Origin of the sequence: Nonomuraea guangzhouensis (assembly GCF_019396345.1) — a bacterium.
Classification (GTDB): domain Bacteria; phylum Actinomycetota; class Actinomycetes; order Streptosporangiales; family Streptosporangiaceae; genus Nonomuraea; species Nonomuraea guangzhouensis.
Genome location: NZ_JAHKRM010000008.1, coordinates 338,393 through 395,690 on the forward strand (window position 1 = coordinate 338,393; position 57,298 = coordinate 395,690).

The following is a 57,298-nucleotide window of genomic DNA, read 5'->3' on the forward strand; positions in this document are numbered from 1 at the left end:
ATCTTTTGCGGCGGTGTCTTCGGTGTCCTCCGGTGCCTTCGGCGGCGAGCCGATGTGGAGGGTGGCAGGCAGGCGTATCGCGGGCAGGGTGCCCGGCTCCTCCTCCTCCTCGTCACCGTCGGTGACCTCGGCGGAAGAGCCGTCCAGGCGCGGCAGGCGCGGGATGACGCCCGTGGCATCCGGATCGAAGGCCACGCCCGTTTCCTCCTCCGCGCCGTCTGTGGAGTCACCCATGGGCTCGGATGTGCCCGTGATCCCCGTTGTCATGCCATCGCCGTCACGTTGCCTCACGTTGACCATCATGCGGCCCCGGACGACCCCTGAGTGACGCTCGCCGGTCGCATATCGCCAACAATGAGTATTTTGCGTAGAGATTTGAAGATCAAAAGTGCCATCAGGGTCTCACTGAGCAGCACGCCGTACCCCACCGCGTTGACTCCGGCGAACGGGAACAGCCCCAGGATCGAGACCACCACGAGCACCGCGAGCCCGATCTGCACGCCGGCCAGTCTGCGCGCGTCACTCTGCGCCCGCAGCACGCTCAGATAGACCTCGATCAGCACCCGCGGCAGCACGGCCAGCGCCATGAGCCGCAGCAGCGTCGTGCCCACCGCCGCGAAGCCGTCCCCGAAGACGCTCAGGATGAGCGGCGCGCCCGCGAGCACCACCACGATGATCGGTACGATGATCATAAAGGCCCGCTGCAGCGCCCGGCGGCAGTTCTCGGCCAGTTGTGATCGGTCGAAGGAGCCCTCGACGGTCAGTGACACGGCCATGTTCATGGCCAGTAGTTCGATCATGCTGGCCAGCGTGTGGGCCATGGAGAAGCGGCCGAACGTGGCCTCGTCCACCCGGGTCGCGACGACCGTGGGCACGAGGTAGACGATCGCCAGGATCGACAGCGTGCCGGGGAAGTCGCCGGCCAGGAACCGGCCGATCTCGCGCAGGCGCGGCGGCTCCTGGACGGTCTCGGTCCGCTTCATGTGCCGGGGGACGATGACGCCGAAGATCAGCCAGTTGACCGGGATCAGCGCGAGCGCCGTCGGCACCATCCAAGAGGTGAAGATGCCGCCGTCGGGCAGCGCGCCGGCCATCGCGACCAGCAACCCCATCTTCGCCAGGCCGAAGACCAGGTTGTTGAGCGGCACCCAGGTGGCCTCCCGCAGCCCGGTCAGCACCACGTCCTGCAACGTGAACACCGACCAGACCAGCACCGAGGCCAGGAAGAACAGCCCCGGCCCGAACCCGCCGAGCACCGAGTAGGTCTGCCCCCACAGCGGCAGGGTCAGCAGGAAGCCGAGTGCCGCCACGCCGCCGGTCGCCGCCGCCAGGCCGTACCCCCGCAGAATGAGCTCGGGGATGCGGCGGCCCGCCAGCGGCAGGAAGCGCGAGAGCGCGCCCACCAGGCCCAGCGCGGTCAGTGACGCGAACAGCCGCATCGCGGTGATCATCGCCTGGCCGCGGCCGAACTCCTCGGGCGTGTAGAAGTGGGCGGCCAGCAGCCAGTAGCCCATGCCGAGCGTCGCGGTGATCGCCGTGTTGGCCATCAGCGCGTAACCGTTACGGAACAGCGGGCTACGCAGGTCGCGCAGCACTCTCCCCCAGAGGTTAGACATGGCCACGCACCCGCTGCAGGCCGTACCTCGTGCGCCTGACGATCGCGTAGCCCTTGGTGAGGACCCGCTCCTTCAGGTAGATGAGGGGGACGGCGCTGCCCTCGACGGCGCGCTTGAACATGCTGATGGACGTGTGCCGGGCCACGGTCAGCCGGGGGATGGCCAGCATGTCGTGGCGGTCGGCGGCGATGGTGTTGTTCACGGCGCAGGCGGCGAAGTAGCCGGCCTTGCGCACCTCCCGGCGCACGCGGGCGCTGGAGTAGCCGTAGGGATAGGCCATGGTGGCGACGGGCGTGCCGATCATGTCCTCCAGAAGACCCTTGTTCCGGCGGAGTTCCTGGCGTAGTTCGTCGGTGCGGAGCTGGTCGAGCTGCGGGTGGCTGTGGCTGTGGCCGCCGATCTCGATGCCGGTCTGGGCGGCCTCGCGAGCCTGGCCCCAGGTGAGCATGTCGTCCAGCGGCCGGCCCGCGGCGTCGTCCCCGGCGTCCGACACCCAGCCACTGGTCAGGAAGACCGTGGCCGGGAACTTGTAGCGGTCCAGCATCGGCAGCGCGTGGCTGTGGAAGTCGGCGTAGCCGTCGTCGAACGTCAGCACGATCGGCTTGGCCGGCATGCTCCTGCCGTTGTTGTTGTTCAGCGAGGCCACCAGATCGCCCAGCGTGAGCGGGGTGAACCCGCTCTCCGACAGGTAGGCGAGCTGCTCGTCCAGATCCGACGGGCGTACCGAGTGGGGGCGCGTCTCGTCGTTCGGGTTGTCGGCGACGGAGTGGTACATCAGGATCGGTACGCGGATCATGCGCGCACCGCCTTCAACCGTGCCGAACCGACCACGTACCCCCAGGTGGTCCAGGCCAGGCCGACCACGATCGCGGCGGCCCGGCCGAGCCCGCCGACGTCGCCGCGGAAGGCCTCGCCGACGCCCCGCAGCGCGCCGAGCGGCAGCGTCTTCAGCGCGTGCGCCCGCTCGCTGGCCAGCCCGTCCTGGGTGCCTACCTCCTTGGTGACCAGGGCCTTGGAGAGTCCCTCCGCGTAGCACCTGGACCTGAAGTAGGCGAAGCCCTCGCGCTGGCGCGACACCTTGTGCCCGATCAGCGCGCGCGGCTCGAACAGCATGACCGAGCCGGGCTTGCGCTGGCTCAGCCTGATGCAGAACTCGGTCTCCTCGCAGCCCAGCGGCCGGCTCTTGCGGCCCTGCACGCTGCGCCCGATGCCGCTGTGGAAGCCACCCACCTCGGAGACGACCTCACGCAGAAAGGCGGCGTTGCCCCCCATCACGTTGCGGATCGGCGCCTTGACCGCGGGCATGCCGCGGTAGGAGCAGCCGACCGTCCAGTCGAACTCGTACGGGAACCAGCGCGGCCTGCGCTGGGACGCCCACAGCGGATCGGTACGACCACCGACGCCGACGACGCCCGGATCCTGGAAGCCCTCCTCCAAAGCCTCCAGCCATCCGGGATCGGCGACCGCGTCGTCGTCGAGGAACGCGACGATGTCACCGGTGGCCGTGGCCACGCCGGTGTTCTTGCCGCCGGACAGCCCCTGCTCGTGCGTGTTCTCCACCACAATGGCCTGTGGGTAGGCACGCTTGAGTCTCAGGTGCAGGTCCGGGTTGTAGTCGACGACCAGGATCAGCTCGTGTGGCCGGCATCGCTGCTGCTCGACCGACTCGACGGCTTGCCTGATGTCCTCCCACCGCTCGTCGGTGTATACGCAGATGACAACAGACGTCTTCACAACGGACCTTCTTACGCGACACCCCGGTCCGCGGCCGGAGCAGTGGCGGGCTTGGGCTGCGGTGGGGCGGGCTGGCGGCGCCACTCTCGCAGGATGGTCGTCAGCACACGCATGCCGTCACGCACGACGCGCAGGTTGCTCTCGCCGTGGATCCGGTTGCGCTCGTGGCTCGGCACCTCGTGCACCTTCAATCCGGCCTTGGCGGCGCGGACGTTCAGCAGGGTCTCCACCTCGAAGCCGTCGCAGTCGAGGTCGAGCGCCTCCAGGTGGCGGGCCCAGAAGGCGTTGTAGCCATAGCACAAGTCGGTGTACTGGGTGCCGTACATCACGTTGACTATGCCGGTGAGGACTCGGTTGCCCAACCGGCGGCCGAACGTCAGGTCGTCGCTGCCGCCACCGGCGGCGTAGCGCGAGCCCTTGACGAAGTCGGCGCCGGTCACCAGCGCGCCGACGAACGTGATGATCTCGTGGCCGTCGGTGGAGCCGTCGGCGTCGATCATCACGATGATGTCGCCGCTGGCCGCCGCGAAGCCGGCCGCCAAGGCGTCGCCCTTGCCCTTGCCGGTCTGGGCGATCACCTTCACGTTGGGTCGCAGGCGTCTGGCCACCGCCACCGTGTCGTCAACGGAGTTGCCGTCGACGAGGATGATCTCGTCGATCCACTGCGGCAGCGTGGCGAAGACATGCGGCAGGTTGTCCGCCTCGTTCATGGCCGGGACGACCACGCTCACCGTCGGAGAGATGGCCAGGTGCGGGGTGACAGGTGTGAAACGCTCAATCGGCGGCATCGATCGCAGGGGCGCGACCTGCACTTTGCCGTTGTGCTTGATGTCGGGACTCATGGTGAGGGAGTTTCCTTCCGAGACCCCACCATGCGGGCCGGGCGCAGCCACTCCCGGGTGCCGGGAGGAATGGCGGTGCTGCGAACGGTGCATGAAGGGTCCTCTGAGAGCGAGGGTTGCGCGGGGCTTGCTGTGCTGTGGGGGTGGGAGCGCTCAGCGCGCTCCCGTTGGTTCTTTGACGACTGCGTTCGATGACTCCTGGTGCAAAGAGCTGCGCACCCGACCGAAGCCCTTCAGGACGCGATCGGCTGCCCTATAAAGAGACGGCCGGTCCATGACAATTGTTCGGGCTTTGTTGAAAGGAGTTCTGCCCATCCAGTGCACCGCCGCCGAAGCGGAGGGTCGGGAGACGCGGCCCTCGGCGACGTACAGCACCCCGCTCTTGAGCCAGTCCTTGTATTCCTTGCCGCCCTTGCCCATGTCCACCATGTGCAGACCGGCCGCCGCGGCAGCCTCAGCCATCTGCAGATGGTGCACGATGCCCGGTGAATACCGGGCGAACTCGGTGTCGTAGGCGGGGAACCACCCGACGAGCGTGGTGGCCGTGCGCAGTCCGAAATGGCCGGCGACTGGCACGTCTCCCGCGTACAGCATGGTAAGGACACCCGAGAAGTCGGCTGAATTCTCGGCGAACATCAGATCGATCAGCTCGACGATCCAGGGCTGGGCGAACCGGTCGACCCGGCCCGTCCGCCTGTACTGGTCGGACTTCCACGCGAGCAGGGTGCGCAGCACCTCCGGATCGGCCGAAGCCCATTCGAAGCGCAGCCCACCTTGCTCCCTGCCGAACTTGCGCTCCTTGTAGCGCACGGTCTTCAGGTTCTTGGGGGAATTGGTCTTCACCTGCTGGAGCCACGCGTCGAAGCCCTGGGTGAAGTCCATGACCGGCGCCGGGCGCACGTCGCTCTCGTAAGGCGCGAACGTCGGCTGCCCCGCGACCAGGTGGTCGAAATCGAAGACACTCAGCTTGCAGGCCCTCAGCAGGGCTTTGGCCTCTAACCGCAGGTCGGGGACGGAGATCAGGCCGTGGCAGGTGGTGAGGAAGCCGCCGAGCGGCTTGCCGATGCCGAAGCTGTGCCGTTCGTAGGGAAAGAAGCCGGCGATGCCGGTCTCGTCCTGGATGACCGCGACCCGCACCCGATCCCGCAGGCGATCCATCGCCAAGGCGAACTCGACGGACAGGAAGGGATTGTCCAGGCTCGAGTCTGCCTTCTGGAGCGCGCGCCAACGGGCCCGCTCGGACTCGCCGAGGTCTCCGGGGCGGACTACTGTGATCTTCACCTTGCCCTGGCCCCCTGTTCGGTCTGCATGTTCTTCCCCCGGTACAACACGCGAAGCACGTACATGAAGCCTCCGAGCACGGCGACCGTCGCCACCCCCGCCCGGGGCGACCATGCGTTGAACTGCAGCATGGCTTGAGCAAGTAGCACGTTAAGCACGAGACTTGCCGCAGCGCCTACTGATAGTGCGGCAAGTGGGTCACGATCACGCAACAGTCCTACGACTGCCGCTCCTGGCACCACCAGAAGGAAAAGAGAGATGAGGAACGGGCGCAGCGGTGTTTGGATGTCGAACAGCGCGATCACCGCTCCCGCGATGCAGGCGAGCGCGAGGAGCCACGTCAACGCTCTGCGGTGCTTGAGCATCTACCGTCTCTCTCCTGGATCTAGCTGGGTAAAGGCGCGATTGATCGCATTTCATGGGACCAATCCGCCCGTGGACACGTCAATGCCGACGCTTGGCGACGCGCTCTGGTTTACCGGCAGACAAATATTCCGCATGTGGTGTTCAACACATGCCCAGCTGAATCCGGCCTCCGTCGCGGTCCCCAAACCCCAAGGATGCCCTATATGCCGCAAGATCTTCGAGCTAAGGTCCGGTTTCTCCCCATTTGTAACGTAAGTGTACTCGTGGCCCACCGGTCGCGCTGATCCAGGGGAGGCGATTCGACGGCCGGCAGTCAGGATTTCTGCGCCCTATCAGGCGGAATGTCACGCCGTATGGCTGCATCGGCCGGATACCGGTGGCCTGTCACGCGTGGGGGGAATGGCCGTCAGGAGTCGTGGGCCGGGTCCACCTGGACATTGTCCACGGACGCGCTCTGCGTCGGGCCGCTGGGCGTCTCGGTCGGGTCGGGGCCGGCCGTCGGCTGGTCGGTTGGCGGTTCCGGCGTCTGCTCCGGACCGCCCTCCCACGACAGCGAGCACTTCGCACTGCCGCCGTTGGAGCTGAACGAGACCGAGCCGCTGCCACTGGTGGCCGGGTCGTTGACCATGACCCAGATCGCCACCGAGCCGCCCGCCTTGATCGACCCGCTCACGGGCAGCACCTCCAGCCCCGCCGACGCGGTCGCGCTCCACCTGACGGTGGCGTTGCGCGCGGTCAGCCCGATCTTCGCGGCCTCGTCGACGCTCCCCGGGCAGGAGGCGGCGAACCGGGCACCGCGCGCGGTCCGCCGGTGGGTGGCCGTCGGAGCGGCCGCCGGCCTGGTGGTCGCGGAGGTGGCGGGGGGCCTCGTGCTCGGCACGCCGGTGGGGGAGGACGTGGGCGACGGATCGGGGGCGGGCGTGGTGTCGTCCTCCAGCGCGGGCTCGGGCGTGCTGCCGGTCAGCTCATCAGGGGAGGTGGAGGGCGAGACCGAGGGGGTGGGGGTCACGCGCAGCGCGGTCTTGGCGGGGTCTCCGGTGTTCATCACGACCATCGCCCCGGTCGCCGCGAGCACCGCCGCGCCGGCCAGCAACACCGGCGCGAGGCTGCGCGGCCTGCGGCGCCGCGACCGCCGCTCGGCCGCCACCGGGAACCCCGTGCGGTCGAAGCTGTCGCCCCGGTCGGTGATCAGTGTCCGGGTCTGGTCCCGCTCCGGGTTCACGCAGGTGTCGACCACCCGCCGGCGCAGCGAAATGGGGGGAAAGGCCACCGGCACCAGGTCGAGCAGCCGCGCGGCCGCCACCTGCCGATGCCGTCCCTCGGTACACACCTCGCACCCGGAGATGTGCCCCGACAACCGCCGCCGCAGCAGCGGGGTGAGCGGCCCTTCCCAGGAGTCCAGCATCGCCGACAGGTCCGGACAGTGCGCCCGTCCGGTCCTGGCCAGGATGACGGCGGCGGCGGCGTTCTCCAGATGATCACGAGCCCGGCCGAGCCGGGTGACGGCCTGGCGGGAGGTCAGACCGAGCACCGCCCCCACCTCGGCCGGAGCGAGCCCGTGCCGCAGCGACAGCTCCAGAACCTCGCGCTCGTTCCGCTTCAGTTCGCTGAGCGCCTCGTGCACGAGTTCGGCGAGCTCGGGGTCGTCCGGCTCGTCGAAAACCGGTAACGGCACGCTGCCGGACCTCGCCGAGCCGCTCCTGTGGGCCAGCCGGGCGGCGGCCTGGAACCTGGTCAACGCATACAGCCAGGCTCTGAGCCGGCCGGGCTCCTTCAACCGGAATACGCATCCGTGCGCGGTGACCAGCGCGTCATGCACGGAATCGGCCGCGGCGTCGCGCTCTCCGGTAAGAGAGCACGCGTAATCGTGCAATCGCTCCGCATAAGCGTCATAGAGCTTGGCAGCGCCTTCGACAGCACCCAACCGAAGCGCGTCAACCACCTGTTGATCGTCACCGCGGTCAACAGCCGGCCATCCAGACACGTTTCCTCCCCGCAGATCGAAGGCGAAAGCCTCCACGGCGGGTTGGACGCCTCCCCGGTCAAGGGGGGTTACCACCGTGTGCGGGTCCATGCCTAACAGGCATGAGCTGGGGAAACAGGGTCAGATGTGACTCGGGGTGAGAAAAGAGAGGCAAGGGTCAAGGGGGCGCACGTCACGGCGCCCAGCTACGTGAACCTCAGGAGCGTGTCCCTGGACAGGGGCCAGCCCCGGTCGGTGGGTGGGGCTGGCCCATGCTGGCCGTAACAGAAAAGGGGAATTAGCCGTCGCAGCGCGGGGCGCAGAGGCGGCGCTGCATGCCCTGGAGGAAGAAGTCGCGCACCTGCAGCACGTTCTTGGCGATATACGCCTCGCCGCCGGTCGCCTGCGCGACGGCGTCCATTTGCTGCTTGCCCTTCGGCGCGTCAGGGCCGAAAGCAATGAGCAGGATGCTGACCGGGCGCTTGGGGTTATACGTCTTCTTGAGATAATTCAGGATTTGCTTATTCGAAAGCCCGCCGTCCGGATCGTCGTTGCCGGCGCCGTCGGTGAGGACCACGATCGTGTTGATCTTGTCTTCCTGGTACGACTTCGTCATGTCCGCGTAAGCGGCCTTGAGCGTGTCGTTCAACCCCGTGTCGCCCGTGGGCTTGGCCTGGACCGTCGCGAACTGCTTGGCCATGGCCTCCTTGCGCAGCACGCCGTTGACGGTCTCGCTGAGCGGTCCGACCGAGACCAGCTCGCGCCAGTCCTTCCCCTGCCCGTCGAGGTGGGTGGAGAACGTCCACACCCCGATCTCCGCGTCAGCGGGGAACAGCCCGAGCCCCTCGACGGCGATCTTGCCGATCGCCTGCATGCGGGTCAGTTTCGTGCCGGGGACCGGCAGCGCCATCGTGCCCGAGACGTCGACCAGGGTGAGCAGGCGGGTGCCGAGGTTCAGCCGGGACCAGGTCTGCGCCATGCTCACCACCGTCTTGTCGTCGGGGGCGGGCAGCGCCTCGGGCTTGGCCGGATTGAAGCCCTTGTCCTTGGACAGGGCGTCGCCTGCCTTGCCGTCAGGCGTGCGGAAGCCCTGGTCGCGCAGCGTCCGGTGGGCCGACTCGGTGCCGAGCTCCTGCTGGAACGCCGTGGCGGCCTTCTGTATCGCCGGGTCCTTGGTGACGATCACGATCGGGTAGTCGAGGCTGAGCGTGCCTTCGGCCGGGTAGAGCGGCACCACCTGGCTGTCCGGCTTTTTCGTGTTATGGAGGTAGATGGTCTGTTCGGACGTGACGCCGATCGGGACCTTGCTCCCGGACTTCACGGTCAGGCTCGCCAGCAGCGCGGTCGGGTCGGCGACGAGCTGGCCCGACAGCTCCTTGAGCGCGCCCACCAGCGCCTTGCCCTGACCGGCCTGCTGGGCCTGGCCCGCGGCGGCCAGCAGCGCGGCCATCCCGGCCGAGTTCTTCTGCGGGTCGAGGGCCAGCACGCGGATCTTCTTGCCGGGTCCGTCCGGGTTGGCGACGTTCGCCGCCGCGATGACGCCCGCCCAGCTCGGCTGGAGGCTGCTGGCCAGCTTGGCCGCCGAGGCCTTGGCGGCCACCAGCACGACCGGCGAGGTGGCGACCGAGCCGGTGGCCTCCGGCACCGTGGCGCCCGCGGCCTGGCCGCGGAGCCTGGACACGACCAGGCTGGAGTCGGCCACCCACAGATCGGCGTTGACCTTGCCGGCGGCCAGTGAGTTCGCGGTCCGTGCCGCGGCCTCCTTGGCCACCGTCACCTCGACGCAGCGGCTGTCGATCGAATGCATGGCCTTGTTGTAGTTGCCGGCGATCTTGTTGATCGCGGGCTGGATGTCCGGGGTCGCGACGACGCGCAGCGCCAGCTTGCCGTTCGAACAGTCATGGTCGCGGTTGAAGATCACGAATGCCGCGACGCCCAGAAGCACAGCGAGTGCGACCGCTCCGGCGAGCGGGACGAACACCTTGCCGCGGCCACCACCGTTCCCACGCTTTCGGGGAGTCGGTTCCTGGGCTTGGTAGCCGCCATCGAGCTCGTCTGTGCGGTGTCGCCCCACGATGTCCTCTTCGGTGTGTCGGGACCTTCCGGAGACCCTAGCGGGAGATGCTCCGCAATACTTCCGGAACGATACTCGGTGCGCTTACTGTGGCAAAACAGCCCGTTTGGTGCGCCGATTACCCGGTGTGACGGTCAGTGGCAGCATGAGTGACCGTGCCAGGCCCGAGTCCCCTCCCTCGCGGCGACTCCCGCCAATGCCACCGCCACCACCGGATCGACCCACCACCAGCCGAGCGTGTTCAGCCACAGTCCGGTCAGAACGCCCGCCGCCATCGCGGCGCAGATGAGGTTCTGGGTGCCCTCCCCGGAGGTCGCGGGGGACCCGAGCCGCCGGCCGAGCCGCCGCTTGGCCAGCCCCAGTATGGGCATGCTGACCAGGCTGACCGCCGTCACCACGATGCCCAGCAGGGTCGGCACGGCCCGGTGACCGACATCGAGATCGTGGGCGACATGGATCACCAGGTAGGGCGCCAGCAGCCAGAAACTCACCGCCACCGCCCGTCCCGCCCTGAGCTCCGCGCTCGGCGACAGCGTGCGCGAGCCGGTGAAGCGCCAGACGACGATCAGGCTCGCCGCCGCCTCCACGAGAGCCGACAGCCCCCAGCCGATCAGCGCCACCGAATGCGCCGACAGCCCCGCGGCCAGGCCGAGCGAGCTCTCCACCGCCAGCCAGACGAGGGTCCCCACCGAGAGCGAGCGAGCCACGCGCGCAGCGCGCAGCCAGTCGGCTGACGAGGCCGGATGAGCGTGAACGCGCTGTTCAGGCACCTCGAACCCCCGAATCCCGACTCCCGGCCGTCGACAGCGATACGTAAGCTACCCATTACTAATCGTGACTTTAGGGGTTACGGGCAAAGCTTGTTCAAGGTTCGCGAGGTAATCTACGAAGATCAGCCACGGGGGAGGGGTTGGAGCCGGTGCCGTTCACGCCCAGTCACATGGCAGCGGTGCTCCCGCTGATGTCGTCGCCGCTGCTCCGCCGCCTGGCGAACCCGTGGGCGCTGGCGATCGGGGCGATGGTCCCCGACCTCCCGATCTTCCTGCCGTTCCTGCCCGACTACAGCGACTGGCACTCCTACTACGGCGTCGTCACCATCGACCTGGCCGCCGTCGTCATCCTGCTGGGCCTGTTCCACCTGCTCTTCCGCGAACCGCTGATCTCCCTGCTGCCGCCCGCCCTGGCGGGCCGGGCCGCGACCCTGAGCCCGCCGCGCCTTCGTGACCTGCCGTCCGTCGTGTCCGGCGCCGTGATCGGCGCCGCCTCCCACGTCCTGTGGGACTCCTTCACCCACTCCACCGGTCCCGAGGAGTGGGGTTCCTGGCTCTCGGTGTCGGTGTTCGGGGTGGTGCGGCTGTTCCGCCTGCTCCAGTACACCTCTTCGGTGATCGGCCTGGCCGTCGTCGTGTGGTGGGCCTGGCGCGGCCTCACCCGGATGTCCGCCGCGACCGTCCCCGCCCGGCTGCGGATCCACTCGGCGCTACGGCGGGTGGTCCTCGTGCTGTGTACGGTCGGCACCGTCGCGGGCGCCTTCCTCTGGCCCCTGGTCGACGAGCCCAACCCCCGTCTCGGCCTGGCGAGCGTCGTCACCAAGGTGGGCGCGGGCACCTTGGTGGGCCTCTGCCTGGTGCTCACCTGCTACGCGGTGGTCTGGCAGGTCATGCGCGTCGTGGCAGTATCTGAAGGTGCCTGACTACGTAACCGACGCCGCCGACCCACGCCTCACCGACTACACCCGGCTCAGGGACGTGGACCTGCGCAAGAGCCTGGAGGCGGAGCGCGGCCTGTTCGTGGCCGAGGGCGAGAAGGTGATCAGACGCGCGATCGCCGCCGGCTACCCGATCAGATCGGTCCTGACGACTCCCCGCTGGCTGGAGCCGCTGGCGGACGTACTCGGGGACGCGACGGTGTACGTGGTGAGCGACGAGACCATGCTGGGCGTCGCCGGGTTCCAGGTGCATCGGGGGGCACTGGCGTCGATGGAACGCCTGCCACTGCCGCCGGTGGAGGAGGTGCTGGCGGGCACGTCACGCGTGGTGGTCCTGGAGGACCTCGTGGACCACTCGAACGTGGGCGCGATCTTCAGGTGCGCGGCCGCCCTGGGGGTGGAGGGGATCGTGTTGTCGCCTCGGTGCGCCGATCCGCTGTACCGGCGGTCGGTGAAGGTGTCGATGGGGGCGGTCTTCTCCATCCCGTACGGGCGGATGGACGACTGGTACGGCGGCCTGGAGCGGATCCGTACGGCGGGTTACACCCTGCTGGCACTGACGCCCGATCAGCGGGTGACACCCATAGACAAGGTGAAGATGGGGGAGCGGGCGGCATTGCTCCTCGGCTCCGAGGGGGACGGTCTGTCGTCCCGCTGGATGCGCGAGGCGGACGAGTCGGTGTGCATCCCGATGAGCCCGGCGGCCATGGCCGCCGGAGTGGACTCCCTCAACGTGGTGGCCGCCGCCGCGATCGCCTGCCACAGTCTGACGCGCGTCGACGGAGCCTGACGGCCGTCCGGTGGTCCGTGGCCAGCGCGTTCCGAAAACATCGGTATGCCTACTGATGCACATACGGATTTGCAGGCCCGAGCGCAGCGCCTAGCGTCTGGCGGCAGCAAGGTGAAACGGCATGCTCGCCCACCCCCCTTTTCCCGGTCGGCTCCGTGGCCCAGGCGATCCCTGCGGCGCGGTGGTCGGCGTGCGCGCACGTCGTGGCGCCCGGGAAATGCCGAAAGGAGCACGACGCGTGAAACGCACCGCCTTAGCCGCCGCGGCCGTGGGACTCGCCACGGCCGCTTCGATGTCTGTCTTCGTTCCTTCCGCGCACGCCGCCCCACCCGGAGCCATCAAGGACTCCTCCAGCGCGCAGGCACGAGCGGCGGCCGACCCGGCCTCGCTCGCGGCGGCGGTCGCCGACAAGGCCGTCTCCAGCGGGCTCGACAAACTGGCCAAGGGACCTGACGAGGCGTACAGCCGCGTGTCGGTCACCCGCGGCACCAGCGACATGTTCTTCGTCGGTTACGAGCGCTCCTACAAGGGCCTGCCGGTGATCGGCGGGGACGCGGTCGTCGTCACCGACTCGGCGGGCCACGTCCGCGACACCGTCGCGGCGGCCGGACCGAGCAGCCCGGACGTGCAGACCCAGGCCAGGATCAGCGCGGAGAAGGCCACTGAGGTGGCGAAGACCCGGCTCTCGCGCGTCGACGACTCCGCCGCCCCGCGCCTGGTGGTGCTCGCTTGGGGCGACAAGCCCGCGCTGACCTGGGAGGCCGTCGTCAGCGGCCTGGTCAAGGGCCGGCCGAGCATCCAGCACGTGTTCGTGGACGCCCGTACCGGCAAGATCGCCGACTCCTACGACCAGGTACGCGAGGGCACTGGCAACGGCTACTACTACGGGCAGGTCACCATCAACACGAGCGGCTCCGGCAGCTCGTACTCGATGACCGACACGACCAGGCCCGGCATCCAGTGCGGCGGGCAGGGCGGTACCGCCTACACCGGCACCGACGACGCGTGGGGCAACGCCTCGGGCACCAACCTGGAGACGGCCTGCGTCGACGCGCTCTACTCCGTCCAGCGCGAGTGGGACATGCTGGGTGCCTGGCTCGGCCGCAACGGCATCAACGGCAGCGGCCGGGGCTTCCCCGCGCGCGTCGGCCTGGCCGACGTCAACGCCTACTGGAACGGCAGCTACACCAACTTCGGCCACAGCCAGGACAACGCCCGGCAGGCCAGCAACATCGACGTGGTGTCGCACGAGTTCGGGCACGCCATCTTCCAGACCACGCCCGGTGGCGCCGGTTCCGGTAACGAGAACGGCGGCATCAACGAGGGCACCGGTGACATCTTCGGCGCTCTGACCGAGGCCTACGCCAACAACCCCAACGACCCGCCGGACTACCTGGTCGGCGAAGAGGTGGACCTCGTCGGCGACGGGCCGATCCGCAACATGTACAACCCGAGCGCGCTCGGCGACCCGAACTGCTACTCCTCCTCGATCCCCAGCACCGAGGTGCACGCGGCGGCCGGTCCGCTGAACCACTGGTTCTACCTGCTGGCCGAGGGCAACAACCCCGGCGGCGGCAAGCCCTCCAGCCCGATCTGCTCCGGCGGCCCGTCCTCGGTGACCGGCGTCGGCGTGCAGAAGGCCGGCCAGATCTACATGGGCGCCCTGAACCGCAAGACCTCGGCCTGGCGTTACACCAACGTCCGCGCGGCCTCGGTCGCGGCCGCGATCGAGCTGTTCGGCGCCAACAGCGCCGAGTGCAACACCACCAAGGCGGCGTGGAGCGCGGTGAGCGTGGCGGCGGCGACGGGCGAGCCCGCCTGTGGCACGGCCACCAACGACTTCTCGCTCTCACTCACCCCATCGACCGGCAGCGCCCAGCCTGGGGGGTCGGTGACGTCCACGGTCAGCACCCAGACCACGTCCGGCAGTGCCCAGACGGTCAACCTGACCGCGTCCGGGCTGCCCAGTGGCGTCACCGCGAGCTTCAGCCCCTCGTCGGTCACCTCCGGCAACTCCTCCACCCTGACCTTGTCCGTCGGCTCCTCGACGGCGCAGGGCAGCTACCAGATCACCGTCACCGGTACGGGGTCGCTCACGCACACCGCGACCTTCACCCTCCAGGTCGGCACCGCGACCCGTGACTTCTCGATCTCGGCCAGCCCGGCCTCCGGCACGGTGACGGCCGGATCCGCGGCCACCACCACGATCGGCACCACCACGACGGCAGGCACCGCGCAGGCCGTGAACCTGGCCGCCAGCGGCCTCCCCACGGGCGCCTCGGCCACCTTCAACCCGGCCTCGGTGACCTCGGGCGGCTCGTCCACCCTGACGATCTCGACCGCGGCGACCACGCCCGTCGGCACGTACACCGTGACCGTGACCGGCACCGGCGTGACGGCGACGCACACCACGACCTACGCGCTCACGGTGCAGGGCACCTCGGGCGGCAGGACGTTCACCAACGGCACCGACTACACCATCAGGGACTACAGCACGATCCAGAGCCCGATCACCTCCACCGCGACGGGTTCGGCGGTCTCGCCGGTCAGGCTGTCGGTCACCATCGTCCACACCTGCGCGGAGGATCTCCACATCCGGCTCCGCGGGCCGAACGGCACGTGGTACGAGGTCGACAGTTCCGGCGGCACCAGCTGCACCTCGTACGGCACCAGGACGTACTCGGTCCCGGTGAGCCAGCAGGCGGCGGGCACCTGGGTGCTCGAAGTCACCGACGATTACTTGATTGACACCGGTTACCTGAACTCCTGGAGCATCACCGTCTGACACACGGCACCACAGCCCCGGCCGGTCATCCGGCCGGGGCTTCGCTCATGGAGGAGGACACCTCGTAGCGGGTGCGGACGCCGAGTTTCTGCAGCACCCGCGCCACGTGGGTGTCCACCGTGCGACGCGACAGGAACAGCACCACGGCGATCTCCCTGTTGGTCTGACCGAGCGCGACCAACCTGGCCACCTCGCTCTCCCTCGGCGACAGCACCCCGTTGGCCTTCCTGCCCGCGCGGGATTTCCGGCCCCCGTGTGGCCGGCTGCCCGCGCCGATCTCCCGCAGCAGATGGCGGCAGCGGGCGGCGTCGTGGGTGGCGCCGAGCGCGGTGTACCGCTCGGCCGCGCGGGCGATGATCTCCGCGGCGGCTTCCCTGTCGTCGAGTTCGAGCCGCGCGCCCGCCTCGGCTTCCGCCGCGCGTGCCGCCCCGTACGGCCGCCGCATCGCCTCGTAGGCGGCCCCTGCCCGGCCGTGGCGGCGGGCGGCCTCCTCGAACCGGCCCTCCGCGCCGGCCAGCGCTCCGTGCGCCGACTCCAGCGCCGCCTCGGCCGCCGGCGCGTCCGTGCCCTCGATGCCCGCGGCGAACTCGGCCACCAGCTCGGCGGCCTGGTCGGAGCGTCCGGCCTTGAGCAGCGCGGTGACGGCCGCCGGCACCACCTGCTCGCCCCACACCCACACGCCTTTGCGCCGGAGCCTGGTCACCGCGCTGTCGGCCTCCGCCAGCGCGGCGTCCACGGCGCCGCGGATCAGGTGCAGCTCGACCAGCCCGCCGGAGGCGGCGGCGGCCACCGGGAGGAAGGCCGAGTCCAGCTCGCGCGGACCGGCCGCCGCCAGGCGTTCCTCCGCCTCCTCCCATTCGCCCCTGGCCAGCGCCAGCATGCCGAGGACCAGCCGGGCGTCCACGGTGAGCAGCGGCGCCTCGGGCACCACCTCGACCACCGCGGCCGCCCGCTCCCGAAGGCCGTCCCAGCGCCCGGTCAGCCAGTCGAGCTTGATCGACGACACCTCCACCAGGTACGCGGGGTACAGCGCGCCGGTCTCCTCGGCGATCCGCCTGCCCTCGCCCGCGAACCGGTCGGCCGGGCCGTAGTGGCCGAGCGCGATCGCCGCGTCGCACAGGTTGGAGTAGGCGCGCGCGACCTGCCTGCGTACCGCGGCCGACGGGTCGTTCACGGGCAGCGTGCCGGCCAGCGCGAAGGCGTCGGGCGAGCCCACGAGCATGGCGAAGGTGACCTTGTTGGCGTGCACCGTGGCGGTCAGTTCGCGGTCTTCGTCGGCGACGGTGCCGAGGAGGCTCTCGGCCTGGTCCATCCACTTCTCGTGGGTGGCGATCGGCTCGGCGCCGTAGGCCGGCATCGCCAGCAGGGCCAGCCCTCTGGCGGCGATGCCGGGCCTGCCCTCCAGGTCGGGGAGCGCGGCGAGGACCTCCTGGCGTCCCTCCGCGATGGCGCCCGCCTGGTTGGCCAGCAGTACGCCCAGGTTCAGCCGGGCCTCGCCGCGGACCTCCCTGGACAGGAAGTCGTCCGACAGCAGGTGGCGGAGCATCCGCACCGCGCGCCGGTGGGAGAGCCCGATCGCCGCGAGCCGGCTGAGCTGGAGGGCCAGGGGGCCGCGGGCCTCGCGTGGCAGTTTGGGATCGGCCAGCATGCCCTCCAGCAGCTCGACCGCGAGCGGGACGTCGCCCAGGGCCGCCGCCTGGTCCGCGGCGGCGCCGCCGTGCTGCCGCCACGCCTCGTACTCGCCCGCGCACCTGGCATGGTAGGCGAGCTGTACCAGTGGCGGCGGGTCCAGCGCGGTGAGCGCCGCCATGGCCCGTCTGTGGGTGAGCTGCCGGTCGGGGCCGGGGATCGCGTCGTAGACGGCCTGCTGGGCGAGCGCGTGGCGGAACCCGTACTGGCCGTCGGGGTGCTCCAGCAGGACGCCCGCCTTGAGCACCTCGAGCAGGCCCGCCCCGGTGGGGGCGGCGGCGACGGCGGCGATCAGCCGTTCGTCGGCGGGCAGCTTGAGCACGGCGGCGGCGTGCACCGCGTGCAGCGCGGGCAGCGACAGGCCGGCGAGCTGCTCCGCCATCGCCTCGCGGAGCAGCAGCGGCACCGCGATGCGGTCGAGCGACTCCGGCTCCTCCACGCCGCCGGGGAACTGGCCGTCGCCGTCGAGCAGCGAGCGGACGACCTCCTCGATGAGGAACGGGACGCCGGCGGTCCGTTCGCGCAGTCTGGCGGCGAAGCCCTCCGTCACCTGGGAGCGGCCGAGCAGTGCGCTGGTCAGGGTCCTGACGGCCTCGACGTCCAGCGGCTTGAGGGAGATCACCAGGCTGTTGGCGCCCGGCGGATGCCGGTAGGCGTGGCCCAGCGGCAGCCCGGGCACGGGCAGGTCCTCCCGCCGGAAGGTCATCACCAGCGCCAGGCCCTCGGGCGGTTGGTGGGTGAGGAAGCGCAGCAGGTCCCGGGTGCCGTCATCGGCCCAGTGCAGGTCCTCGACCACGAGTACGGCGGGCGCCGCGGCGTCCAGCAGCGCGTGCACCGCGCGGAACAGGCGGTGCCGCTCGGCTCGCGGGTCGTCGACCGGCGGAGGTGGTGGCGACGGCGGCAGGTGCCCGGCCAGCTCGGGGAGGTAGCCGCGCAGCGCCCCGGTCACCGGGTTGAGCGCCGCGGCCTCGGGCAGGGCGGCGGCGACGTGGCGCAGCGCGTCGAGCACCGGGCCGTACGGGAACGGCTCCCTGAGCTGGTGGCAGTGGCCGAGCAGCACGGTGCGGCCGCCGTCGCGCAGGACGTCGATGGCCGCCCGCACCAGCCGGGTCTTGCCGATCCCCGCCTCGCCCTCCACCAGGGCCACAGCGGGCGGTCGGGTGATCGCGTCGAGGAGTGCTCGCAACGGTGCTTCACGTCCGACCATCGCGGGGCTGGCGACACTCGTCATCGGCGTCTCCCGGGGTCGGGTTTCGTGCCCGTGCCGAATACCGTTATCTACTACCAGTCATCTACGGTCAACCCTCGCTTTACCCTGCATATCACTCTGTAACGTTCCAAAGCGGACGGGCGCGCTCGGTGATGATCTTGTCTGCCCGGCGGACGTGCCCCCGCCAGAAGGGCTGACCGTGCGCTAACAGAAGGGCTAAAAGGAGTGTGAGCTATTTTCTCTATGTATCCCGATAAATAAATTCTGCCTGCGGTTCTTTCATTACGGGAACCGCGACGACTCGGCGGCGAGCCCAAGACGGTACGGGTCTACCCGACTCGCACGGGCTGCCCTTGAACACGCGGTCAGAGCCCGAGGTCGTCCAGTTCCTTCAGCAGCGCGGATCTGGGGTTCTGTTCGGGTGCGGCCTGAGCCGGCCGGTTACGGCTGCCACGGTCGCGGAACAGCCAACCGCCCACCACGCCGGCGAGGAAGCCGAACAGGTGAGCCTGCCACCCGATGCCCTCCTGGGGCAGCAGCCCGGTGAATGTATAGGCGAAGGACAGGGCCATGACCACGCCCACCACGATGTCGATCAGATGCCGGTCGAATATGCCGCGTACCAGGGTGTAGCCGAAATAGCCGAAGACGATGCCACTCGCGCCTACGCCGACCCCCCGTGGATCAGAGGTGAACCAGGCGCCGAGCTCGCTGACCACGATGATGAGCCCCGTCACGCTGAGGAACTTGGCGACGCCCCGGTAGGCGGACAGGAAGCCGAAGATGAACAGTGGCCCCGAGTTGGCCTCGATGTGGTCCCAACTCCAGTGCAGGAATGGTGACGACACCATGTTCGGCAGGGTTGCCGGATCCCACGCCCGCACGCCGTAGTCGTAGCTCAGCGCGTAGCCCGAGGCCCAGTTGACGATCTGCAGCAGCCAGATGACAGCGAGAAATCCGACCATCACCCAGAACGCCTTGCGGGCTTCCGCGATCATGATCTCAGCCGTACGACCTTTGGCCTCCACCCGGTTCCTCCTCGGCCGTCCGTGTCTTGCGAGCGGCACCAGTATCGGGGTAAAAGATCACGAATTCGGTATCAGCGGAGAACCAGCAATCGAGGAGCGCATGTGTACGCTGCCCGTGATTCCTGGGCGCAGCTCGACGAGTTCATGTGCGCCACCTGGATTTCCGGCGCCACGGTGGAGGAGGTCGTGCAGGCCTTCGACGCCCGGAGCGAGGACTTGACCCATCCTCGCGCGGTGACCGTCCAGGATGAGGCCGAAGACGGTTTCGCGACGGACCCCGTCGGCGTGCGCCTGCTCGTCCGCGAGATCTCGGAGTGGATAGCGGTGCTGGAGGTACGGAGCAGCCGCGGCTCCAGAGACGCGGTGCTCATCGCACTGTCCCAGGGAGGGCAGGCGCTCAACATCGTCGCTGGAGAGCGGAGCACGTACCTCACGTACGCCGTCCAGGGCCGCATCACCCATGACTTCGACGCTGACGACATCGGCGAGGACGACCCGGAGATGCGGGAGATCCGCGACTGGGCGAACGACCTCGGTGTGGAGGCCGACGAGTGGAGCGAGCACCCGAGAGGGGCCGCCTTCTCCCTGGCCGAAGCCATCACAGGGACGGAACTCGACGACTCCTGGGCCGTCGGCGAATGGATCGGCGTGCGTCTGCCGGGCAGTTCGGCTACTTCCTGACCGACGGCCGGATTACTCGCGGATTTATATCATCTGGAATGCGCGGTGAATTTTCAGCTCATCGGTAACGATGAGTAAGGTGCGTCTTGACGGAGTCCTGGGCCGAAGTTACTTTGTGCGCATGATCACGAAGAATTCATGGAAGCGTACGTTATGAAAGCGCCGTTTCGCGGCTGGCGGCATGTGCTCACGACGTTCTTACTCGTGGCGGCGACCCTGGTCATAGGCCAGGGCTCCGCGTACGCCGACTACCCCGGCAACCAGTGCGACGACGCGGCGCAGGACGACATCGTCACCGTCAGCGGCGAGACCTGGATCTGCGGCTATGACGGGGACATCGACGACTACATCTGGAAACCCGAGTTCGAGGAACTGGGACCGCCCAACTACTGGATCTTCAGCTACGGCTGGGCCACCTCCAGCACGGGCAGCTACGAGCACGGCACCCGGTCGCGGATGGAGTTCCTGCCGGACGGCGTCCACACCGGGGGTGACGACTTCTCCTACCGCAACGGCAGCCGGTGGCGCACCACCCACATCAGCGAGAACCTCCTCTACTACTGGGACGGCAGCACCTGGGTGCAGTGCGGCGGCACCGGGCAGGTGTCGGGTTCGTCCTCGTTCACGTTCGCGCCCACATGGGGCTGGGGCGGCGCCTGTGGCGAGAGCCGCTACTACGCGACGACCGCCTGGTCCTGGCAGTGGACCGGATCGGCGTGGAACGGCTCCTCGGCGTGGTCGGGCTTCGTCTGGGTGCCGTGCCGGGGCTGCCTGGCGGCGGCGGACAAGCCACCGGCGCCTACGGGACGGCCCCCGGCCGAGCCACCCCAGCCGCCTGTCGGGCCACCGGGCCGCCTGAAGCTGCGCCCGCCGACCGGCACGACCCCGCAATCACTCCACATGTGAGAACCCCCGGTCCGGGGATGGCAGCGCGTTGGTGGCGATGAGCCTCATGGACCTGGCGATCTCGTACGCGGTCGCGGGTGACGGGGACACCGTCCTGGTGCGGCGCGAGACCCAGCGCTTGATCTTCGACCACCCGCTCCAGCAGGACGGCGGCCCGCTGAACTTGGCCCGCCACCGGTGCCCCGGAAGGTACGCCGACACGGCGGTGAACCAGCGGCCATGGTGACCCTGCCATGCAGAAGGCCGCCACCCGGCGGGTGGCGGCTCCCTCTTTGGCGAAACGGGCTCTGGCCTGCTCCCTTTCCATTCGGCCGAGCCTGGGCGGCTTGATGGCCGCTCGGCTGCCACCCCCGTCGTAGACCTCGCAGACGGCCCCCTGTCCGCCGGAGCCGAGCCGTCTGCCGAGCCAGTGATCGCCTACCTGCCGACTGGTTCCTTGGGCGAATGGCGCTTGAGCCATCGAGCCCCCCGCCTTCGATGGAGGAAGCCGCCATGCGCGCCTTGGGCCGCAGGTGGGACTCAGCGTAGATCGAGGACGGACCGGGCACCTCAGGGCTCGGCCAAGGGATACCCCTAGGCCGGCTCTTCAGGACGGGCACAGGCGGTCAAGCTGGTGGCGGAGCGCCGCCAGCGCGTCGTCGGCCGAGCGCTGGCCCGCCAGCACGCCGGAGCCCAGCCCGGCCGACATGGCGAGCAGGGCGACCGCCTCCAGCCGGGGCTCGGCGACGCCGGCCTTGCCGAGCTGCCCGGCGATGAACTCCTCCATCGCGTCGGGCGCGGCCAGGAACGGGAGGGCGGCCAGTGCCGGGTCCGTCATGGCGAGCACGGCATAGGACGTGTAGATCAGATGGAACGTCCGGCTCTGCGGATCCGTCGGCAGGGCCTCCACCAGGACGGCCTCGATCACCTCGCGCGGACTGGAGCCGGTGGCCGCGAATCGCCCCTTGAGCCGGTCGGCCATCCGCGCGACCAGGTGCTCCAGGGCGAAGGCCATCAGCTGCTCCTTGGTCGTGAAGTAGTGCTGCACGAGGTGCAGCGAGACCCCGGCCTCCGCGGCGACCGCCCGCATCGTGGCCGCGTGCAGCCCGCCCGTCCCGGCCACCCGCAAGAGGGCCTCCGCGATCTCGCGCCGGCGCTGCTCACGGTCATCCTTGCGGGCCATCTCGAAACTCCCTTTTAGACCTGGTACAAACGTACCCGATACAGTTGTACCAGGATCCTGGTGTTCACGGACCGGAAGGAGCGTGCTGATGGGTAGAGCGCTGGTTCTCGGCGGTGGCGCCGTCGTCGGGGTCGCCTGGGAGGTGGGGGTGCTGGCGGGTCTCGCCGCCAAGGGCGTCGACCTGCGCGACGCCGACCTCGTGGTCGGCACGTCGGCCGGGGCGCTCGTGGGCGCCCAGTTCGCCGGCGGGGTGGACCCCGAGCACCTGTACGGCAGCCAGATCGCCCCTCCGGCGGGCGAGCCGACCCCGAAGGTGTCACCTTTCGGGGTGTTCCGCCTGCTATGGCAGCTCAGCAGGGCCAAGGACGCCAAGGACTTCGGCGCCCGGATGGGCCGTATCGCGCTGGCCGCCAGGACCGTGTCCGAAGAGGAACGCCGGTCGCAGATCGCCACGTGGCTCGGCGACGTGCGCGACTGGCCGCGGACCCGGCTGGTGATCACCGCGGTCGACGCCGAGTCGGGGGAGCCCATGGACTTCGACAGCGGTAGTGGTGTGGATATCGTCTCGGCCGTCTCGGCGAGCACCGCCGCACCGGGCCTCCGGCCGCCCGCCACCGTCGGCGGGCGGCGCTACATCGACGGCGGGATGCGTTCGGCGGCCAATGCCGACCTGGCCACGGGCTACGACCGGGTCGTGGTGATCGCGCCGATGACCCAGGGCGGCGGGCGCATCATGAAAGGCGTGAAGGAGCAGATCGCCGCGCTGGGCGAGCGGTCGCGCGTCATGCTGGTCGAGCCCGATCCGAAGACCTGGCCTTCCATCGCCGGCCGGTCGATGGGCAACCTGGTCGATCCACAGCGCCGCGCCCCGGCCGCCAGGGCCGGCCGGGAGCGGGGCATCGAGCTCGCCGCCGAGGTCGCCGCGGTGTGGGACGGCTGACCCTCAGACGCGGGTGACGGTCGTGTTCTCCTATAGGGGAGGACCACCTCGATCGCCGATGGAGGAGCGATGCCCCCAGGATCGACCGACCACGACGTGATCATCATCGGTGCGGGCTTCGCGGGCCTGTACATGCTCCATCGCCTGCGCGGCCTGGGCATGTCGGCTCGCGTTCTGGAGGCGGGCGGCGGCGTCGGCGGCACCTGGTACTGGAACCGCTACCCCGGAGCCCGCTGCGACGTCGAGAGCCTCCAGTACTCCTACTCCTTCGCCGAGGACCTCCAGCGCGAATGGACCTGGACCGAGCGGTACGCCACGCAGCCCGAGATCCTCCGCTACCTCGACCACGTCGCCGACCGCTTCGACCTGCGCCGCGACATCGAGCTGCACACCCGCGTCACGGCCGCCTCCTGGGAGGCGACCGGGGCGTGGGTGGTCGAGACCGAGGGCGGCGAACGGCTCTCGGCCCGCTACCTCGTCACCGCCGTCGGCTGCCTGTCCGCGGCCAACCTGCCCCGGCTGCCCGGTTCCTTCCGGGGGCCGACCTACCACACGGGACGGTGGCCGGCCGAGGGTGTGGACCTCGCCGGGCGGCGGGTGGCGGTCATCGGCACCGGTTCGTCGGGCATCCAGTCCATCCCGGTCATCGCGGAGAGCGCTGAGCACGTGACGGTGTTCCAGCGGACGCCCAACTTCAGCGTCCCCGCGCACAACGGGCCGCTGCGGCCGGAGGACGACCAGTGGTTCAAGACCAACCACCATAAGCTCCGTCACCAGCTCCGTACCTCACACAGCGGCCTCTTCACCAGCCCCAACCCCGACTCCGCCCTGGCGGTGACGGACGAGGAGCGGGTACGCGAGTTCGAGGCGCGCTGGGAGCGCGGCGGTCTGGCCTTCCTCGGCGCGTTCTCCGATCTGATGATGAGCGAGGAGGCGAACAGGACGGCCGCCGACTTCGTCCGCGGCAAGATCCGCGCCACCGTACGGAACCCGGAGGTGGCCGACCGGCTTCTCCCCGGCGACCACCCCTTGGGCAGCAAGCGCGTCTGCGTCGACACGGGCTACTACGCCGCCTACAACCGCCCGAACGTCACGCTCGCCGACCTCAGGACCGCACCCGTCAGGGAGCTCACACCCGGCGGCGTGCGTACGGCCGACCGCGAGCATCCGGTGGACGTGATCGTGTACGCCACGGGGTTCGACGCGATGACCGGCCCGCTGCTGGCCATTGACATCCGCGGCAAGGGCGGGCTGTCGCTGAGGGAGAAATGGCGGGCGGGGCCCAGGAGCTATCTCGGGCTGATGAGCGCCGGCTTCCCCAACCTGTTCACGATCACCGGGCCGGGCAGCCCGTCGGTGCTGAGCAACATGATCGTCTCGATCGAGCAGCATGTGGACTGGATCGCGGAGTGCCTGGATCGGCTGGACGGGCGGGCGCTCGACGCGGATCCGCTGGCTGAGGACGCGTGGGTCGAGCAGGTGAACGAGATCGCGGGGCTGACGCTGTTCCCCCGGGCGAACTCCTGGTACATGGGGGCGAACATCCCCGGGAAGCCTCGGGTCTTCATGCCGTACGTCGGCGGTGTAGGCGTATATCGGGATATATGCGCGGAGGTGGCGGCCAACGGCTACCGGGGATTCCTTCGAGACTGAGGCCGTACACGAGATCAGGGAGCGGGTGGGGCGGTCGAGCCGCGGACCACCAGCTGGTGTGCGAACAGCAACCGCCCGTCCTCGGCGAGTGGCGGAGGTGTCCCGTGTCCGGCGCCGGCCAGCAGCAGGTGGCCGACCGCCTCGCCCATCTCCTGCTGGGGCTGCCGGATCGTGGTGAGACCGGCCTCCTCGGCGGCGCTGTCGGAGAACCCGACCACCGACAGCTCGCGCGGCACGTCGAGCCCCAGGTCGGCCGCCGCGTCGAGGATGCCGAGCGCCAGCACGTCGGTGTTCGTCAGGATGGCGGTGGGCCGCGGGTCCCTGCAGAGCAGCGCGTGGCCCGCCTTCCTGCCCGCCTCCCGGGAGTTGCGGGCCAGTTCGTAGAACGGCACCTCGGCCCAGGTGACGCCCGCGTCCTCGCACGCCGCCTGGTAGCCGGACCGCCGCGCGCGCATGGCCTCGAACGCCGCACTCCGCTGCCTGGTGACGTCGGCCCAGCCGGTGTAGCCGTCGTCGTGCAGCCCGACCATGGCCACGCCGATGCGCCGGTGCCCCAGGCCGAGCACGTGGCGCGCGGCCTCCGCCCCGGCGGCGGGCTCGTCGATCCCCACGAACGGGTGGCCGCGCACGTACGGTTCGTCGACCACGACGACGGGCAGCTTCCTGCCCAGCACCTCGGCCAGCGCGGGATGCCCGTCGGGCAGCGAGACCACGCAGAACGCGTCGACCACGGCGTCGCGTACGGTCTCGGTGCGCCTGTCGCCGTGCGGCAGCGGCAGGATCAGCAGCCCCACGCCCGCGTCCTCCGCCGCGGTGGCCAGCCCCTGGAAGAAGCCGATGGCGTAGGGGTCGGCGAAGGCGTACGCGAGGGTCTCGCTGAACAGCAGCCCCAACGCCCCGGCCCGGCCCAGCCGCAGCGACCGCGCGGTCGGGTTGGGCCCGGCGTAGCCGAGCTCGTCGGCCACCTCCATGATCCGCCGCCGTAGCCCGTCGCTGAGCTGGTCGGGCCGGGAGAAGGCGTAGGAGACCGTGGCCCGGGACACGCCCAACCTGTCGGCGATCGTCTGCAGCGTGACTCTGGCCATGCGCCAACCGTATCGCTCGGTCTTGCCGGACTCCTCTTAATCGATTAAGGTCTTAATTGATTAAGGAGGGAAGTACATGGATGCCATGCAGGTCCTCGCGCATCAGACCGCGATGGGTCATGGGCACAGGTTGGCGGAGGCACTCCCGGGGGCGCCGATCAAGCGGTCACCCGACAAGACCAGGGTCCGGGTCCGGGTGGCGCACACGCTGCGCCGGACCGCCGACCGGCTCGACCCCGTCGCCTGGCCGGAAGCGGTCACGGGCCGGCGATGACCTGGCCGGTCGCCAGGTCATCGCCCAGCCGGGTCAGCTCCCGGCGATCTGCTCGCCCGCGTAGTCCAGGAGCTTCTCGGCCGTGCTGAAGCGGCGCGCGTCCTGGTCCCCGAGGAGCACGCCCACCACCTGCCGGCCGCCGCGCTCTCCCGCGAACAGCAGGCAGAATCCCGCCGCGCTCGTGTAGCCGGTCTTGACGCCCAGCACGCCGTCGGCCTGCTTGAGCAGTTTGTTGGTGTTGCGCCACGTGTGCGCGCGGTGCGATGCCGTCTTGGCCACCTTGTGCACGGTCTGCCCGACGACCGTCCTGAACGTCGAGTCGCCGAGCGCGACCTGCGCCAGCTTGGCCTGGTCGACGGCCGTGGAGTAGCCGCCCTTGGCGGGGGTGGGCAGGCCGTCGGGGTTGGTGTAGCGGGTGTCAGCCAGGTTCAGCCGCTGGGCCGCGGCGTTCATCTTGGCCACGAACGCCGCGTTGCCCGGCCCGTACGTCCTGGCCAGCGCGCTGGCGGCGTCGGCCCCCGACGGGAGCATGAGCCCGTACAGCAGGTCCCTGACCGTCAGCCGCTCGCCCTTCTTCAGGGAGGCGGTCGTGCCGTCGTTCGCGGTCGCGTGCTTGACGTCGGCCGCGGTGATCGTAATGGTGTCGCCCAGTTTCGCCTCGCGGAGGACCACGTAGGCCGTCATCACCTTGACGAGGCTGGCGACCGGCACCCGGCGCGTCTCGCGCTTGCTGAAGTGGATCGTTCCCGCCGAATCGATCACATAAGCGGACTTAGCCGCTACTACGGGTGCGTCCGCCGCCTGCGCGGCAGTCGCGGGCGACAAGACCCCGACGGCCACGGCGAGTGCGGTGGAGCCGATGAAACCCCCAATATGCATGCCTGACATGGTCGCAGGTGATCATCGCTAAGTATGCCGAACTCGCACTCAAGCCGCGAAATCCCCAGTGTCAGGCGGCCAGTGCCTTGTCGGCCCGCTTCTTCCTGCGCCACACGACGAACCCGACCGCCCCGCCGACGATCAGCACGGCCAGGACCGCCGCCGTGATCGGTGACCGGGCGGCGACCTGGAGCCAGGCCCAGATCAGCGCGGTCAGGCCGAACCACCAGATGGGCGCCCAGGTCAGACAGCCCAGCGCGCTGGCCACGACGTACCAGGGGTATGAGACGCGGAGAGCCCCGGCGACCCACGGCAGCGTGTGCCGGAGCATGGGCACCCAGAAGCACCCGTAGACCGCGAACGCCCCCCACTTCTCGACGACGCCCTCGACCTTCGCGATCCGATCCCGGCCGAGCTTGAGGCCGATGCGCGAGTCGTACAGCCGCTCGCCCAGTTTGCGGCCGATCCAGTAGTACGCCTGGAACGCGCCGAACAGGGCGATGATCAGCACGACGCCCAGCCAGATCGGCCCCACGGGATCGATGGTGATCGCCAGATGTCGCATCAGGACCCCCACAACCCCGTCGCGCGTTTAGGTCAGGCTTACCTTAGTTCAAGGGGCAAGTCGTCGCCATAGCAGGGTGCAACTCGCCGACAACCAGGGTTCAACCACCTTCGCATACACCTGTAGGTGAGCAAGAAGGAGGGTCGATCATGGCAACGACGAGAAGCAGTGCGGTTCTGGTCTCCGGCACGGCCAACACGGCCAAGCTCTTCGTGGCGGCTCTCGCCTTCACCGGAGCCTATGTCGGTTTCTCGGCCTACGACACCGCCAGCTCCGCGCCGCGGCCCACGCAGACCGTCACCCTGTCGGCCCGCGAACTGCCCATCACCTCCTCGCTCAGCCCCCGGACGTCGCAGCCCGCCAAGGCGGGCAAGGTCAGCGTCAGCGCGCTGCCGGGCAGCGACACCGGGTGCGTCAAGACGTTCGTGGCCCGCAGCGTGGTCGTCAATCCCGACCCCGACCGGACCGTCATGTACGACTGGCGGCTGGCTCGCTGGAGCGCCGACACCCACACCTGGCGCACCTACTTCGTCGACTACGACGGCTTCGCCGGCGACGAGAGGACCGTGGACTGGCGGCCCAGGATCTCGGCCAACCCCGGCTGGTATCGCATCGAGCTCAACGTCGAGGGCACCAGGACCGTCAAGAGCGACCGCTTCCAGGTGAGTTGCTGACCGACCGCTGCGCCGCCTCCACCCAGCGCGGCACGCCCATCCGCTGGGCCACCTCCAGCGCCTTCTCGTAGTGGGCCCGCGACGCGTCCGGCTGGCCCAGCCGCACCGCCAGGTCGCCGAGCGTCAGCGCCACCGGCCAGAGTGCCACGACCCCGGTGCCGGCGCCGGCGATGCGGTCCGCGAAGGGCTTGAGCTTGTCGTAGCAGTCGATCATCCGTTCGCGGTCGTCGAGCAGCATCCCGGCCAGCGCCCGCCAGGTCATCGCCAGCTCGTACAGGAAGTCGGGGCGCACGGGCGGGCGTACGGCGGCCACGGCCTTGGCGTCGGACACGTGACCCGCCGAGGCGAGCGCCAGCGCGTAGGCGTCGAGGGTCCACTTCGCGCCGCGCCGGTGGGCCCCGGAGAGCAGCTCGACCGTCTCGGCGGCCCGGCCGTCGACCAGGTGCAGGCAGAACGTGGTGATCAGCGGCAGGTCCTGGCGGCCCTCCAGCATGCCCGCCCGTTCGGTCATCCTGGCCGCTTCGCCGTAGGCCCGCTCGGCACCTCGGTAGTCGCCGGCGATCATCAAGCGCTGGCCGGCGTACCAGGCGCAGACGGCCGCCGGGGCCGACAGGTCGTACTGTCTGGCCAGCCGGTCGGCCGCGGCGGCGTGCTCGTCGGCGACGGCGAACTCGCCGCGCGCCGCCGCGCATTCGAGCAGCACCAGGTGGGCCAGCGCCTGCGTGGCCATCTGCCCGGAGCGCTGGGCGACCTCCAGCAGCTCGCGGCCGATGCTCTCGCGGGTGTCGACCGCCGGGATGTCGTAGGACTGGCGCAGCCGCCCGCTGAGGGCCGCCGCGAGCAGCGTCGGGTCGTCGCTCTGCCTGGCCAGCTCCAGCGCCTCCAGCGACGCCTGCCGCCCCCGCTCGGGCGACGACGAGCCCTCCAGCTCCAGCGCCAGCGTGGTGAGCAGGCTCGCGCGCAGCGTCTGCTCCCCTTCGGGGAGCTCCATCAGCGCCTTCTCGGTGACGTCGACGATCTCCCACGCGGTGCGGGTGAAGTCGCGGGCCATCCCCTTGTGCGGCACGGCGAGCGACGCCGCCACCCGCGCAGTGATCTCCAGGTCGCCCAGCGGCAGCGCGGCGTCCATGGCCTGGCGGCGCAGCAGCCTGGCCGCCGTCATGTCACCGCACAGGGCCAGGGCCCTGATCTGGCGGAGCATGAGCTGCAGCCGCTCCTTGGTGTCGCCGCCGGCGCGGTCGAAGGCCGCGATGGCCTGCTCCCACAGCGTGGCGGCCTCGCGGTGCGCGAACCTGCGCTCGGCCTGCTCGGCGGCCAGCCCGGCGTAGTGGACGGCCTTCTCGGCGGTGTCGGCGAGGAAGTAGTGGTGCGCCAGCGCCGCCACGTCGGACGGCGTGCGCCGCTCGATGACCGCCGCGACCGCCGCGTGCAGCCGGGTGCGGCGCAGCCGCGACGCGTCGGAGTAGATCGTGTCGCGCACCAGGTCGTGATCGAACCTGAGCAGCCCCGGCCCCGGCTCGGTCACCAGCCCGGCCAGCAGCGCCGCCTCGACCGCCTCCACCACGGCGTCCTCGTCGCCCGCCACGTCGACCAGCACGTCGACGTCGACGTCGCGGCCGATCACCGCCGCCTGCAGCAGGATCTGCTGGGCCCCGGCCGGCAGCCGGGAGATGCGCCGCCGCAGCACGTCGCGGACCCCGGTGGGCACCCGCGACAGCACTTCGGCCGCGCTGGCCCGGTCGGCCGCCGCCTCGGAGTCGAGCAGGCGTACGGTCTCGCGCACGAAGAACGGGTTGCCGCCGGTGCGCTCGACGATGGACTCGACCGCGTCCTCGTCGATCTCGCGCACGCAGGTGGCCCTGACCAGCTCGCCCACGGCCTTCGGATCGAGGCCGGACAGCCCGACCCGGACCGGGCCGAGCCGGGCGAGCGCGGCCAGCACGTCGGACTGGCGGTCGTCGAGCTCGCTCTCCCTGCACGTGACCACGAGCAGCACCCGGCTGGTGGCCAGCAGGCTGGGCAGCGCGCGCAGCAGCGCCAGCGTCTGGTCGTCGGCCCAGTGGAGGTCCTCGAGCGTGAGCAGCACCGGCGCGCGCCGCGCCACCCCGGCGAGGTAGCCGCCGACCGCCCGGTGCAGCCGGAAGCCGCCGGACGCCTCGTCGTCGTCGGGATCGGGGTCGGCGTCGTCCAGCAGCGGCGCCAGCAACTGGGCGTATTCGCCCGCGCCGGTCGCCCCCACCAGGCTGCGCAGGATCTCCACCCACGCCCAGCCCGGCGGTGTCGCGCTGGAGTCCGGGCAGGCGCCGGAGGCGGTGATCCAGCCGTCGCCGGTGAGCTTGCCGTCGAGCTGGCGCAGCAGCGTGGTCTTGCCCGCGCCCGCGACGCCCGCGACGATGGCCACCTGGAACCTGCCGGTGCGGGCGGCGGCCGTGGTAAGCCTGGCCAGCTCGGCGTCGCGGCCGACGAACGGCTCGGGCTCCAGCGGCGGCGGCTCGATCGGGGCGGCGGGCCTGGGCGGCCAGGTGTCGGTGGGCTGCTGCACGGGCCTGGACGGGCGCGGCGCGACGCTCAGCTCCAGCTCGGGCGACTGGGCCAGGATGTCGGACTCCAGCTTGCGCAGCGCGGGCCCGGGGTCGATGCCGAGCTCGTCGGCCAGGATGCTCCTGGCCCGGCGCAGCGCCGCCAGCGCGTCACCCTGCCGGCCGCAGCGGTAGAAGCCGAGGCCCAGCAGCCGCCAGCCCTCCTCGCGCAGCGGGTGCTCGGTGGTGAGCGCCTCCAGGTCGGGCACGGTCTCGGCGGGCATGCCGAGGCGCAGCCCGGTGTCGGCGTGCCGCTCGCGCGCCACCAGCCGCAGCTCGGTCAGCCGGTTGACCTCGGCCTCCGCCCACTGCTGGTCGGCGAAGTCGGAGTAGGGGGTGCCCCGCCACAGGCCGAGCGCCTTCTCCAGGCGGGCGCGGGCCGACTGCGGATCGCCCTCTTCGAGGTGCTCGCCCGCCGCCCTGACCAACTGCTCGAACTTGAGCGCGTCGACCTGGTCGGGCGCCACCCGCAGCGCGTAGCCGGAGGCGACGGTCACCAGCAGGCGGTTGGGCCCGCCACGCGGACGGCCCGGCTCCAGCACCCGGCGCAGCCGGGAGATGTAAACCTGGAGCCCCGATTGGGCTCCCTTGGCCGTGTCGTCATCCCACAAGTCGTAAAGGAGTGTGTCAACCGGAACGACCTGACCTCTGGCCACGAGAAGTCGGGCGAGGACGGCCCGCTGCCGCAACCCGCCGAGGTCGAGTTCGTCGTCGTGTTCGTACGCCTCGACTGGCCCCAGAACTCGGAACGCCACCATGTCAGCCGCCACGCTATGCGGGCTTCCGAATCACGCACAAGAGCCGTGATTGATTAACGCCGGTTGGGTTTGGGATTGTCACTGAGGGGCCTTCGAGATCGCGGACGGGGGCTCCGCGTCGGCGTTCCTGGCGTTGCGCCTGCGCAGTAGCGCCCACGCGCCTAGTGCGAGGCCGCCGAACGGGATCTCGATAGTGTAAGTCCAGAAGCCGAAAAGCAGTGCGGTCGCGGTCGCCGGAGCGGCTGCCACACCGAAGGCGCCGGTCATCAGCACCACCACACCGCTCTCCATGATGCCGGCGCCGCTCGGCGTCACCAGGGCGCTGGTCAGCACGCGGGACAGGGCGAAGACGGCGATCGACTGGGCCAGCCCCGGGTAGGCGCCGGTGGCGTGCATGCAGATGACCATGATCGCCCACTGGAAGCCCAGGAAGAAGATCATGGCCAGCGACAGCGCGATCGAGCGCGACTTCACGATCTCGGCGGTGTCCTTGCGCAGCCGGTTGAGCGCGTCGGAGGCGTGGAACTTGAGTCTGAGCAGTCGTACGAGGAAGTCGAGGCCCTTGCCCAGGAGGGCGGCGGCGCGGTCCCAGTAGAGGGCGGCGGCCACCACCGCGCAGAGCGCCAGGATCGACACCGCGCCCACCCAGCCGGCCTTGGCCACCGTCGGGTTGGGCGCCTTGCCGGCCGCCAGCAGCGCGATGATGCCGACGGCGGGCAGGATGAATCTGAACAGAGTGTTCCAGATGCCGCTGACCAGGGTCATCACCACGATCGGCCGGTTGGCGAACCCCCAGCCCCTGGTCATCCCGAACGTCAGCGCCACCCCGGCCGCGCCGCCGAACGGCAGCAGGTTGCTCACCGCGCTGCCTGCCGCGTTGAGCGCGAGCGCCTGCAGGTTGTTGAGGCCCGGCAGCGAGTTGGTGAGCACGAAGGTGTAGGCCAGCAGGCTCAGCAGCCACAGCGCGCTCATCAGCGCGATCGTGCCCACGCTGAGCGTGCCGAAGAGCTTGCCGATCTCGTGCCAGGACACGGGCTTGCCGGTCAGCGCGTGGACGATCTGCGGCAGGTAAACGACGAGAACCACGGCCAGCGCGAGGGACAGCGCGGACAGCGTGATCTGGAGCCATCTGTTCTTCATCGGGGTACAGTCTGCCGGTCGCGGGGGCGGCCCGGATCATACTGGGGACTCATTTCGGCCACTGGTCCAGAGGATGACTGAGGCGGGTGCCCGGTGGAAGGTCGCGGCGTACGTACCATTCGGTGCCGAAGACGAGGCGGTAGATCGGGCCGGGCACCTTGAGCATCACGGCCAGCGTGCGGTCGCTGTCGCCGCCGGTGGCCTGGGAGGCGTGCGCGGACATCGACGCCCGCTTCTGTTTCGCATATTTCCGGACATTGACCCGGTGAGTGATCGTCTCGCTCGCCGAGTAGGCGCTCTCGAAGGTCCGTACGTCGAACTCGGGCGGGAACCGGTAGAACTTCCCCGCCAGCTTCAGCAGCCTGACCAGCGGATCGCGGTTGACCGTCGCCTCCAGCACGACCGGCGTGCCCGCGATCTCGGCCGCCCGCCGGCCCACCCGGTGCACCTGGACGTGGTCGGGATGGCCGTAGCCGCCCGCCGGGTCGTAGATCGACAGCAGGTCGGCCTTCTCCTCCTCAAGGATGGCGGCCAGCTTTCCGGCCGCCTGCTCGGAGTCGGCGTCGATGAAGGCGTCGTCGGGCCGTTCCTCGGCGCTCCCGCCCTGCGGGCTCAGGCCCGAGTCGCCGTAGCCGAGGCACTCGACGCGGGCGCAGCCGAGCAGCGCGGCGGATTCGTACAGCTCTTTGAGCCGGGTGGCGCGCAGTTCTTCCCCTGGCCCCATCTCGGCCAGGCCGCGCTCGCCGGCGGTCGCCACCACGAGGACCACGCGGTGACCTTCGGCCGCGAGCATCGCCATCGTGCCGGCCGTCAGCAGGGCCTCGTCGTCGGGATGGGCGTGAAAGAACACAGCGGTACGTGGAGGCACAAGGCCCAGATTAGTCTGGGAGGGGTGCGGATCTTTCACGTGAGTGACTGTTACCTGCCGCGACTCGGGGGCATCGAGGTTCAGGTCGCCGACCTCGTGCGTACGCAGCGCGAGGCCGGCCACGCCGTCGATGTGGCCACCGCGACCAAGGGCGAGCCGCTGCCCGGGGTCCACCGGATCGTCGCCAGGATGCCCTTCGACCTGCCGGTCCACCCGTTCGGAGTGGGGCATCTCACGCGGCGGCTGACCTCGTCGCGGCCCGACGTGGTGCATGTGCACATGGGCGCGGTCTCGCCGTTCGCCTGGATGGGGGTGCGGGCCGCGCGGCGGGCCGGAATTCCGTGCGTGGTGACCGTGCACAGCATGTGGGATCCCGTCACGCGGGGCGTCTACCGGTTGCTGCGGCTGGCGTACGGCTGGCAGAGCTGGGGGTTGGTGGGCACCACGGTCAGCAACGCGGCGGCGGCGCCGATCCGGTCGGTCGCGGGGGAGGGGGTGCCCGTGCACGTGGTGTCCAACGGCCTCGACCTGTCAGGCTGGCGCCACTTCGCGGCCACCACGGCGGGGCCGGCGTCGGAGGTGCGGGATGAGGTGCACATCGTGGCTGTGGGGCGTCTCGCGCCGCGCAAGCAGCCGGTGCGGCTGCTCAAGCTGCTCGACATGGCTCGCTCTCGGGTCCCGGAGGGCGTCCCGCTGCGTGCCACGGTGATCGGCGACGGGCCGGCGCGCGCCCAGATGGAGCGGTATCTGACCCGGCACGGCATGACGGGCTGGGTCTCGCTGCCGGGACGCTACACGCGCGAGCAGATCGCCAAGGTGCTGGAGTCGGCCGACGTGTTCGTGGCGCCGGCGCCACGCGAGTCGTTCGGGATCGCCGCCCTGGAGGCCCGGGCCGCCGGGCTCCCCGTGGTGGCGCGGGCGCAGAGCGGGGTGGCCGACTTCGTCCGGCACGGCACCGAGGGGCTGCTCGGCCGCAGCCTCGGCGACCTGGCCGACGCCGTGGCCCGCCTGGCCACGGACCCCGAGCTGCGGCAGCGGGTGATCGCCCACAACCGCGCCGTGCCCCCGTCGGCGGGCTCCTGGCCGACCGTCCTGGCGGGGTTCGACCAGGCGTACGCGGAGGCTATTGGATCATCACGTACGACGTAACACCACATAGCCATCGTGGTCGTACACCTTCGTGTAGCCCTCGGTCACCAGCCGGTCCACCTGGGCGCGCTGATCGTCGGGGGAGCCGAAGGGGTACTGCCAGCGCGCCGTGTCGGCCACCACCCAGTCGGCGCCGTGCGACTGGCCCGTCCAGAGCAGGACCGTGGTGCGGGACGTCAGGGCGGGCCCGAGGGAGCTGGCCGCCTCGACGGTGACGCCCCGCGGGACCTTGGCCACCGCCTCGGCGGCCGACGCGGTGGCGATCCCCTCAGCCTTGTAGAAGCTCGGATGGTAGAGCTGGTCCAGGGAGAACCTCGGCACCAGGGTGAGCGCGACCACGCACGCGCCGGCCGACCAGGCCAGCTTGAGCGAGCGGTCGTCCGAGCGCTTGAGCAGGCGCAGCAGCCTGCACAGCCCGTCGACGCCCGCGCAGAACAGGATCACCACCGTGAAGGCGCTGTACTGGAAGTCCGCCCGCCACCACAGCTCGCGGTCCGACAGCATGCGTTCGAGCAGGTGCGGCAGCGCGACCAGCGACAGCGGCGACAGCAGGCAGAGCAGCAGCGTCGGCCAGGCCAGCAGGAAGAGCGTGTCGACCTTGGTCTCCTCGCTGAACGGCAGGAGTAAGGCGGCCACCGGGTCGCGCAGCAGTGTCAGGATCGCGCTGGGCACGTCGGGCCCCAAGTGGCCATAGGCCCAGAAGTCCGCGCTCTCGCCGCCGGCCAGCGAAATCAGCGCGCCCCGGGTCAGCATGACCCCGCCGAGGCCGATCGCGGCGCAGCACAGCCCGCGGAACCTGTCGCCGGTGACGAAGAGGTAGAAACCGAAGCCGATCACCGTGAGCCCCATGTCCTCCTTGACCAGGAGGAGCGCGCCCATCGCCGCGAAGGCGGGCAGGAAACGGCCCGCGTGGTAGCGCTCGATCATGATCGCGGTGAGCAGCGGGACGAACATCACCTCGTGCGCGTCGAACGCGATCGCCTGCGCGACGGGCCACGACAGCGCGTAGGCCAGGGCGACCAGATAGGCCGGGGCGGTCCCCAGCATCCGCCTGGTGAACAGCCAGATGAACGGGATCGCGCCGGCGAACAGCAGCGCCTGCGCCACGATCAGCGAGGCCGGGCCGTCATGGATCCAGTAGAACGGCGCGAGCAACGCGTAGATGGGCGAGAAGTGGTCGGCGATCTGGAGGTAGTCGAGCCCCCGGCCGTGGAAGGCGCCGACCATCGGGATGTACGGAGGCCGAAAGTGCGCGTAGTTGCGCACGGCCTGGTCAACGATCACCAGATCGAACGTGCTGGCGCGATAGGTGGCCAGCTTGACCAGGCCGAGCACGGCGTAGACGGCGGCCGAGACCGCGGCGATCAGCCCGACGCGCAGGCGGTTCGGCGTGATCCGGGCCGTCCAACGGGCGACGCCAACCTTGGACCCGGCTATAATCGTGTCGCGCATCACGGGCAGCAACATTAGACCGTCGCATGGGACGGGCATGGTTTGACGAGCGGGAACAGGAAACGGACTGCGACTACTGCGCGCGCTGGCACCGTTCTTCACCCGGATCGAGCCTCGACTGCAGGCTGCCAAGTACGTTCGGGTCGTCGTGTCCGAGCTGCCCAGACGTAACGGCTGGACGTTCGCCGAATGGATCGGCGACCGCCGTCCGGACGCCACTCAGCGGCTGTTGAACCATACTCGGTGGGACGCTGCGGGCGTGATGAGCACCATCCGCCGCTTCACCGTCACCCTGCTCGATGCTGCGGTCTGGCCGGGCAGCCTGACCGCAGGCGTACCGGATGAGCCCGGTCAGGAGAAGAAGGGCACGGCCACGGCGGGTTCAAGCGTCAGCTCATGCGCTTGGCCGGCGGCATCAACACCGTCTACCTAGCCCAAGCCCGCGACGGCGTGGCACACGCGCTGATCGGTGCACGGCGATGGATTCCCGCCGAACAGATCAGCGACCCGGTCACGGCGATCATCACCGGCCTGCCCTTAAAGTTGACCTTCGCCACCAAGGGCGAACTGGCCATCGACCTGTTGAGAACGGCCTACGCCGATGGCATGCCTGGACTCCGTGGCCGGTGACGAGGTCTGCCGTGCCTGCACCAAGCTGGGGGCCTTCCTGGAAGGCCGTGGTCAGGCCTACGTCCTGCGCATCCGCGCCGTCTTCGCCCTCACCCTCGGCGGAGGTAGCTGCCTGACCTGCGAACAAGCCGTGGCCGAGTACTTGAAACAGAGGCGCAAGTGGACCATCCGTTCGGCCGGTGACGGTTCCAAAGGCGAACGCTCATACGCCTGGGCGTTGCTCGCCGCCGCCAGCCCCGCCCACAACCTGATCATCCGCAAGTACCGCACCACCGGCGAACTGGCCCTCTGCTACTGCTTCGTTCTCGACGGCCAGCCCATCACGCTGCCCCGCCTGATCGCCGCCGCAGGGCTGAGATGGCCGGTAAAGGAGAGTTTCGAGGTCGGCAAGAGCCTGTTCGGCCCGGATGAGTCCCAGGTCCGCCTCTATGAGGCTTCCTGCGACATCTCGTGCTGGTCATGGCCGCCCTGGCGGTCGGTGTGGACAGCGCCGCGGCAGTCCGACACCGGACCGACACCCACGCCAATGTGCCCCAGCCACCCCGACGAATAACCGCCCCAAGACCTCGGCCTGATCCCGCTGGCCGTCGCCGAGATCAAGCACCTGTTCAACGCCGCCACCCGCACATCGTCGCCGGAACACGCCGCGCATTGGTCAACTTGGAGACGCCGTCATCAAGCACGTGCTCGCTGGTTCCATCACCGAACTCGCCTGGCCACCGCATACATACAGGTCAGCTAATAGCGACTGCCGTACTAGGGGCACTTGGTTGATTAGATGCCCCTAGTCGGGCAATTCTTCAAATCAAAGGTGGGCGGATGCGTTCAATTGAATGCGCCGCTCCTTTGGGATGTTTAGTTTTGGGATAATCAAACCTCTCGATTAACTGTGTATCGGTTCGAATACTCCGTAACGAAGCTATCGATTCCCTGCAAAGCCCAGTAGCTGGTTCGCAATAATGCTTGACGCAAGGCGGCTTCCTGGCTCGCTGCATTGCCGGGTGTGAAATAGTATGTCTTGTCGAGGACATACGCCTGGGGTGTAACGGTAGAAGTTTCGGCCCCAGCCGTAGGCGGACTAGTTTCGGGCGAGGCGTTTGCGGCTTGGGCTGGAGTGGCAAATAGAAGCCCCGCCGTAATGGCTCCAGCGAGTCCGGTGTAGATAGCAGCACCCTTCATTTTCTCATCCTTTCGATTTGGTGACCTCTTGTTTGACTCAATAAGAGCATTTCAGTCATGAGCGCAGTGATCAAGCCTCCTATGGGCAGCGATATCAAAACGTTATTATCTCCCTATCATCAACGTCCATTCTTTAAAAGATGTTTATTTAAATTCTTTGTGGGAATAGCTGTCCGTCGCTGGTTTTTACTACTCTGAGTGGTTGCATAATCGCGGAATGAATGTTTATGGCTACTAAGCGCCTTTTAGAAGTTCTGCGTGTAACGGGGCGTGAGATCGTGGGTGCGGAGAAGCGTTGAGAGTGGCCTCGACGGGCCCGGCGACACCGTGGTCGGTATGCTTCCCGGCCACCGAGCTGTTGTCAGCAATCGAAGGTCACGTTGTGTGATGGTGGCGGGGTCCGATTGTTCCCGCGGTAGAGCGGGACCAGAGCTGCCTGGGTGATCTTCCCGATGTTCCAGGGGGTTTTGAGAATGAACCGGCGCAGGGTCTTGAATGTGGCGGTGAGCTGGGCGTTGGCGCGTTCGCCGACTCCGCGCAGGAGCTTGTTGTAGGGGTGCTGATCGTCACTCAGCTTGTGCTGGCCGGCCTTCTTCTTGACCGGGACGTGGATGATGTCGGCGGCGCCTTCGTAGCCCAGGTCGGCCAGCCTCGGCGGGTCGGCGCGGACGGTGGCCAGGGCCGTCACGGCCGCCGTGACGGCGGGCGCAGGTCATGTCGTGTTCGCAGCCGGGTTGGACGTCAGAAACTCACAGCGGCCAGCCGTCGGGAGTGGAGATGGCCTGGATGTTGCCGCCGTGGTGCTTGTGCTTTCCGGACCATCACAAGTCGGCGCCGTATAGGCCGGGGGTAGCGACACGGTCTGCGGCGATGACGATGCCGTCGGGGTTGACATGCGTCAGGCCCGCCCGCTGGGCCGCGTTCAGAGCCGGGTGCAGGTCCGGGGCATGTGCGGCCAGGGCTTCGATGCCCTCGTGCGGGTAGTGGTAGGCGGTGGTGCTGCTGATGCCGTGATCGGCTGTTAGTTGCCGGATGTGGGTGCCGTCGCAAAACCAGCGCAGGATGAGCACGGGTGGGCGAAGCAGTCGAGCGTTCGGCGGTCGCGCCGGGTGCCCCGGCGACGGTGTTCGGCATGCAGCAGAGCGGACAGGAACGGCACGGTCTTCCGGCGTACGTCGAGAGTCGCCGAGTATGTGACGCTTGTGGACACGTGAAGCCCTTGATTTATGAAGTTGATATCTAGAAAAGACCACCTCTATCAGGGGTTTTACGCATGTCGATCACCGGGCCGCGGCATGTCGAAGCCGTCGAACACTACCCAGAGCGACGAACAGTTACAGACAACAGCTCATTGTGGTGGCCAGCGGTTCTGGCGCCTCCGCCGGGCACCTGCTTCGGGAGTTGCGCGGCCGGAGAAGGCGAACGAGAGTGAACCGCCGACGAATTTCGAAAGCCTATGAACGGTTACCGAAGCCGAGGGCCAGTTGTTGCCCCAAGAGGAATCTGACGGGTTCCTGTACTCCTGGCCGGGTGGTGCCCGGCATAAAGGTGGAGCGAGCTCGGTTGCGGCGACCGTGGAATCCCGCACAACGATGCTGCCGCCGGTCGAGTTGAAGGACGGTTGGCGATAAAAGAAACCTCAAACAACTGAAACTGTGAGAAGCTCAGCACCAGTGCGTGGCAGGGGGACGAACCGACTCGTGGGAGTGATGAAGCCTCTGTAATGGGAGTGGAGCCAAGGCGCTGGGTGGCCCGGGGGTGAGATTCCTCCGGGCCACCCGATGCGAGCCAAGGGGGCGGGTTGTCCCGATCGTGCTTGATGGTCAAGCGGAGACCCCGGGAGGAGCCGGGTGAACGGATCGAGGCCGCTGACCGGAGTCAAGTGTCCGCGTACGACCTCACATGTAGCTGAAGGTACGACCTCACGTGTCGGTGGGGCTCCGGCGAGTTGACCTGACTACTCGCCATGAAGTTGATCATTTTTCGGATTGTCGGCGGCCAAGCAGACAACCCGAAAGATGACCATCTTCATGATCCTGGATCCGGAGTCCTGGATGAACATACGACGTTTCCGCGCCCTGCATGAGGCGGGCGCCACCTACAAAGAAATCGCCGAGGCATGTGGTGTGGACTGGCGCACCGTCAAGAAGTACCTCACCGAACCAGCCGGGGCGACGCCTCCGGCAGCGCCTTCGCGTAAGGGCAGTCAGCCGCAGGTGGTCACCCCGTACACGGGAGTGATGACGCGATGCTCCGCGCTGATCTGATGATGAAGGCGTCGGTCATCTACGAACGGTTGGTCGCCGAGCACGGCTATGACCGCTCCTACCAGCGGGTGAAGCTGTATGTGACGCAGGCGCGGCCCCGTCTGGCCGCCGAGGCCGGCACCGAGGTGGCGAGTGAGCGGATGCGCGGGCTGCACCGCCGGTTCGAGACCACGCCGGGCGCCCAAGCCCAGGTGGACTGGGGCGAAGAAGGCGACCTGCTCGCCCACGCCGGGATCGGCAAGGTCTACTCCTTCCACATGGTGTTGTCGTACTCGCGGGACCCGTTCTGCTGCTTCACCACCTCGATGGATCTGGTGACCTTCTGGGACTGTCACCGGCGGGCGTTCGCGCATTTCGGCGGTGTGCCGGGCTCGATCGTCTACGACCGGACCAAGACCGTGGTCAAACGGCATGTCGGGCCCGGTCAGGCGGTTCCGCTGCATCCCGAGGCGGCCGCGTTCGCTGCGCACTACGGCTTCGAGGTCGACCCGCTGGTCGCCTACCGGCCCACGGGCAAGGGCAGGGTCGAGCGGCAGGTGGAGATCGTGCGTCAGCACGTGCTGGCCGGACGCCGTCTGGAGGACCTGGCCGATCTGGATGCCGCGTTCGCCGCGTGGGTGCCGATCCGCCGCGGCCAGGTTCACCGCACCCACGGCCGGCCGATCGGCGAACGCGCCCTGGCCGACCACGCGGCGCTGTCGCCGCTCCCCGACCTGCCGTATGTGGTAGCCGATCACCACCTGCGGCGCGTGGGCAAGGACTGCCTGGTCAGCTTCGAGGCGTCGCTCTACTCGGTGCCCGCCCGGCTGGTGCGGGCCGGACAGCATGTCCAGATCCGCGCGTGCGCCGAGATGATCGCGTTGCACGCCCTGCAGATCGATGGTGGTGGCCTTGCTCGCGGTGCACGCCCGCGCGCCACGGCGCGGCTCGTGGATGGTCGATGCCGCCCACTGGGACGGACTGCCCGACGGACACACCCGCGCAACCCTCCTCGAGCGCACCGACCTCGGCGGCGGGTCCGGCCGCGGGTCGGGCGGCGGGCACGTCGAGCGGCCGGAACCGAACCCGCTGACCGCGATGCTGGCAGACAACCCGGCCGCAGCCACTCCCGTGGCCCGCCGCTGCCTGGCCGACTACGACCGGGCCGCATTCCTGACCGACCGAGACCGGGAGACACGACGATGAGCAAGCCAACCACCACAACAACGACAACGACAACGACGGGGTTCGTGCTGATCCGCCCCGGCGACGGGGCCTGGCTCACGGCCACCGACCTGACCAGCTGCCTGCCCCTGCATCACGGCGAACTGCAGGAGCTGGCCCAGCTGCTGACGCTGGTGGAGGACTGGCTGCTGCACAGCGGTGACGACGTCCTGGCCGACCTGGCCCGCTTCCTGCACCACCGGCCGCCCGCCGATCTCATCGACGAGCTCGGCACGCAGTCGGTCAAGCTGCACCGGCTGGCCCGCGCGGCCGCCTGACCCGCCGACGCGCACAGTCGCGACCGCGACCAACGCGCATCCCATCACCACCCTATTCCCGGCTTGGCCGCCGAACACCAGCAGCAACACCGCCAGCAACACCGGCAAGGAGACCATCGTGAGCGAGCTCATCGCCACCCGCATCCGCGACACCGCCACCAAACTCGGCCTGCTCCACCTCGCCGAGGTCGTCCCCGATCTCGTCAAACGCGCAGAAGATGCCACCATGGGCTACCTGGACTTCCTCGACCTGGCCCTCGGCGAGGAAGCCGGCGTCAAAGACGGCCGCCGCTTCCGCAACGCGTTGAAACTGTCCGGGCTGCCGCACCACAAAACCCTCGACGACTTCGACTTCACCTTCCAGCCCGATCTGGACGTCCGCAAGATCCGGGACCTGGCCACCCTGGCCTTCGTCGAGGCCCGCGCCAACATCGCGCTGCTCGGCCCGCCCGGCGTCGGCAAAAGCCACCTGGCCGTCGCCCTCGCGGTCGCGGCCTGCCAAGCCGGGTTCAGCGTCTACTTCACCAGCCTGGACGACCTGGTCGCCAAGCTCCGCCTGGCCTCTGCCCAGGGCAAACTCGGCTGGCAGATCCGCTCCTACCTCCGCCCCTCGCTATTGATCGTCGACGAGGTGGGCTATCTGCCCCTCGATCGCGCCGACGCCAACCTTGTCTTCCAACTCGTTTCCCGCCGCTACGAGAAAGGCTCGATCATCATCACCAGCAACAAGGCCTTCAGCGAATGGGGACAGGTCTTCACCGACGAGGTCCTGGCCACCGCGATCCTCGACCGCTTCCTCCACCACTGCGACGTGATCTCCATCAACGGCCCGAGCTGGCGACTCAAAGAGCGACTCTCCGCACCCGATCCAACACCTATATCACCATCTGTGACAGAATGATCACACCGGAGCCCACCTACATGTCAGGTCGTACGGGAAACGACATGTGAGGTAGTACGCCGACATCAAGTCGTTTGACATTCCCAAGTCGATGGTGCGGGAGGTATTTCAGCGGGTCGTGCGCCACGAATGCTGAAGGAGGCGTGTCCGTTGCAGCCAACGGAAGCGTTGCTGTGCAGGGGAAACCAGCCCAGCGCGGTGCTCTGATCCGAGACGACGGTTTCGCCATCGTCGCCAGGTACGGCTCCGAATACGCCGGGCTGGTCCAGTACTGCCTGCTCGCCCAGGACGTCTTCCGCCTCGGCAAGCTCCGCTGGGTGATGGAAATGCCCATGCTGAAGACGCCGGCCAGGAAACACCGCTGCGCGGTCAACGCGATGACTCGAAAGCATAAGGTCGCAATCGGGACTCCAGCGGGACCGCGCACGGTCTTCCAGGTCACCGTCGAACGTGATCGGGGCAGGAAGCCACTGGTCGTCCACTTCGGCGGGATCCCGCTTAAACGGGCACGCGCAGCCGTCCTCATCGACCGGTGCTAAGCGCAACGGGCTGATCCATCGGCTTCTTGTCGGACGCTGCGAGATCTGCGAGTTCACGGAGGGGTTGGTAGTCCACCACATCCGCGAACTCGCCGACCTCAACCAGCCGGGATACCGGGAGAAACCCGTATGGATCATCTAATGGCCATGTGACGGTGCAAGACCCTGATGATCTGCCGACGCTGCCATGAGGACATCCACGCCGGGCGGGCCACCAAGCTTTATCCGAAATGATCACTGGAGAGCGTGTGCGGGGAAACTCGCACGTCCCGTTCTGGAAGAGACCGACGGACAAGGACCCGGCCGTAGACCCTCGCCGGCGGCCGACTTCACTTGGTGGGACCCGGGTGAGATTCCCCCGGGCGATCCGGCCACGGTATCCACTGAAACCGGGATTCAATCCGAATCACCCGTTTGCCTGCTAAGGGCCTCAGTATCGCCTACAGGTATAGATCGATTCGCCGCGCCCCGCCACCACAGGCGGTCCGGCGAATCGGAGACTTCAGCTGCAGGCGCTCTGGATCTTCGTTACGAAGCCCTGCAACTTCTGGACAGACTCCATCGAGCTGGTGGGGTCCTTGGCATCGATCTTGATGCCATCGAGCCCGGAGGAAAGATCATTGAGCGCGGACGCGAGGTCGCCGTCGTATTTGCCGGCCAGGGTCTTCACCTTGGCGGCGGCCTCATCCCCGGCCTTCTCAAAGGACTTGGGGTCGGTCGCGGCTGAGCTCAAGCCTCCGTTGAACTCGGTCATGATCTTCGTGACTTCCGTTCCGACCTGGTTACAGTCCACCGCGTTACCGATGGCACCGCAGGCGGTGGTGAGGCCGGCAAGGGAGAGCGCCGCGACCGCGATGGCGATCCGACGACGAGGGGGAGTCATTGGTAATGCCCTTCGTTGCGTTCAGTGACGAAGCGACATTATGGAGCAACCCTTGATCCTCGCTTGCACCTCACTAGCACCTTAGGTATCAAGTCGTTGTAAAGCGGGCAGCCAGCAGGCGATCTTCGATCAGTGGGTGAACCAGCGCTTGCGCGGATAGCGGATCGTCAGGCTCCCGTACTTCGTCTCGCCGCTCACCACGACATAGAGCGCGCCCGGCTGGGCCCGGCCCGGTACGTTCGTCGTCACCGTGCTGCCCCAGTCCGCGCGGAACCTGTCGATGTCGGCGGCGGCGCCGTCGGGCAGCACGATCTTGGCCGAGCCGTACTTGAGGTCGAGGTCGATCTCGACGACCGGATGGGGGATGACCGCCTCCGACAGGTCGAGCTCGACGCTGCCGTACTTGGAGGCGACCCTGAGCCTGCGGGGGACCGCCCAGTCTCCTGAGCGCTGGATGTGGCCGTTCTTGGACGCCAGCTCCACCACCTCGTCGACCGCCGGCGCGTCGGCCGGCAGGTCAGCGATCAGGCCGAGCAGGTCGCCGTAGGTTCGCGCGGTGAGGGCCAGTTCGAGCCGATCCTCCAGCTCCAGCTGGGTGAGGCGGCCTTCCATGAACGCTTCCTGCAGCTTTCGCGCGCCACGCTCGCGATCCTCATCAGAGACGCGCATCTGCAAATCCGACATGTCACGAGCATAAGTTCGCCTGGGTCAGAACGGGAGGCGTCGGCCGGAGGGCGTACGCAGATCGAGAGGGAGCGGCCGGGGGGAGGGCTTCGTGGGCCGCACGATCTGGAGTTTCTTCATAACACCTGGATACCCAACGGATTGCCGTAAAGACCTCATCGCGAGGTAGCTTGAATTGTGATGGCGGATGACCCGTTCGTGCACCCGGCGCTCTTCTACCGAGGAGATCGGGAGTATGTGGCTGCCACCACGGCTTTTGTCCGTGAAGGGCTGAATTTGGGAGAGCCTGTCGCGGTCGCCGTGCCGCCCAAAAATCTCGCCTTGATCCGGGCCGATCTGGGGTCCGACGCCGACGAGGTGCTCCTGCTCGACATGACCAGCGCGGGGCGCAACCCGGGCCGCATCATCCCCGCCGTGCTCCGCGAGTTCGCCGACCGCCATCTCGGTGGTCACGTACGGATCATCGGCGAGCCCATCTGGCCGGGCCGCACCGTGACGGAATATCCGGCCTGCGCCCAGCACGAGGCGCTGATCAACTACGCCTTCACCGGCCGCCACGTCACGATCCTGTGCCCCTACGACCTCGACGGGCTCGATCCTGAGGTCATCCGCGAGGCCGAGCTGACCCATCCCGTGCTCCGCGACGGCTCCGGCGAGTGGCACAGCGGCGACTACGCGCCCCACAAGGTGGTCGACGGGCACAACCAGCCGCTGGGCGAGCCCGCCGACTTCCTCTCGCTCCGCTTCGACCACACCAACCTGACCGCCGCCCGTGGCCTGGCCGCCAGGCGGGCCGCCGACCTCGGGTTCGGCCGCGCCAAGCTCGACGACATCCGCCTGACGGTCGCCGAGCTCGGCGCCAACAGCCTCGATCACGGCGGCGGCTCCGGGCTGATCAGGATCTGGACCGAAGCCGACCGGCTGGTGTGCGAGATCAGCGACACCGGCCACATCATCGACCCGCTGGCCGGGCGGGTGCCGGTCGATCCGCGTACGCCCGGCTCGCGCGGTCTGCTGATCGTCAACCTGCTCAGCGACCTGGTCCGGGTCCACACGCGAGCCGGCACCACCGTGATCAGGGCCTACTTCGACCTGCCCGGCTCACGGGCCGATCACTGACCTGCCCGGCTCGCTGACCTGCGGGGCTCACGACTCGATCGATGACATGTCCGGATAGCGGGAGCCGCGCACGGCGTCAGCCGGTACGGCCCGCGCCAGCTCGGCCAGCTGCTCCGCGGTCAGCGTGATCGAGTCGGCCGCGGTGTTCTCCTCCAGATACTTCAGCCGCTTGGTGCCCGGGATGGGCACGATGTCGTCGCCCTGGGCCAGCAGCCAGGCCAGGGAGAGCTGCGCGCCGGTGATCCCGGCCGCCGCGGCGATCCGCAGGACCTCGGCGGTGAGCCGGGCGTTGTGCTCGGCGTTCTCCCCCGAGTTGCGCGGCAACCACTTGCGGAAGTCGTCGTCGGGCAGCTGGTCGGCGGGGGCGAGCGTGCCAGTGAGGAAGCCGCGGCTGATCGGCGAGTACGCCACCAGCGCGATGCCCAGCTCGCGGGCCGTGGGCAGGATCTCGCCCTCGATGTCCCTGGTGAACAGCGAATACTCGCTCTGCAGGGCGGCGATCGGGTGCGTGGCCGCGGCCTTGCGCAGCGTCTGCGCGCCTACCTCCGACAGGCCCAGGTGCCTGACCTTGCCCTGCCGTACGAGCTCGGCCATCGCGCCGACCGACTCCTCGATCGGCACCTGGGGGTTGCGGCGGTGCATGTAGTAGAGGTCGATGTGGTCGACGCCGAGGCGCTGGAGCGAGGCGTCGCAGGCGGCCCTGATGTACTCGGGGGAGTTGTCGATGGAGCGGCTGCCGCCCTCGCGCCTGATGCCGAACTTGGTGGCCAGCACCACCTGGTCGCGGCGGTCCTTGATGGCCCGGCCGACGAGCTCCTCGTTGTGCCCACTGCCGTACATATCAGCGGTGTCCAGAAAATTCACACCAAGCTCAAGTGCGCGGTGAATGACGGCAATCGACTCGTTTTCAGTGCCTTGGCCGTAAAACTCAGACATGCCCATGCAGCCGAGTCCGAGGGCGGAGACCTGCGGGCCACCGGTGCCGAGAGTGCGCTCGTTCATGTCCATCCTCTGTAGGCTTCTTACCGGGTAGAGCTACAGACTGGCCCTTAGAGCGCGCTCTAAGTCAAACCGGCTACCGCCGACGGTACCCACCCTGAGGGGGCCCGCCCTACCCAGGGGTGGTTTTCCGCAGGTCAGCGGGCATCCCCCCGAGGCGCTACGACCAAGGTATTAAGGGGTCGTTCAGGGCCCCTTCGGGTCGATCTCCGATACTCCGGAAGCCCGTATTCCACGAGCTTTGAAGCATGAAGGCATTGCTTCTCAGCGGATTCGCGGCCATCGGCACCGGGGCCGGCACCATGCTCACCTTGCACACCGAATCGGGTCTCGACCCGCTGCACAGCGTGATCAGCGAGTACGCCTTCCAGCCCCTGGGGTGGCTGCTGCCGACCTCGCTGACGCTCTTCGCGTTCGGCTCGGCGCTGATCGCCGAGTCGCTGCGCCGGGCCGGGGCGAGCCTGTGGGTCGTCCTGCTGCTGCTGGCGTGGGGCGGGAGCATGTTCCTGATCGGTGCCTTTCCTACGGACCGCCCGGGCGTGCCGCTGTCGCTGTCGGGAGGCATCCATAGGTATGCCGCCTTCGCCGCTTTCCTGGTGATGCCGGCCGCGGGGATGCTGCTGGCCAACGCGCGGGTCCGGTACGCCAGGGCCGTACGGGTCCTGAGTGCGGTGGCGCTGGGCGCGCTGCTGCTCGTCGTGATCCCCTACGTCGTGCGGATGTTCGGCATCCCGCTGTCCAACGACGAGATCCCCGCCGGGCTCACCCAGCGGGTCGTGGTCGTCACCGAGATCGGGGTGCTCGCCCTGGCCGGGTTGTCGCTGCTCAAGCCGTCGATTCAGCGCTCCCAGGGTGGCGTGTCGCCCATCTTGGCGTAGTACCTGGCCAGGTGCGACTTGATCCGATCGATGTCGCCCTTCGGTACGTCGACCCCGCCCCTGGCGCCGTCGACGACACCGGCGGCGGAGATCACGGCCCGCGGGACGACCTTCAGCTCACCGCCCACGACGTCGGCGATCGGCAGCTTGAAGCTGCCGAACTCGTCGGCGTTGTCGCCGTCGTACCAGAGAAAGGCCTCTCGGTACTTCTCGTCGGGCCCGTCCTCGGCGCCCGCCCACTTGCGGACTCGTTTGTCGGCCGCCGCCGAGTCCCACTCGCGGTCACGGTCGGCCAGAGGCAGGTCCTTGAATCGAGTGACTGTCATAACCGCTGGCTACCCGGCTCATGGGCGTGAAACGGGCCGCTCAGGAAAGACCTCGGCTATGGAAGCAGCTGAAACGACCATTCTGATCGCGTACGACGGCTCGGACGACGCCAAGGCGGCGATCGCCTTCGCGGGCACGCTGCTGGCCGGCCGGCGCGCCGTTGTGCTGACCGTATGGGAACCCCAGGGGATGGCCTCGGCGCGGGCGTCGGCCGGGTTGATGATGACCATCGATGATTCGCCCGTCGCGGATGAAGCCGTCGGAGAGGCCATGAGGCAGCTCGCCGAGCAGGGCGCGGAGCTGGCCAGGCAGGTGGGGTTCGACGCGACGCCGCGATGCGAGCCGGGCGCGCTCGCCGTGTGGTCGAGCATTGTGGAGGTGGCGGACGATGTCAGGGCCACGTTGATCGTCACCGGTACGCGGGGGCTGGGCGGGGTGAAGTCACTGCTGCTCGGGAGCACGTCCGACCGGGTCCTGCACCACGCGCGCCGGCCGGTGCTGGTGGTGCCCGCGCCGGATAAGTCAGACCTGCCGGACTAACCAGCCCGGTCGGGACCTGCAGCCCTGTCGGGACCTGCGGACCCGCGGGCCAGCCGGGCCAGCTGGGCCAGCCGGGCCCGCAGACCAACTGGACCTGTCGGACCCGCGGACCTATCGGACCTGCGGACCAGCCGGGCCAGCCGGACCTGCGGACCAGCCGGACCTGCGGACCAGCCGGGCCGGCCGGACCTGCGGACCAGTCGGACCAGCCGGGCTACTCGGATTAGCCGGGCCGCCGTTCGCCGGGCCGCCTTTCGCCCGTGGTTCTTTTGTCGGCGGCGTGGTGCATAGTGGCTGCCAGCCAGTGGAACGAGGAGGGCAGGGGTGGAGCTGTCACGGCGTCTCGGCACCGCCGACGCGGTGGTCGTGGGGCTGAGCGCGATGATCGGCGCCGGGGTGTTCGCCGCCTTCGCGCCCGCCGCGGCGGCCGCAGGTTCATGGCTGCTCGCCGCCCTCGCCCTCGCCGCCGTCGTCGCCTACTGCAACGCGACCTCCTCCGCACGCCTCGCCGCCCTCTATCCCGAGTCGGGCGGCACCTACGTCTACGGCAGGCGGCGGCTCGGCCCGGTCTGGGGTTACCTCGCGGGCTGGGGCTTCACCGTCGGCAAGACCGCCTCCTGCGCGGCGATGGCGCTGACCTTCGGCTCGTACGTGGCGCCCGGTCTGGCCCGGCCCCTCGCCATCGCCGCCGTGGTGGCGCTGACCGCGCTCAACCTGTTCGGGGTTCAGCGCTCGGCCGTCGTGGCCCGGGTGATGGTGGCGTTCGTGCTGGCGGTCCTGGTCGCGGTGGTCGCCGTCGGGCTGCTGAACGGCCCTGACGCCTCCTCGGCGATCGGCTCCGAGGCCGGTGCCATCTCGGCGACCGGCTCCGAGGACGGCGCCCTCTCGGCGGACGGCTCCGAGGACGGCGCCCTCTCGGCGGACGGTCTGCCGTCGAACGCGCGCATCGTCGACAAGGACCAGAGGATCGACCTCTCTCCCGAGAAGCTCGCCGCTCTCGTCCCCGAGAACGACGGGGTCGCCCGGTTCTACGCGATCGCGGTGCAGGTCGAAGAGGCCTACCACCCCACCCCGTGGGATGTTCTCCAGGGCGCGGGCCTGCTGTTCTTCGCCTTCGCCGGGTACGCCAGGATCGCCACGCTCGGCGAAGAGGTCCGCGACCCGGCACGCACCATCCCCCGCGCCATCACCGCCGCTCTGGCCGTCACGCTGGTGGTCTACGCCCTGGTCGCCGTCACCGCGCTGTCCGTGCTGGGCCCCACGTCGCTCGGCGCGTCCGACGCCCCGCTCGCCGACGTGGCCACCGCGTCCGGCGCGGCCTGGTTGCGGCCGGTGGTCAGTACGGGCGCGGCGGTGGCGGCGCTGGGGGCGCTGCTGGCCCTCCTTCTCGGTGTCTCTCGCACAGTCCTCGCCATGGCGCGCAGGCGCGATCTTCCTGGGCTCTTGGCCGAGGTCCATTCCGCGACCGAGGTCCCCCGCCGGGCCGAGCTGGCCGTGGGCGTGGTGGTGGTCGGGTTGCTGCTGGTGGCGGACCTGCGCGGGGCGATCGGCTTCTCGTCGTTCGGCGTCCTGGTCTATTACGCCATCGCCAACGCCTGCGCGCTCACCCTCGGGCCGGACGAGGGCGCCCCGCCCAAGGCCGTACCGGCGCTCGGGCTGGCCCTCTGCCTGCTGCTGGCCGCGACCCTGCCACTGACGTCCGTGCTCGCGGGCCTCGCCGTCTTCGCGGTCGGCCTGATCATCTGGAAGGTCCGCCATCGCGGGCCTCCGTGACGCGGGGTGCTCGGCAAGCGCGGGGGCTCTGTCCGGAGTGGGTGATTTACCGAAGGTCTGCAGAAAGCCTCGGCTCTTGAGGCCGGGCATCCCGGAGCGCGGAGCCGGAACCTCAGGTGGGGCGGCGCTGTTGTTCAATGTACGCCTTGATGATCGATAGTGGGGCTCCGCCGCAGGAGGCGGCGAAGTAGCTGGGTGACCAGAAGGGGCCGTGCATGATGGCGGGGTTGTCCGGGCTGGTGAATTCCTTGCGGAGGTAGTGCGAGGAGACGCCTTTCAACGAGTTGACGAGTTTGCTGATCGCGATCTTGGGCGGGTAGTGGATGAGCAGGTGGACGTGGTCGTGTTCGCCGTTGAACGCGCGGAGTTCGGCCTCGAAGCTGTCGCATACCTCGATCATGATGTCTTCGCAGCGGCGTAGCATCGCGTCGTCGAACACGTTTCCGCGATATTTGGTGACAAAGACCAGATGGACGTGCATCGCGGAAACCACGTGTCTGCCTCGTCGATATTCCACTTTCTGGCTCATAGACCAGATGATAATGTGTTCGAGTCGGTGAGATGCAAGCGTCCCGTGGGGCAGGGGGTGTTGCGCATGTTGGCGGGCCGGAAGTACCGCCTGGAGTTCGACTTCGGGCAGCGGGCGTTCGCCGAAAGGCTGGGCGGGATCTGCCGGGCCGTGTGGAACACCGGTCTGGAACAACGGCGGGATTATCGGCGGCGCGGGCAGTGGATCAACTATGAGCAGCAGTGCAAGCAGCTCGCCGAAGCGAAGAAGGACCCGTACTGCGCCTGGCTCGCGGACGCCCCTGCCCAGGTGATCCAGCAGACGCTGAAGGACTTGGACCAGGCGTGTCGCAAGCATGGCACGTGGAAGGTGGGCTGGAAGTCGAAGGCGAGGGGGCGGCCGTCGTTTCGGTTCCCCACCGCCAAACACCTGCCCGTTGAGCGGGTAGGCCGCAGGTGGGGGCGGGTGTTCCTGCCCAAGTTCGGGTGGGCGCGGTTTCGGATGTCGCGCCCGCTTGGGGGGAGCGTCAAGTCCGCGACCGTGTCGCGGGACGGCAGGCACTGGTTCATCAGTTTCCTGGTCGACGATGGGATCGCCGAGCGTGAGCAGCATGCGTGCCCTCAGTGGGTGGGCGTGGACCGGGGGGTGGTCACGGCCGCCGTGACCTCGGATGGGGAGTTCTTCGACCGCCGTCACGCCGGAACTGACGGTGTTTCCTCGAGGGAGCTCCCACCGGAGAGGAGAAGGGGTCGGGAGGAGCGGGGGAACCGGGAGGACGACCTCGGGTATCTCACGCCCGGCGAAGCGGAACGGTATCTGCGGCTGCAACGCCGACTCGCCCGCACGAAGAAGGGGTCGAAGCGGCGCAAGAGGGTCGTGGCCGCGATGAGTGAGATCATGCGGCGGGTGCGGTGGCGGCGCGCTGACTTCAACGCCCAAGCCGCGCACCGACTCACCCGCAGGTACGGGCACGTGGTCATCGAAGACCTGAACACCAAGGGCATGAGCGCGGCCGTCAAGCCCAAGCCCGACCCCGACCGGCCGGGCAGGTTCCTGCGCAACGGCGCGGCCGCGAAATCCGGGCTCAGCAAGGCGATTCTCGGCAAGGGCTGGAACGGCCTGGAAGTCGCCCTCCGCTCCAAGGCCCGCTACACCGGCAGCGTCATCCATAAGATCAACCCCGCGTACACGTCCCAGACGTGCCCGGAACCTGCGTGCGGGAAGGTGGAGGAGAAGAGCCGCAAGAGCCAAGCGGTCTTCTCCTGCACGTCTTGCGGGCACACCGAGCACGCCGACATCGTCGCGGCGAGGAACATCAAGGCCAAAGGACAGGCGGCCGGGCTGGTCGTCTCAGGGCGTGGAGACCCACCCGGGTCCGAGAAACGTCAAGCATCCCGTTCCACAGCACGAGCCGCGCAAGCGGCACGAACTGCCGCATAGCGGCACGGGAATCCCCGTCCCTTCAGGACGGAGAGCAGGTCAAGAGTGCGTCGGTATCAGCCGGAACGCTACGATGAGCGCATGACGACGCGACTGGTGATGATGGCCCCGTAGGGGCTTCCACCGACGACGTCTTGTTCGAGGCCCTGCGACCGGGGCCTCTTGTCGTGTCCGGGGCCCCTTGGGAGACACCCGATGTACATCACGACCACCATCCCTTACGTCAACGCCCGCCCGCACCTGGGGCACGCCCTGGAGATCGTGCAGGGCGACGTGCTGGCCCGGCACTACCGGCGGCGGGGCGAGCCCGTGCGCTTCCAGACCGGCACCGACGACAACTCGCTGAAGAACGTGCTGGCCGCCGAGGCGGAGGGCGTCCCGGTGCGGGAGCTCGTCGATCGGAACGCGGCCGCCTTCGAGGCGCTGCGCGAGTCGTACGACCTGTCCTTCGACTCCTTCATCCGGACGAGCCGTCATCCGGGGCATCGCCCGGGAGTCGAGCGGATCTGGCGGGCGATCGACGGCGACCTTTACCAGCGGCACTACGAGGGGCTCTACTGCGTCGGCTGCGAGCAGTTCTACAACGACGGGCCCTGTCCCGAGCACGAGGCGCCGTTGCAGCGGGTCTCGGAGCAGAACTGGTTCTTCCGCCTCTCGCGTTACCAGGACGCGTTACTGGACCTCATCTGCGGCGGATGGCTCAGGATCGAGCCGGCCGCGCGGCGGAACGAGGTGCTGGCGTTCATCGAGGCCGGGCTGTCCGACATCAGCGTCTCGCGCTCCGCGGACCGGGCCCGCGGCTGGGGCATACCGGTGCCGGGAGACCCCTCCCAGGTGGTGTACGTGTGGTGGGACGCCCTGGCCAACTACGTCACCGCGCTGGACGGCGGCGACTACGACCGCTGGTGGGTGGCGGAGCCGCGCAAGGTCCACCTGATGGGCAAGGGCGTGATCCGCTTCCACGCGGTCTACTGGCCTGCGATGCTGCTCGCGGCGGGCCTGCCGCTGCCTGCCGAGATCTTCGTCCACGACTACCTGACCGCCGGCGGGCGCAAGATCAGCAAATCATCGGGTACGTCCGCGGACGCCGAGGCGATCGCGCGGGCCTACGGCGCCGACGCGGTGCGGTGGTGGCTGCTGCGCGAGGTGCCGCGGGTCGGCGACGCCGACTTCACCGTGGAACGGCTGGTCGCCAGGGCCGACGAGGATCTGGCCAACGGCGTCGGCAACCTGGTCAACCGGGTCGTCACCATGGTGCACCGGTTCCGGGACGGCGAGGTCCCCGCGGTCGCCGTTGACGCGGTCGCCGGACGTACCCTCGTCGAGGCCTGTGAGAGCGCGCCGGGGCGGGTGCACGAGGCGCTGGAGGACTTCGACTTCCGCCGCGCCACCGCCGCGGTCTGGACGATCGTCGAGGAGGCGAACAAGTACGTCGAACAGGTCAAGCCGTGGCGGCAGGAGCCCGGCGACCGGGAGACCTCGCTGGCGACGCTTGTGCACGCGTGCCGGGTGCTGGCCGTACAACTGGCGCCGTTCCTGCCCACAGCGGCGGCGCGCGTGGCGGCGGCGGTGGACGGGGAACGGCTGGCCGAGCCCGAGCCGTTGTTCCCGCGGCTGGCCCATTGACGGTGGGTATGCGGCGGCCTACGTTGGCGGCACCGACCAGCCGGTATGGAGGCGCGCATGCCCACCGTCAACACCGTTCGCGGCCCTGTCGACGTCGATGAGCTCGGTCAGACCTTGATGCACGAACACGTCTTCGTCCTCTCCACCGAGTATCTGGACAACTACGGCAAAGGTGCCTGGTGGGACGAGGAGTTCCGGGTCGCGGACGCGATCACGAAGCTCAACGCGGCGGCGGCGAAGGGCGTGCGGACGATCGTGGACCCGACGGTGTGGGGGATCGGCCGGTACATCCCCCGCATCCAGCGCATCGCCGCCGAAGTGCCGGACCTGCACATCATCGCCGCGACCGGCATGTACAGCTTCGACGAGCTGCCGCACCAGTACGAGTTCCGCGGTCCCGGCCTGCTCCTGGACATACCCGATCCGATGATCGACGACTTCGTCCGGGACATCACCGAGGGCATCGCCGACACGGGGGTCAAGGCGGCGTTCCTCAAGTGCGTGGTCGAGCAGAAGGGCCTGACGCCCGGGGTCGAGCGGATCTGCCGGGCCGTCGCGCAGGCTCACGTACGCACCGGCGCGCCGATCACCGTCCACACGAACTCCTTCACGCAGAGCGGGCTGCTGGCCCTCGACTTCTTCGCCAAGGAGGGCGTGGACCTGACGAAGGTCGTCGTCGGGCACGCGGGCGACACCAACGATCTCGACTACCTGATGCGCCTGGCCGACACGGGCGCCACGCTAGGCATGGATAGATTTGGGCTGGATGTCTACAACCCGACCTCCGACCGAGTGGCCACCATCGCCGCCCTCTGCCAGCGGGGATACGCTGACCGCATGGTCCTCAGCCACGACGCCGGGTGCTTTTACGACTACTTTGGGACAGCTTGGGATGAGGCGCTGAGCACGATGGCGCCCAACTGGCGCTACGATCACATCCACGACGAGGTCTTGGCCGCACTCCTGGACTCGGGTGTGACCGGCGATCAGATCGAGCAGATGCTGGTGTCCAACCCGAGACGCTACTTCTCGTAAAGTGGTGACATCGGACAAGCAATGCGGGTAGGTGGAACTGGGTGACTTCGGAGCAGGCCTTGTCGATCAGCCTCGGGCTCCAGGGACCGTGTGTCATCGCCAGGCTTACGGGGGATTTCGACTTCGGCTCCGCGGCCGAGGTGCGTGATCGCGTCACCAAGGCGTTGGATCTGACCCAGCCACCCCTACTCGTCATCGACATGCAGGCGGTCAGCGTCTGCGATTCTTCGGGCCTTTCTGTGCTCGTTTATCTGCACAAGGCGGTGACCGCGTCCGGCGGCCGGTTGCTCCTTTCCGGGCTCAACGGCAGGTGTAAGCATCTGTTCGCCATCACCGCGCTGGACAAGTTCTTCGATATCCGCACCACCGCCGAACTCGCCATTGCAGAACTCAACGAACCGGGGAGTTCGCCGCCGTTTACCGGGTAGTCGCCGTGGTATGTCGGCCGAAGAGCCCGACCTGCTCGGCATGTACTTGGAGCAGATCGGAAAGACACCTTTGCTCTCCGCCGCGGACGAGGTGGACCTGGCACGTCGGATCGAGGCGGGGCTCTACTCGGGCTACCTGATCGGTCGTGGCCAGGGCACTCCGGAGCTCGAATGCGTCCGCCGCGAGGGGCAGCGCGCCAAGGACCTGCTCATCAGGTCCAATCTCCGGCTGGTGGTGGCCGCCGCCAGACGCTACGCCTTCCGTGGGCTTCCGCTCCTCGACGTCATCCAGGAGGGCAATCTCGGGTTGATCAGGGCTGTGGAGAAGTTCGACTACAAACGGGGCTACAAGTTCTCCACGTACGGGATGTGGTGGATCCGCCAGGCCATCGAACGCGGCATCCACGACAAGAGCCGCACCGTACGGCTGCCCACGCACGTCGCCGAAGAGCTGTCGCGGCTGACCAGGATCGCCCGGCAACTCACCGTCGACCTGGGACGCGAACCACGCGACGGCGAGCTCGCCAAGGCCGCCGAACGCTCACTCGGCCACGTCGCCGTGCTGCGGCAACTCGCCCAGGAGACGGTCAGCCTGGACGTGCCCGTCGGGGAGAACGGCGAGGGCAACATCGGCGACATGATCGCCGACGAGGACGGTCTCCAGGCGCAGGAGGTCATGGAGCGCCGCGCGCTCAACGCCGACCTGCACCAGGTGCTCACCTCACTCCCGCCGCGAGAGGCTTTCATCCTCAGGCTCCGGTACGGCCTGGCCGGCCAGGAAACGTGGACCTATACCGAAATAGCGGAACGCCTCGGGCTCACCAGAGAGCGCATCAGGCAACTGGAGAAACAGGCGTTGAAACGCCTGCGACAGGGGAGTCGCTTGCTCTCCTGGGCTTCCTAATGCCGCATAACGGGGTAATAGGGATGTGGTCGGACAACCGATTGACTCGGCCGTTTTCCTGACGGTTAATCGGGAGCCTGACGTCGCTTTCAACAGGGGGAAGCGGCAGCACGTCGTTGCTTATGGGGGCAACATGGTCAAGGGTCTCGTTGGCACGCTCTTATCCGTCACCTCGGCAGTGGCGGTGGCAGGGGCCGTGGTCGCGGCGCCGTCCGCCGCGAACGCCGCGGCTCCGTCTTCCGCCCTCGCGGTGGTGGCCGCGAACACGCCAGCCACCCTCTCCAGCACCGCCAAGCCGCATCTGATCAAGTACAAGATCTACTGGGGCCGGTGCAAGGACACCTGCCGCGTCAAGGTGCGGATCACCAACATCTCCCGCACGACCCTCTACGCCGTCAGCCTGAACGCCCGGCTCAAGGTCAACGGCAAGAAGGTCGGGTCGTGCTACGACTACGTCGGCACCATCCGGGCCAAGCACTCCCGCTGGGGAGGGTGCACCGTCAGGACGCGTACGCTCTCGAACATGTGGAACCGGTGGCTCGACGGCGAGATCCGCTTCGACCGTGACGTCAACACGGTCGTCCACTACGAGTATTACCGCTGACCAGGACGCCAGGGGCCGCGCCCGGTCCGGCCCCAGGCCGTCAGGAGGTGACCATCAGGGCGAGGCCGATGAGGACCACAACCGGGACTAGCCAGACCACGGCCTCTGCGGCGAACTCCTTGTACATTGCGTAGATCTCCCTTGAGACGCCCGTGCGGGGGCGGCGGTAAAACGTTCATTGCGCAGCATAGCCGCCCCCACCCACGACTCCGTCCTACTTCATGACTCCTCCGCCACCGGCCTTCGGCCGGGTTCGATCTCGGCGATCCGCTCGGACGTTCTGCGACTGGCCGGAAATTCTGCCGTCGCCTGCGGACACGTAGCGATCGACACCCCGAAACGTGCGGAAGGTCCGAAGAGGATGACGCGTGGATGAGACAGACAACCGGTACCGGTTCTCGGCGATGTACCGGCAAACGTACGAACAGCTCCTTGGGTACGCCATACGCAGGTGTTCCTCTCCCGAGGACGCGGCCGACGTCGTGGCAGAGACCTATGTGATCGCCTGGCGGCGGATGGCGGAGTTTCCCGATGGCGAGGCCGGCCGGCTCTGGCTGTACGGCGTGGCGCGGCGGGTCCTGGCCAACCACCGACGTGGCGAGCGACGCAGAGCCACCCGGCATGCCGAGCTCACGGCCGAGGCCAGAGCCCTCTACACCACTCCCTCCCCCCAGACCGGGCCCGACGACGTGGGCGAGGCCA

At 68.8% G+C, this 57,298-nt stretch carries 52 protein-coding genes and 2 pseudogenes (2 of these 54 cut by a window edge); 28 read left to right on the forward strand and 26 right to left on the reverse strand.

Features of this window, described 5'->3' with window-relative positions; translation table 11 throughout:
- From KME78_RS18770 to KME78_RS18815, 10 genes are all read right to left on the reverse strand, one after another.
- Positions 1-234 carry the start of a hypothetical protein gene (locus KME78_RS18770; RefSeq protein WP_219530356.1) on the reverse strand. Its footprint begins 2,553 nt before the window's first position, so only the first 234 of its 2,787 coding nucleotides appear in the window; its start codon is at positions 232-234; its stop codon lies beyond the left edge, outside the window.
- A 65-nt stretch (positions 235-299) separates the two neighbouring features.
- On the reverse strand, positions 300-1,616 hold the full coding sequence (locus KME78_RS18775; RefSeq protein ID WP_219530357.1) for a lipopolysaccharide biosynthesis protein: 1,317 nt from the start codon (positions 1,614-1,616) through the stop codon (positions 300-302).
- A complete protein-coding gene (locus KME78_RS18780) occupies positions 1,609-2,412 on the reverse strand; it encodes a polysaccharide deacetylase family protein (protein ID WP_219530358.1) in 804 nt (267 codons plus the stop codon). Before KME78_RS18780 ends, KME78_RS18775 begins: the two co-directional genes overlap by 8 nt.
- The gene (locus tag KME78_RS18785) at positions 2,409-3,350 is read right to left on the reverse strand and encodes a glycosyltransferase family 2 protein (protein WP_219530359.1); all 942 of its coding nucleotides are present in this window, start codon (positions 3,348-3,350) and stop codon (positions 2,409-2,411) included. Before KME78_RS18785 ends, KME78_RS18780 begins: the two co-directional genes overlap by 4 nt.
- Positions 3,351-3,361: 11 nt before the next feature.
- Positions 3,362-4,192: a glycosyltransferase family 2 protein gene (locus KME78_RS18790; protein WP_219530360.1), complete on the reverse strand. Its 831-nt coding sequence runs from the start codon at positions 4,190-4,192 to the stop codon at positions 3,362-3,364.
- A 153-nt stretch (positions 4,193-4,345) separates the two neighbouring features.
- Positions 4,346-5,350, reverse strand: a complete 1,005-nt coding sequence (locus KME78_RS18795; protein ID WP_308127032.1) for a GNAT family N-acetyltransferase — start codon at positions 5,348-5,350, stop codon at positions 4,346-4,348.
- Between the two features lie 119 nt (positions 5,351-5,469).
- The gene (locus KME78_RS18800) at positions 5,470-5,838 is read right to left on the reverse strand and encodes a hypothetical protein (protein ID WP_214637201.1); all 369 of its coding nucleotides are present in this window, start codon (positions 5,836-5,838) and stop codon (positions 5,470-5,472) included.
- A gap of 407 nt (positions 5,839-6,245) precedes the next feature.
- Positions 6,246-7,781, reverse strand: a complete 1,536-nt coding sequence (locus KME78_RS18805; protein WP_219530362.1) for an RNA polymerase sigma factor — start codon at positions 7,779-7,781, stop codon at positions 6,246-6,248.
- A gap of 319 nt (positions 7,782-8,100) precedes the next feature.
- Entirely contained in the window at positions 8,101-9,876 is a 1,776-nt protein-coding gene (locus tag KME78_RS18810; RefSeq protein WP_308127018.1) for a substrate-binding domain-containing protein, read from the reverse strand.
- 134 nt (positions 9,877-10,010) lie between these two features.
- Entirely contained in the window at positions 10,011-10,583 is a 573-nt protein-coding gene (locus KME78_RS18815) for a cation efflux transmembrane domain-containing protein (RefSeq protein WP_308127019.1), read from the reverse strand.
- Between the two features lie 212 nt (positions 10,584-10,795).
- Between KME78_RS18815 and KME78_RS18820 the strand changes: the two genes are divergently transcribed.
- From KME78_RS18820 to KME78_RS18830, 3 genes are all read left to right on the forward strand, one after another.
- Positions 10,796-11,569: a DUF4184 family protein gene (locus KME78_RS18820; protein WP_219530364.1), complete on the forward strand. Its 774-nt coding sequence runs from the start codon at positions 10,796-10,798 to the stop codon at positions 11,567-11,569.
- The gene (locus tag KME78_RS18825; RefSeq protein WP_219530365.1) at positions 11,562-12,374 is read left to right on the forward strand and encodes a TrmH family RNA methyltransferase; all 813 of its coding nucleotides are present in this window, start codon (positions 11,562-11,564) and stop codon (positions 12,372-12,374) included. Before KME78_RS18820 ends, KME78_RS18825 begins: the two co-directional genes overlap by 8 nt.
- A 238-nt stretch (positions 12,375-12,612) precedes the next feature.
- Positions 12,613-15,159, forward strand: a complete 2,547-nt coding sequence (locus tag KME78_RS18830; RefSeq protein WP_308127020.1) for a M4 family metallopeptidase — start codon at positions 12,613-12,615, stop codon at positions 15,157-15,159.
- A gap of 25 nt (positions 15,160-15,184) precedes the next feature.
- Here the strand turns inward: KME78_RS18830 and KME78_RS18835 are convergent, their stop codons facing one another.
- Entirely contained in the window at positions 15,185-18,079 is a 2,895-nt protein-coding gene (locus tag KME78_RS18835) for an ATP-binding protein (RefSeq protein ID WP_219530366.1), read from the reverse strand.
- Between the two features lie 344 nt (positions 18,080-18,423).
- Complete coding sequence (locus KME78_RS18840) at positions 18,424-19,086, reverse strand: rhomboid family intramembrane serine protease (protein ID WP_219530367.1); 663 nt, start codon at positions 19,084-19,086, stop codon at positions 18,424-18,426.
- Positions 19,087-19,188: 102 nt separating this feature from the next.
- On the opposite strand from KME78_RS18840, the gene KME78_RS18845 reads away from it, so the two are divergent.
- The 3 genes from KME78_RS18845 to KME78_RS18855 all read left to right on the forward strand — a co-directional run bounded on the left by KME78_RS18845 (position 19,189) and on the right by KME78_RS18855 (position 20,899).
- Positions 19,189-19,767 (forward strand): DUF6461 domain-containing protein, encoded by a 579-nt coding sequence (locus KME78_RS18845; protein WP_219530368.1) that lies wholly within the window; start codon positions 19,189-19,191, stop codon positions 19,765-19,767.
- Positions 19,768-19,920: 153 nt separating this feature from the next.
- Positions 19,921-20,673, forward strand: coding sequence for a hypothetical protein (locus tag KME78_RS18850; protein WP_219530369.1), 753 nt, complete (start codon positions 19,921-19,923; stop codon positions 20,671-20,673).
- Between the two features lie 37 nt (positions 20,674-20,710).
- Positions 20,711-20,899 (forward strand): hypothetical protein, encoded by a 189-nt coding sequence (locus tag KME78_RS18855; RefSeq protein WP_219530370.1) that lies wholly within the window; start codon positions 20,711-20,713, stop codon positions 20,897-20,899.
- Between the two features lie 360 nt (positions 20,900-21,259).
- Here the strand turns inward: KME78_RS18855 and KME78_RS18860 are convergent, their stop codons facing one another.
- Positions 21,260-21,835: a TetR/AcrR family transcriptional regulator gene (locus KME78_RS18860; protein WP_219530371.1), complete on the reverse strand. Its 576-nt coding sequence runs from the start codon at positions 21,833-21,835 to the stop codon at positions 21,260-21,262.
- A gap of 88 nt (positions 21,836-21,923) precedes the next feature.
- Between KME78_RS18860 and KME78_RS18865 the strand changes: the two genes are divergently transcribed.
- Together KME78_RS18865 and KME78_RS18870 are read left to right on the forward strand one after the other, a co-directional pair.
- Entirely contained in the window at positions 21,924-22,775 is an 852-nt protein-coding gene (locus KME78_RS18865) for a patatin-like phospholipase family protein (protein ID WP_219530372.1), read from the forward strand.
- Positions 22,776-22,844: 69 nt separating this feature from the next.
- Entirely contained in the window at positions 22,845-24,428 is a 1,584-nt protein-coding gene (locus KME78_RS18870; protein WP_219530373.1) for a flavin-containing monooxygenase, read from the forward strand.
- Between the two features lie 14 nt (positions 24,429-24,442).
- On the opposite strand, the gene KME78_RS18875 is transcribed toward KME78_RS18870, so the two are convergent.
- On the reverse strand, positions 24,443-25,513 hold the full coding sequence (locus KME78_RS18875; RefSeq protein ID WP_219530374.1) for a LacI family DNA-binding transcriptional regulator: 1,071 nt from the start codon (positions 25,511-25,513) through the stop codon (positions 24,443-24,445).
- Positions 25,514-25,589: 76 nt separating this feature from the next.
- On the opposite strand from KME78_RS18875, the gene KME78_RS18880 reads away from it, so the two are divergent.
- The gene (locus KME78_RS18880; protein WP_219530375.1) at positions 25,590-25,787 is read left to right on the forward strand and encodes a hypothetical protein; all 198 of its coding nucleotides are present in this window, start codon (positions 25,590-25,592) and stop codon (positions 25,785-25,787) included.
- Positions 25,788-25,820: 33 nt separating this feature from the next.
- Here the strand turns inward: KME78_RS18880 and KME78_RS18885 are convergent, their stop codons facing one another.
- A complete protein-coding gene (locus KME78_RS18885; protein ID WP_246651310.1) occupies positions 25,821-26,666 on the reverse strand; it encodes a D-alanyl-D-alanine carboxypeptidase family protein in 846 nt (281 codons plus the stop codon).
- Between the two features lie 70 nt (positions 26,667-26,736).
- On the reverse strand, positions 26,737-27,231 hold the full coding sequence (locus tag KME78_RS18890) for a DedA family protein (protein WP_219530377.1): 495 nt from the start codon (positions 27,229-27,231) through the stop codon (positions 26,737-26,739).
- Between the two features lie 149 nt (positions 27,232-27,380).
- Here KME78_RS18890 and KME78_RS18895 point away from each other — a divergent pair, with 149 nt between their 5' ends.
- Positions 27,381-27,905, forward strand: coding sequence for a hypothetical protein (locus KME78_RS18895; RefSeq protein ID WP_219530378.1), 525 nt, complete (start codon positions 27,381-27,383; stop codon positions 27,903-27,905).
- Here KME78_RS18895 and KME78_RS66185 read toward each other — a convergent pair.
- The 3 genes from KME78_RS66185 to KME78_RS18910 all read right to left on the reverse strand — a co-directional run bounded on the left by KME78_RS66185 (position 27,874) and on the right by KME78_RS18910 (position 33,250).
- Positions 27,874-31,242, reverse strand: a complete 3,369-nt coding sequence (locus KME78_RS66185; RefSeq protein WP_219530379.1) for an ATP-binding protein — start codon at positions 31,240-31,242, stop codon at positions 27,874-27,876. The two genes, KME78_RS18895 and KME78_RS66185, sit on opposite strands and share 32 nt — an antisense overlap.
- 78 nt (positions 31,243-31,320) lie before the next feature.
- Positions 31,321-32,382 carry a lysylphosphatidylglycerol synthase domain-containing protein gene (locus tag KME78_RS18905; RefSeq protein ID WP_219530380.1) on the reverse strand — a complete coding sequence of 354 codons (1,062 nt, stop codon included), beginning with the start codon at positions 32,380-32,382 and terminating at the stop codon, positions 31,321-31,323.
- 49 nt (positions 32,383-32,431) lie between these two features.
- On the reverse strand, positions 32,432-33,250 hold the full coding sequence (locus KME78_RS18910) for a PIG-L deacetylase family protein (protein WP_308127021.1): 819 nt from the start codon (positions 33,248-33,250) through the stop codon (positions 32,432-32,434).
- A 39-nt stretch (positions 33,251-33,289) separates the two neighbouring features.
- Between KME78_RS18910 and KME78_RS18915 the strand changes: the two genes are divergently transcribed.
- Positions 33,290-34,399, forward strand: a complete 1,110-nt coding sequence (locus tag KME78_RS18915) for a glycosyltransferase family 4 protein (protein WP_308127022.1) — start codon at positions 33,290-33,292, stop codon at positions 34,397-34,399.
- Here KME78_RS18915 and KME78_RS18920 read toward each other — a convergent pair.
- Complete coding sequence (locus KME78_RS18920) at positions 34,385-35,851, reverse strand: DUF2079 domain-containing protein (RefSeq protein ID WP_219530382.1); 1,467 nt, start codon at positions 35,849-35,851, stop codon at positions 34,385-34,387. The genes KME78_RS18915 and KME78_RS18920 overlap by 15 nt on opposite strands.
- A gap of 67 nt (positions 35,852-35,918) precedes the next feature.
- Between KME78_RS18920 and KME78_RS68430 the strand changes: the two are divergent.
- Together KME78_RS68430 and KME78_RS18935 are read left to right on the forward strand one after the other, a co-directional pair.
- Positions 35,919-37,223, forward strand: a pseudogene (locus tag KME78_RS68430) (IS701 family transposase).
- A 494-nt stretch (positions 37,224-37,717) separates the two neighbouring features.
- The gene (locus KME78_RS18935) at positions 37,718-37,858 is read left to right on the forward strand and encodes a hypothetical protein (RefSeq protein WP_219530385.1); all 141 of its coding nucleotides are present in this window, start codon (positions 37,718-37,720) and stop codon (positions 37,856-37,858) included.
- Positions 37,859-38,021: 163 nt separating this feature from the next.
- On the opposite strand, the pseudogene KME78_RS18940 reads toward KME78_RS18935, so the two are convergent.
- Positions 38,022-38,870 (reverse strand): annotated as a pseudogene (locus KME78_RS18940) (transposase family protein).
- 778 nt (positions 38,871-39,648) lie between these two features.
- Between KME78_RS18940 and KME78_RS18945 the strand changes: the two are divergent.
- From KME78_RS18945 to KME78_RS18960, 4 genes are all read left to right on the forward strand, one after another.
- Entirely contained in the window at positions 39,649-39,927 is a 279-nt protein-coding gene (locus tag KME78_RS18945) for a hypothetical protein (protein ID WP_219530386.1), read from the forward strand.
- Entirely contained in the window at positions 39,909-41,408 is a 1,500-nt protein-coding gene (gene istA, locus KME78_RS18950) for an IS21 family transposase (RefSeq protein ID WP_219530387.1), read from the forward strand. Before KME78_RS18945 ends, istA begins: the two co-directional genes overlap by 19 nt.
- A gap of 118 nt (positions 41,409-41,526) precedes the next feature.
- The gene (istB, locus tag KME78_RS18955; protein ID WP_308127023.1) at positions 41,527-42,309 is read left to right on the forward strand and encodes an IS21-like element helper ATPase IstB; all 783 of its coding nucleotides are present in this window, start codon (positions 41,527-41,529) and stop codon (positions 42,307-42,309) included.
- Between the two features lie 143 nt (positions 42,310-42,452).
- Positions 42,453-42,848 (forward strand): group II intron reverse transcriptase/maturase, encoded by a 396-nt coding sequence (locus tag KME78_RS18960; protein ID WP_219530388.1) that lies wholly within the window; start codon positions 42,453-42,455, stop codon positions 42,846-42,848.
- A gap of 502 nt (positions 42,849-43,350) precedes the next feature.
- Here the strand turns inward: KME78_RS18960 and KME78_RS18965 are convergent.
- Both KME78_RS18965 and KME78_RS18970 read right to left on the reverse strand, forming a co-directional pair.
- Entirely contained in the window at positions 43,351-43,731 is a 381-nt protein-coding gene (locus KME78_RS18965) for a DUF8711 family protein (protein WP_219530389.1), read from the reverse strand.
- Between the two features lie 129 nt (positions 43,732-43,860).
- Positions 43,861-44,415 carry a DUF1707 SHOCT-like domain-containing protein gene (locus tag KME78_RS18970; protein ID WP_246651314.1) on the reverse strand — a complete coding sequence of 185 codons (555 nt, stop codon included), beginning with the start codon at positions 44,413-44,415 and terminating at the stop codon, positions 43,861-43,863.
- Between the two features lie 180 nt (positions 44,416-44,595).
- On the opposite strand from KME78_RS18970, the gene KME78_RS18975 reads away from it, so the two are divergent.
- On the forward strand, positions 44,596-45,534 hold the full coding sequence (locus tag KME78_RS18975; protein ID WP_219530390.1) for an anti-sigma factor RsbA family regulatory protein: 939 nt from the start codon (positions 44,596-44,598) through the stop codon (positions 45,532-45,534).
- Positions 45,535-45,561: 27 nt separating this feature from the next.
- On the opposite strand, the gene KME78_RS18980 is transcribed toward KME78_RS18975, so the two are convergent.
- Entirely contained in the window at positions 45,562-46,542 is a 981-nt protein-coding gene (locus KME78_RS18980; RefSeq protein ID WP_308127024.1) for an aldo/keto reductase, read from the reverse strand.
- Positions 46,543-46,781: 239 nt separating this feature from the next.
- On the opposite strand from KME78_RS18980, the gene KME78_RS18985 reads away from it, so the two are divergent.
- Positions 46,782-47,411, forward strand: coding sequence for a DUF998 domain-containing protein (locus KME78_RS18985; RefSeq protein ID WP_219530392.1), 630 nt, complete (start codon positions 46,782-46,784; stop codon positions 47,409-47,411).
- On the opposite strand, the gene KME78_RS18990 is transcribed toward KME78_RS18985, so the two are convergent.
- Positions 47,372-47,737, reverse strand: coding sequence for a hypothetical protein (locus tag KME78_RS18990; protein ID WP_219530393.1), 366 nt, complete (start codon positions 47,735-47,737; stop codon positions 47,372-47,374). The genes KME78_RS18985 and KME78_RS18990 overlap by 40 nt on opposite strands.
- 58 nt (positions 47,738-47,795) lie before the next feature.
- Between KME78_RS18990 and KME78_RS18995 the strand changes: the two genes are divergently transcribed.
- Together KME78_RS18995 and KME78_RS19000 are read left to right on the forward strand one after the other, a co-directional pair.
- Positions 47,796-48,278: a universal stress protein gene (locus tag KME78_RS18995; RefSeq protein WP_219530394.1), complete on the forward strand. Its 483-nt coding sequence runs from the start codon at positions 47,796-47,798 to the stop codon at positions 48,276-48,278.
- Positions 48,279-48,602: 324 nt separating this feature from the next.
- Positions 48,603-50,051, forward strand: coding sequence for an APC family permease (locus KME78_RS19000; protein ID WP_308127025.1), 1,449 nt, complete (start codon positions 48,603-48,605; stop codon positions 50,049-50,051).
- Positions 50,052-50,163: 112 nt separating this feature from the next.
- Here the strand turns inward: KME78_RS19000 and tnpA are convergent, their stop codons facing one another.
- On the reverse strand, positions 50,164-50,580 hold the full coding sequence (tnpA, locus tag KME78_RS19005) for an IS200/IS605 family transposase (RefSeq protein WP_219530395.1): 417 nt from the start codon (positions 50,578-50,580) through the stop codon (positions 50,164-50,166).
- Between the two features lie 66 nt (positions 50,581-50,646).
- Between tnpA and KME78_RS19010 the strand changes: the two genes are divergently transcribed.
- The 7 genes from KME78_RS19010 to KME78_RS19040 form a co-directional block, all read left to right on the forward strand.
- Entirely contained in the window at positions 50,647-51,999 is a 1,353-nt protein-coding gene (locus KME78_RS19010) for an RNA-guided endonuclease InsQ/TnpB family protein (protein WP_246651316.1), read from the forward strand.
- Positions 52,000-52,194: 195 nt separating this feature from the next.
- Positions 52,195-53,625, forward strand: a complete 1,431-nt coding sequence (locus tag KME78_RS19015; RefSeq protein WP_219530396.1) for a methionine--tRNA ligase — start codon at positions 52,195-52,197, stop codon at positions 53,623-53,625.
- A gap of 57 nt (positions 53,626-53,682) precedes the next feature.
- Positions 53,683-54,660, forward strand: a complete 978-nt coding sequence (locus KME78_RS19020; protein WP_219530397.1) for a phosphotriesterase family protein — start codon at positions 53,683-53,685, stop codon at positions 54,658-54,660.
- A 41-nt stretch (positions 54,661-54,701) separates the two neighbouring features.
- On the forward strand, positions 54,702-55,088 hold the full coding sequence (locus KME78_RS19025; protein WP_219530398.1) for an STAS domain-containing protein: 387 nt from the start codon (positions 54,702-54,704) through the stop codon (positions 55,086-55,088).
- A gap of 10 nt (positions 55,089-55,098) precedes the next feature.
- Entirely contained in the window at positions 55,099-55,992 is an 894-nt protein-coding gene (locus tag KME78_RS19030) for a sigma-70 family RNA polymerase sigma factor (protein WP_219530399.1), read from the forward strand.
- Positions 55,993-56,125: 133 nt separating this feature from the next.
- A complete protein-coding gene (locus KME78_RS19035) occupies positions 56,126-56,596 on the forward strand; it encodes a hypothetical protein (RefSeq protein WP_219530400.1) in 471 nt (156 codons plus the stop codon).
- A gap of 368 nt (positions 56,597-56,964) precedes the next feature.
- Positions 56,965-57,298, forward strand: the 5' portion of a protein-coding gene (locus KME78_RS19040; RefSeq protein ID WP_308127026.1) for an RNA polymerase sigma factor. 218 nt of this gene lie beyond the right edge of the window; only the first 334 of its 552 coding nucleotides appear in the window; the start codon lies at positions 56,965-56,967; its stop codon lies beyond the right edge, outside the window.

Bases quoted from the DNA above. Each gene is read 5' to 3' on its own strand.
- KME78_RS18780 (WP_219530358.1), bottom strand. From the start codon at position 2,412: ATGATCCGCGTACCGATCCTGATGTACCACTCCGTCGCCGACAACCCG.
- KME78_RS18865 (WP_219530372.1), top strand. From the start codon at position 21,924: ATGGGTAGAGCGCTGGTTCTCGGCGGTGGCGCCGTCGTCGGGGTCGCC.
- KME78_RS18870 (WP_219530373.1), top strand. From the start codon at position 22,845: ATGCCCCCAGGATCGACCGACCACGACGTGATCATCATCGGTGCGGGC.
- KME78_RS18980 (WP_308127024.1), bottom strand. From the start codon at position 46,542: ATGGACATGAACGAGCGCACTCTCGGCACCGGTGGCCCGCAGGTCTCC.
- KME78_RS19035 (WP_219530400.1), top strand. From the start codon at position 56,126: ATGGTCAAGGGTCTCGTTGGCACGCTCTTATCCGTCACCTCGGCAGTG.
- KME78_RS18835 (WP_219530366.1), bottom strand. From the start codon at position 18,079: ATGACGAGTGTCGCCAGCCCCGCGATGGTCGGACGTGAAGCACCGTTG.
- KME78_RS18985 (WP_219530392.1), top strand. From the start codon at position 46,782: ATGAAGGCATTGCTTCTCAGCGGATTCGCGGCCATCGGCACCGGGGCC.
- tnpA (WP_219530395.1), bottom strand. From the start codon at position 50,580: ATGAGCCAGAAAGTGGAATATCGACGAGGCAGACACGTGGTTTCCGCG.
- KME78_RS18800 (WP_214637201.1), bottom strand. From the start codon at position 5,838: ATGCTCAAGCACCGCAGAGCGTTGACGTGGCTCCTCGCGCTCGCCTGC.
- KME78_RS18965 (WP_219530389.1), bottom strand. From the start codon at position 43,731: ATGACTCCCCCTCGTCGTCGGATCGCCATCGCGGTCGCGGCGCTCTCC.
- KME78_RS19020 (WP_219530397.1), top strand. From the start codon at position 53,683: ATGCCCACCGTCAACACCGTTCGCGGCCCTGTCGACGTCGATGAGCTC.
- KME78_RS18880 (WP_219530375.1), top strand. From the start codon at position 25,590: ATGGATGCCATGCAGGTCCTCGCGCATCAGACCGCGATGGGTCATGGG.
- istA (WP_219530387.1), top strand. From the start codon at position 39,909: ATGCTCCGCGCTGATCTGATGATGAAGGCGTCGGTCATCTACGAACGG.
- KME78_RS18970 (WP_246651314.1), bottom strand. From the start codon at position 44,415: ATGTCGGATTTGCAGATGCGCGTCTCTGATGAGGATCGCGAGCGTGGC.
- KME78_RS19010 (WP_246651316.1), top strand. From the start codon at position 50,647: ATGTTGGCGGGCCGGAAGTACCGCCTGGAGTTCGACTTCGGGCAGCGG.
- KME78_RS19030 (WP_219530399.1), top strand. From the start codon at position 55,099: ATGTCGGCCGAAGAGCCCGACCTGCTCGGCATGTACTTGGAGCAGATC.
- KME78_RS18990 (WP_219530393.1), bottom strand. From the start codon at position 47,737: ATGACAGTCACTCGATTCAAGGACCTGCCTCTGGCCGACCGTGACCGC.
- KME78_RS18905 (WP_219530380.1), bottom strand. From the start codon at position 32,382: ATGAAGAACAGATGGCTCCAGATCACGCTGTCCGCGCTGTCCCTCGCG.
- KME78_RS18860 (WP_219530371.1), bottom strand. From the start codon at position 21,835: ATGGCCCGCAAGGATGACCGTGAGCAGCGCCGGCGCGAGATCGCGGAG.
- KME78_RS18790 (WP_219530360.1), bottom strand. From the start codon at position 4,192: ATGAGTCCCGACATCAAGCACAACGGCAAAGTGCAGGTCGCGCCCCTG.
- KME78_RS18895 (WP_219530378.1), top strand. From the start codon at position 27,381: ATGGCAACGACGAGAAGCAGTGCGGTTCTGGTCTCCGGCACGGCCAAC.
- KME78_RS19015 (WP_219530396.1), top strand. From the start codon at position 52,195: ATGTACATCACGACCACCATCCCTTACGTCAACGCCCGCCCGCACCTG.
- KME78_RS18995 (WP_219530394.1), top strand. From the start codon at position 47,796: ATGGAAGCAGCTGAAACGACCATTCTGATCGCGTACGACGGCTCGGAC.
- KME78_RS18935 (WP_219530385.1), top strand. From the start codon at position 37,718: ATGAGCGCAGTGATCAAGCCTCCTATGGGCAGCGATATCAAAACGTTA.
- KME78_RS18875 (WP_219530374.1), bottom strand. From the start codon at position 25,513: ATGGCCAGAGTCACGCTGCAGACGATCGCCGACAGGTTGGGCGTGTCC.
- KME78_RS18920 (WP_219530382.1), bottom strand. From the start codon at position 35,851: ATGCGCGACACGATTATAGCCGGGTCCAAGGTTGGCGTCGCCCGTTGG.
- KME78_RS18885 (WP_246651310.1), bottom strand. From the start codon at position 26,666: ATGCATATTGGGGGTTTCATCGGCTCCACCGCACTCGCCGTGGCCGTC.
- KME78_RS18855 (WP_219530370.1), top strand. From the start codon at position 20,711: ATGAGCCTCATGGACCTGGCGATCTCGTACGCGGTCGCGGGTGACGGG.
- KME78_RS18890 (WP_219530377.1), bottom strand. From the start codon at position 27,231: ATGCGACATCTGGCGATCACCATCGATCCCGTGGGGCCGATCTGGCTG.
- KME78_RS18850 (WP_219530369.1), top strand. From the start codon at position 19,921: ATGAAAGCGCCGTTTCGCGGCTGGCGGCATGTGCTCACGACGTTCTTA.
- KME78_RS18775 (WP_219530357.1), bottom strand. From the start codon at position 1,616: ATGTCTAACCTCTGGGGGAGAGTGCTGCGCGACCTGCGTAGCCCGCTG.
- KME78_RS66185 (WP_219530379.1), bottom strand. From the start codon at position 31,242: ATGGTGGCGTTCCGAGTTCTGGGGCCAGTCGAGGCGTACGAACACGAC.
- KME78_RS18795 (WP_308127032.1), bottom strand. From the start codon at position 5,350: ATGGATCGCCTGCGGGATCGGGTGCGGGTCGCGGTCATCCAGGACGAG.
- KME78_RS18975 (WP_219530390.1), top strand. From the start codon at position 44,596: ATGGCGGATGACCCGTTCGTGCACCCGGCGCTCTTCTACCGAGGAGAT.